Origin of the sequence: Cellvibrio sp. PSBB023 (assembly GCF_002007605.1) — a bacterium.
Taxonomy (GTDB): domain Bacteria; phylum Pseudomonadota; class Gammaproteobacteria; order Pseudomonadales; family Cellvibrionaceae; genus Cellvibrio.
The window spans coordinates 2364530-2422200 of record NZ_CP019799.1; the positions used below are offsets into that span (position 1 = coordinate 2364530).

Here is a 57671-nt window from a genome sequence, read left to right on the forward strand (position 1 = left end):
CTGTTTAACGACCGTAAAGTCATAGCTCAGGCTGAATTGCTCATCGTGTATTTTTATCTCAGATGCACCGCCTTTGTTGGCATCCGTGCGGGTCACCGCCCGCCACAGCATCCCGCTCTGGCCTGCAGGCACCAAAGGTAGATAAAGGTAGGTACGGCTGACGCTGGCATAACCCAATAGCAGGCTAACCAATAACAGGCTCATACCACCCATAAAGACTTTGTTATAAAACTCTTGCATTGTGCCGTGATGACCTCTGACTAAGCATCCAAGCCCGCCAGTGTACCGCTATCAGTCGTTCAAGGTCACAATCATCAGGCTGCCTTCAAATTTTTTCGGTTGTAGTGCCAGCCAAATCAAATGTTCGGTGGGCCATTTTTTGTCGCACTTATCGATGAGATCCAAAAATGGCTGGCGCCCCGGGTCAGCCAGTACGAGTTTTTTCACCCCCGCCGATGCCGCGCGCTTGAGCATGGCAAACCACTCATCGGCCAGCTCATCCCAAAAGCAAATATCGCCCCCGACAATCACATCGTAATTGGCCAGATCTTTCTTTTTCATCTGCTTCATGGAACAGATTAACTTTTCCACTTTGACCGCATTTAAATCGGCTTGGGCATCCAAAAAGGGAAATACATCGGTATCTACATCCATGCCCGTCACCTTGCAGCCTTGGCGTGCAAAGAAAATCGACGTAGGCCCCCAACCGCAACCCACATCCAGCACCCGTGTATTTTTACGTGGGCGATGCTCACTGAAATAATCCATTAGCAGATAACTGGAATCCCAATGGCGATCGCCATGAACACTGGGCGCTACACGTTTTTTGATTTTTTTAAGGGTGGGATTTTTGTCGGTAAACAACCACACACCATAGGCACTCAATGTGTGTTTAACCGGAGGGGCGATAAGTTCAGGCACGATGAATCCTTTATTGGCAATACGCATTGGGCACCCGGCTTCCCCCAACAATCGACAAGCCGGCATTTCATGCACGCAGTCTATGAACTATTTGTTACCGTTTTTTAACAGTATTGCGCACACTACGCCATGACTAATTGCACAAACACTGACGCTGGATAGCAGCAGCACCCAACAATTATCAATACCCAAAGCATTGCGAGTCTCAATCACCACACCAACCATAAGCAAAACTTATCAGCAAGATCACAAAAGCTGATTATGCTTATCCCCAAGAAGCCTCTACCCTAGCCCCCAACCCCTACTGCGTGGGAAGGCCCTTTTCTGGAGAAGCCAATGTCCGTTTTATTTGACCGATTTACCCTCAAAGATATTGAACTGCGCAACCGTATTGCCGTACCCCCTATGTGCCAATACAGCGCGATAGATGGCCTGAGTAATGACTGGCACCTTGCGCATTACACCGGCATGGCGCGCGGTGGTGCCGGGTTAGTGATTGTGGAAGCAACGGGTGTCTCCCCCGAGGGACGCATCAGCCCCGGTTGCCTGGGGCTGTGGAGTGATGATCACATCCCCGGTCTTGCGCAAATCGCCGCCGCCATCAAAAAAGCCGGCGCTGTGCCCGGCATTCAAATTGCCCACGCCGGGCGCAAAGCAAGTGCGAATCGCCCCTGGGAAGGCGACGACCATATTACCGCTGGCGATGCGCGCGGCTGGCAAACCATTTCTCCCTCGGCGATTGCCTTTGGTGGCGACCTTAGCCAAGTGCCACAGGAAATGTCCCTCGCCGATATCCACCGAGTCACCGCCGATTTTGCCGCTGCCGCCCAACGCGCACGCGCTGCCGGTTTTGAGTGGTTGGAATTGCATTTTGCCCACGGTTATCTCGCGCAAAGTTTTTTCTCAACCCACGCTAATCAACGCACAGATCAATACGGTGGAAACCTGGAAAACCGCAGCCGCTTTTTATTGGAAACACTCGCCGCGGTGCGCCATGTGTGGCCAGAAAATTTACCGCTGGCGGCGCGCTTTGGCGTGATTGAATACGATGGTCGCGACGAACAAACCCTCGCGGAATCCATTCAGTTGAGCAAACAATTCCGCACCAATGGCCTCGACTTTTTGAGTGTGAGCATTGGCTTTTCAACACCAACCGCCAATATCCCCTGGGCACCTGCATTTCTTGCCCCGATCGCCGAGCAAGTGCGCAATCAAACCGGCTTACCCGTTGCATCCGCCTGGGGGTTTAGCACACCACAACTGGCCGAACAGGCTATTGCTAATCAGCAATTGGATCTGGTCATGATTGGTCGCCCGCACCTGGCAAATCCGCACTGGCCATATCACGCCGCACGCGAATTAGGCGTAGAAAAATCCGCGTGGATTTTGCCCGCACCCTACGCCCATTGGCTCGAGCGCTACAGAAGCTGATTGCAGTTTTATGACGTTATCTTGCGAGGGGAAAATGTGTATTATGGTGACATCCCCCACGCAAAAGGCCATCCATTGTTTAAACACAATAGCTTTCGCATCAGGCTCGCCTTGTGGTTTGGCGGGCTCTCACTCTTTACCCTGCTCAGCGTTGGTATTTACGCAGGCTGGCTAACAGCGACGCAAATAAAAGTGACCGCCGGCGAGGCCATACACGCCAATGCCATGGCCGCTGCCGAGCTGCTGGGAGCCAACCTGTACGAACGCGAAATGGATATCGCCCTGGTTAGCCAAGCGCCGCATTTTGTGCGCGGCGACTTGAGTGATCCTGATGTTTTAAGCTCACTGGATCGCCGCTTGGATATGCGCAATGAATTTGCCTGGTTAGGTGTGGTCGATGCGGAAGGCACTGTTATTCAAGCGACGAATAATATGCTGGTAGGCCAATCGGTCGCACAGCGCCCCTGGTTTATCGCCGGGTTACAAGGCGTATACAGCGGTGATGTTCACGAAGCACTCTTGCTCGCCAAACTCCTCCCCAATCCACACGCCGATGAACCGCTGCGCTTTATCGATTTCGCCGCACCTATCCACAATCGCGAAGGCAAATTGGTTGGTGTTGTAGCGGCACACGCCCACTGGAATTGGGTCACTGAAACCGTACAGGCCGTTGCCAATCGCCGCGAGCACGCAAGTGATTCAGAAGTTTTGATTGTCAGTAGCACCGGCAACGTGCTCTACCCACAAGCCTTGGCAGGTGTAAGCCGACTGCCCGATAATTTGCCACACAATAAACATTACTCCATCGTCACCTGGGATGACGGGCGCGATTACCTGACCAGCCAAGTCACGGTAGATGCACGTTCAAACAGTAATTTCGGCTGGCGTATTGTGGTGCGGCAACCGCTGGAAAATGCATTGGCTCCCATATACGCCATGTACTCCCGTTTTTTTATTCTGGCATTAATCGCCGTATTATTATTTTCACTGTTGGCTTGGCGTTTAGCACAAACTATTAGTAAACCGATTGAACAACTTGCTGCCGCCGCACGCTGCATAAAACTCAACACCAGCGCACCACGCTACCCTACCGACACCAGCTTGAGCGAAGTCGCGCAGTTAAGTAGCGCCATGCAATCCATGACGGAATCCCTGTTAACCCGCGAACGCGAACTGGAATTGCTCAATCAAACACTGGAACAACAAGTATTGCAGCGCACCGAGGCATTGGCCGCCGCCAATAAACTACTGGAACACCTTGCCACTATCGACCCACTCACCGGCACCAACAACCGTCGTCGCTTTGATGAAAAATTGGAAGACTGCGCACGCATGGGCAAACGCACCGGGCGCGGCTTTTCCATTTTGTTACTGGATGCCGATCACTTCAAAAAAGTAAACGACAATTACGGCCACCCCGTGGGTGATGCCGTGTTACAACAAATCGCCACACTCATCACCAATAACACTCGCGCCACCGACTTTGTCGCGCGCTACGGCGGCGAAGAATTTGTCGTCATACTACCCGACGCCCCCAGCGAAACCGAAGTCCGCACCGTCGCCGAGAAAATTCGTACCGCTATAGAAAGCGCCCCCTTCCCCAGCGTGGGTCACATGACCATGAGCATCGGCAGCAGCACCTGGCACCCCAACGACTCAAGCACCACCCAAGTCATCCAACGCGCCGACGAAGCCCTCTACACCGCCAAAGCCTCTGGCCGCAACCGCGTAGTTGCTTACGGACAGCAGTAATTCATTCCTTGCAGATGAAAATAAAAAGCAAGGAGGATATAGTTCGGAATCAAATTGGCAAACTAATCTTTATCTCTTGCCATGTGAACTGCGCCGCACATTGAAATTAGAACATTTCGCGAGCTGTGTTTAGGTGCTGGCGCGAGGGAAGCTGTAACATATTCAGGCCCCCTTTTGTCAACCCACTTATTCAATTTTGAAGAAGTAAAGCAACAAACCCTATCAATCACAAGTCGTTCAAACATAATATTGTTGACACTTAATCGACATAGGGAAGCACAACAGTGATCTTAACAATGTCAAACTTGGAGAAATACTATGCTTTGGGACTTACTACAGCAATCGCAAATAAAAAGCACTCGTCAATCAGCAGATTCTGCAGATCTTAAAGCAAGCCTCGCACAAGCAAACGTTGAGCAGCTAGAGGCACAAGTTCAAACACTTTCTTTGGCATGCCAAGCAATGTGGGAGCCTATAGGAAAAAACTTACAACAAAGGCTAAAAAGGAAATTTTTTAGCCTGGCAAAGAAGATATGCTAGCCCTACAACACCCAGCGCACGGACTTATCAAGCCCCACAATTGACCATCACACATAAGTATACATTCGCACTGAACGGACCCAAAAAAGCAAATTAAAAGGACCTGAAAAAATGAAAATTCGACAAGCTGAAATTAAGGACACAAAAGAAATTCTTGCTTTAATAAAAGCAAAAGCTGAATTTGATAACCACCTTGATTCATTATTAGCAACAGAAAAAAGTATCACCGAAGCATTCTTTAGTACTTCTCCCAAATCATGGGCAATCGTTGCTGAAATTGATTCACAACTGGTTGGGATAGCGACTTATTATAATATCTACTCTACATTCAAAGCCAAACCAGGAATCTGGCTTGATGATCTTTTTATTTACCCGCAGTATAGAAACATGGGCATTGGGAAAGCCCTTATAAAAAAACTATGCTTCATTGCTCAAGAAAATGGCTGTTGTCGCCTTGATTGGATTGTTGCTTGCGACAATAAAAATGGAACAGAATTTTATGAATATCTAGGAGCAAAGATATTTGAAGAAGTGCGCCACGCAAGGCTAGATGAAATCGCTATAAGTAGATTATTAGATAACAATGTATAACAGCACTATTTTACATATTAATGGTATTTAACTTTATAAAGGTGTATTTCTCGCTCATCTTTACCACAACATAGCAGCGTTCGAGCTTGCAGCTTAATAGGAGTAAAAAATGGAAGACCTATACATTAGATATATTCATTTCTTGGGCATCATATTGCTAAGCGCAACACTGTTTTATGAGTTAATTTCTTTTTCCCGCACCTTAACTAATGCTCAGTTAAAAAAGCTTTTATGGGTTGATGCTTTGCTTGGCATCAGTGCAGTTATTGTTCTGATTTCAGGTGGCTTGCTTTGGGGTAGCTTTGGAAAACCCAGTGAGTTTTACACAAAGAATCCAATTTTTCATATCAAGCTAACAATATTTTTTCTAATTGCGATAATTTCAATTTTTCCCACTTGGTTTTTATTGAAAAACCGAAAATCAACTGAAGCGGTAATAAGCACCCCTAGCTATGTGTTATATATTATTAAGGTTGAAGCGGCATTATTAATCGCAATTCCTCTGCTTGCGGTATTAATGGCACGTGGTATTGGCTTAGCATAATCACCACATACCTCGCATCTAAAAAATCACTGCGCGATACTTATTTTAAGTAACCAGATTGAAAGTTTTTACCCCTATTAACATTATCAGGGAGCCCCATGTTTAAAATATTTTCGATACTCCTAAGTGTGATTAGTGGGTTTTTTATATTTATTTTTATTAACACACCAGAACTGAAGGAGTCCGGCCAGTTAGTTGCATACCGCGGTGGAGGGCAAATTGTCGACTATAAAAAGCTTGGAAAAGATGGCTGTACCGCCAAGGTTATCGTTCAGTCCGAAAATGCTCATATCGAAAATACCATTGAGTCAATCAGGGATGCTAATAGTGCAGGATTCGATGTTATCCACATTAATATTCATCGATCAAAAGACAACAACTTTGTGCTATTCCACGATTGGACATTAGATTGTGCTACAAATGGCAAAGGAGAGGTAGCCGCAAGCGAGGCCAGTCTACTTACCGAACTGGATGCAGGTTACGGTTATACCTTTGATGATGGACAACACTTTCCGTTTAGGAACAAAGGATATCGCATAAGCCATTTAACAACGATTTTAGATCAGTACCCACATAAAGAATTTTGGTTCAACCTCAAGAATAATGATGAGGCATCCTTTGTGGCACTGCATGAGTTGCTAAGGTCTAGATATGGAGATCGGCTATCAGATCTCGTTATCATTTCAAGCGAAAAAGGAGTGAATTGGTTTCAGCGGGAGGCGCCAAAACTAAAAGTGATTAGCATAGAGTCGACCAAAGAATGTGTTAAACAATATATGGTGTACGGATGGAGCGGAATCTTCCCGGAAGCTTGCTCGAATCGCCCCATACTCATTCCACCAGACAAAGCGAAATACCTGTGGGGATACCCGCGAAGATTCGCTGCATTAGCGCAAGAGAATGGAAGTGATATCTACCTTTGGACAGAACACAGATTACTACAAGACCACACATTAGACATTGAAAATGGCATAGGCGTAGTAACAGGCGATGTTCACGGCGTAAAAACTATTTTGCGTTAATAAGGCTTATTAATTTACACATTTTATGTGCAGGACCAGCCCTCATGAAAAGTAGATCATCAAGAATAAACGTCGCTGACTTTTCAACTTAAAAATGCGAATGACCATGGTGATCAAACATTTCATGCTGGATTTTTAGTACAAACGGATCGCGCTCCATATCACCCAGATCAGTGTATTCAATTGTACGATAGCGCTTGGTATCGTTAAGCGAAAAAGGAGCGTTTTCGTTCACATACAACCGGGCCACTTCAGTCGTAGTTTTTTGTTTGCCCAGTATAGTGGTGACGCGTGCAGCGAGCGATATCTGGGGTAACCATAGAACTTCATAGAAAACGCCATTTACCTCGCCAGCATAAAGAACACTTTTCCAGCCGTGAAAATCCGAGGCATATTTTATAGGAGTTAATACACGCAAAATATCCGGGTTAATAGCGAATACTTGCCATTGCTGGTGAATGCCAAGCAAATTGAGATCAATTGGTGAGTATTCGATAACCTGGCGATCCGCATGAAATATTTTGCTATAAAACCATAAATCATTTGTAGTTTTAGTCCAGCGTTCGCCGGTATTGTTGGCGAGATAAAACCATTCAACCGCGCTGGCACTACGTACCAGTCTCGCGCGATTAACAATAGTATCACTAGAGATTGTCGTGACAAATTCTGCAGCTAATGGCGGCAGATTTTTTGTATTCACGTTAAGTGGCAACGGCTCACCCAATTCACCACTCTGGAGCGCGCATCCAGCGCTGAGCAGGCAAGCCAATAATAAAACACAATAAAATTTCATTATTTATTCTGCTGATTCAGACCAAGGGCATCGGTCATGATGTGATAAATAATGTGTTGTTCTTGCACACCGCGAAATAAATGGGCGTTCGGCCCCAATGCATAAATACCAACATCTTCGCCGCCGTGGGTTTCCGATGCGAGAGGTACTGTAGCTTCTTGCATATAGGCAGGGCTAGCAGTATCCACATCGCTTAAGTCAGGGCGTGCGGCTGTGCCCTTATAAGTGGCTGCAATTGCGCTTTCACTTTTCCCATTAAATTCGCGTCGATTTTTTCCCCCAGTAAAACCGGGGCCATTGGCGTAACCGAGAGTCGTATAAGGCAATCCCATAGTGTCCGTTGATAACTCTCCATTTGCTCGCGTTTTACCTAAAATAGGATTGCCGCGCTCAGGGTATCCCGCAATGGTAAAGGTATGGCTGTGATCCGCCGTAACCACAATTAAGGTATCACGCGGGTCTGTCATTGCCGTTGCTGCCTTAACCGCATCCGACAATGCAATTGCATCCGTTAAGGCGCGATAAGCATTGCCTGCGTGGTGCGCGTGATCAATTCGACCACCTTCTACCATTAAATAAAATCCTTTTTTGTGCTGTTGCAACATAGCGATGGCTTTTTGGGTCATTTCAGCCAGCGATGGTTCACCTGCAATGTCCTGTGCGCGATCGGCTTCGTAACGCATGTGTGACGGTTCAAATAATCCCAATAGATATTGGGTCTTTTTCGGGTCTACGTCATCAAATAACTGCTTGTTCCACACGTAAGCCGACTGCGGATATTTAGCCAACCATTCTTGATGTAAATTGCGGCCATCGCGACGCATGCCAGTGCGACCCGTATATTCCGGGTCCGCTTCTGTTTCTGCATAAAATTGTTTGCGCCCACCGCCCATCACTACTTCAATGCCATTGCCGTAGGAAAATTCCAACAATTGCAGTGCAATATCTTTTACCGTCGCGCCCTCGGGCAAATTTGCATCAGCTTCCCATTCGCGGTCAGGCACATGGGCATAATTGGTTGCCGGCGTGGCGTGAGTAACGCGCGCGGTGGTTACAATGCCCGTGGCTAACCCACGTATTTCAGCTTGTTCAAGAATGGTTTTTATACTCGCGGCAGCCACAACATCGGCGTTGCTTTCTGTGCGCGCCAGGGTTTGATTGACAGAGATAGCACCATCATTCGCTTTTATACCTGTAACCAAGGCCGTTGCCGTGGGCGCAGAGTCGGATGTCTGTTGATTCGCACTGGCCGTGACACTCAACGCAAAATAGGGAAATTTTTCAAATGCCAAGCGATTACTTTCACCGTCGCGCTGCTGTAATTGCCCTTCAAGAATTCGCGCCGCAGTTACGGTGGAAATGCCCATGCCATCACCTACAAATAAAATGACATTTTTTGCACGATCACCCACATAAGCATTTTGTTTTGCGACACGCAGTGCTGCCTGCCCCGAGTCATACCAATAAGCAGGGGTATTAAATTCAGCAGCAGCTTTGCTGGTCGCCGCTTGAGCACATAACAACGGCGCATTTACAGCACACATCAAGCTCAGTAGACCACAGGAAAAACGTTTACCACGACTCATGAATAACACCTGGCAGAGGGATAGACTGCGCAATACCGCGCAAATGTGCCCCTGATTCACAACAATCAGGGAGGATTCCGGGGATGCTATTGCGCTATACGAGATGAGTCAATGACGTTTACGGCAATAACAGCTTACAATAGGGGCTCTTATCACCCGAAACCAAGGGAAGATACATAGCCTTATGAATAATTTGCGTCACCTTATCGCCCTCGCCTGTTGTACCGGTTTGCTTTCCTGTGCTCAGGCACCTGCCTCGAAAAATGTGGTCGGTCAATCAGCTACCGCATCGTCGGCTACACCACCGTCTGTGGTAACACAATCATCATCTACGTCCAAACCCATAGAGATTGCGATCAACGAAGCAGATTTTGCAGTTTGTATCGATCGATTTACCCAGCTTGCAAATACACAAGGCATTTCCGCCAAAGTAATAAACAACAGTCTGGCAAAAGCGGCGTTGAATAAACGTGTGCTGGAATTAGATAAGCAACAGCCGGAATTCACCACAACCTTTGCCGATTATTTTAATCGCCGTGTTACCGCGCAACGTGTTGCCCAAGGTCGCAGTTTGTGGATTAAACACCGCGCACTGTTTGATCGCGTTGAACAGCAATACGGTGTACCTGCCCCTTATTTATTGGCCTTTTGGGGACTTGAAACCAACTTCGGAAATTATTTTGGTAACACCAAGGTTATCGATTCACTTGCCACGCTTGCCTGCGATACACGACGCAGCGATTTTTTTACCATCGAACTGATGAATGCATTGCGCATATTGGATGAAGGAGCCATCGCACCTGAACAGATGGTTGGCTCATGGGCCGGCGCTATGGGACACGTGCAATTTATGCCCTCCGCATTTTTAAAACACGCCGTGGATTATGATGGCGACAACAAGCGCGATTTGTGGAAAAGCACACCGGATGCCATGGCATCCGCTGCAAATTTTTTACGCAACCTCGGCTGGAAACCAAACGAGCGCTGGGGACGCGAAGTGAAATTACCAAGATCCTTTCCATTTTTGGAGGCAGGCTTAAAAAATACCAAACCATTAATAGAATGGCGCAAGCTCGGTGTAACGCTAGCTGACAGCTCGCCGCTCCCAGCTGACAATATTCAGGCAGCTTTATTGGTTCCTGCTGGCCACCAAGGCCCAGCCTTTTTGGTGTACGACAATTTTAATGTGATTATGCGCTGGAACCGTTCAGAGTTTTACGCGATTGCAGTAGGTCAATTAGCCGATCAAATTGCCGGTGGCGGAAAATTATTGCAATCTCCACCGGAAAATGCGCCGCGCTTGCATCGCAACCAGGTGATTGCCTTACAAACACAACTCAATGTAAAAGGGTTTGATGCGGGCACACCCGATGGTATTTTCGGCCCCGGCACTCGCCGCGCCCTGAGTGAATTCCAGCAACAACAAGGCATGATTGCCGATGGATTTCCCAGTGCAGAAGTACTTGGCCGGATTGGAATTGCACTTGAATAACACAGTGCAATAGCAAATAAAAAAGCCCGGCTACGTTGCAACAGCCGGGCTTTTTATTTCAATCGCGTTAATTGGTTGTATAGGCAGCCATTTTTACTTTCAAGACAACCGGACGATCGCTAAAGTTTAAACCCCAGTCAGTTTGATCGCCATTCCACACCCGAGACATAATCCATTTACCATCTTGATAGCGCCCCTCTTCAACACGGTCGATCATGTATTTTTTATTGGCGAGCTCTTTGGAAGGCTTAAATTCCACTCGCGCTTTGTGTGCTGTTACCAGATATTCGTTATCACTTAATTGCACGACCAGAGCACCGCCAGCGGCAGGATTATTGCCTTCCGGTGGAGCAATCCAAAACATCGGGCGCCCATAAGTCACTTCTATATCCCACAAACCGGCATCCACCACTTGGGTTAAGGCTGCGGCTTTATCTTTCGCATGCTGTTCTTTTTCGGCAGGCGTAGCCTCAGCATTCCAAATTTTTTGTGTATCACCCGTGGTATCAAGCGGCTCTGCAAAACCCCAACGGTTATTTTCAAATAACAACCTGGCCCAATCGCGCATCATCGGAGAAATAGCGCGGTAGTGCTGTGCAAAATGCTCGATAGTTTCATCGTTATACTCTTTAGCACCCAAGGGATAGTTAGTGTAACCCGTGTCATCCATACCAAAAGGTGAAAAACCAATGCCACCCAAACCTAATGTGGAATAAAAATAGCGAGCATAGGGTTGATCGTTACCAATCTCTGCAACAAACAACGCGTTGTCATCACGCGCATAAAGCTCCAACACTTTGGATACGGTTTTGTGATCGCGGAAATAAATATCCGGGCCAATTAAATCAATGGCAGGCGCTGCCACTTTCCAGATATGCAATACATTATCAGTCGCACCGCCACTGGAATATTGACCGGGCAAACCGGGGTTGAACGGATTGCGCAACGCAACATTGACATACATCGGCAGGTTCTTGATCGCTTTACCTGTTTGAGCGATTTCATTGCAGTATTTAGCAATGTAATAGGCGTGAAAAAACTCATCGGCATCTTTACCAAATACCTGCGCCCAGCTACCACTTTTTAGTTTCAATTGTTGGATTAAGTCTGCCGGTACTTGCGCAGTGAAATATTGTTGTGCCAACGCGGAAAAATCGCGCACAGATTGATAGGTGCCAACTTCGTTCTGCACTTGCACCATAATTACTGTGTGATCTTTATCAGTTTTTTTCAGGTGCTTCATCAATTCTACAAAGGCTTTTTTATCGGCCTCCAAGGTATTCTTACCTAATGGCGACATTGAATTCAGTGTGTCGCCATCCTGTTTTACTACGCGAGGAAAACGCGCGTTATCCAACTTCACCCAGGCTGGCGCGTAGTGCGGTGCATTATTTTTCCAGGTGGCAAACCAAAGCAGCACCACTTTTACATCGCGCTCACGCGCTTGTTTAATTAATACATCCACATAAGAAAAATCAAACTTGCCCTCTGTTGGTTCAATCTGCTCCCACGCTACCGGAATACTTAAGGTATTCGCGTGCATTTTTTCTACCGAAGGCCATACGTCTTTTAATGCATCCGGGTAGTTGCTGGAATTATTGGTTTGCGCACCCAGTATTAAATAGGGAGCACCGTCCACCATCAGCGCATGGCGGCCATGCTTACTTACTAATTCAGGCAATGGCGCAGCAGCACACAGTGGCAGTGCAACGAATAGCAGTAGCGAGGTGGTAATACAACGCCCTAAGCGCAAACAAAATAGAGTAGCGATTGACATAAATCCTCATGCGGGGTTGGTGTTGATTGCAGAATGCGTTTTTAACGCTTATTGAATGAATTAAGACTTGCAGAAAAAACAGGAAAGCAAACCGACAAAAACAAAAAAACCTTGCCCCGGGTGGGGCAAGGTTTTAAAGCGCGCTAATTAAAATCTGGCGCGGATACCAACTGCAAAACGAGCATCTTGCGAGTAAGAGTAAGCAATGTGATCGCCAGCACCATTTTGATCGATGATACCAACGGTTTTCTCTTTCAGCAGATTACTTGCTTCTGCAGTAATAGTGTAATTATCAAGGAAGGTATAGCTAACCGATGCATCCAACTGACCATAGTCATCGTTATATACAGGGATACGAGCCTTACCACCTAATCCATCATTAAAGTCTGGATCAAAACCATTACCCCCCAAGTAATCAAGTATTTACTGCGCCATGAGTAAGCCAAGCGAGCAGAAAAACTGTCTTTCTCATACATCCCAATAATATTGAATGCATTTTTTGACAGCTGATCAATTGGCAATTGGCCATAAGCCGAACGATCAGTATCTACAGGCGCTGCACCTGCTACAGTATCACCACCGACAGGTTGGGTATTCAATGGAATATCCGCCTTACTATCGATGTAGGTGTAGTTAGCTTGTATACCCAAACCATCAAATGGTGCAGGTAACTGGTCAAAGAATTTATTGACGCCGATTTCTAAACCATTGATATCTCCACTACCCACATTGTCCAACCAGGTAGCTTGACCAGTGTAGTTGCCAATTGCGTAGGGTTCCGCTGTTTTCTTAAAGAAGCCTTCGACTTGTTTGTTAAACAGCGCTGCATAAGCCATACCACCGTTCGAATCGAAATACCACTCAACAGACAAGTCGAACTGTGTCGCTTCCATGGGTTTGAGATATGGGTTGGTATCCTGATTCAGGTTAAAGCCTTTGATCACACCGGTTTCATTATCGATATCAGCACTTACCGTTACTTTGGCTTGCATATCGGAGAAAGATGGATTCCAGATAGCTTCCGATGCAGCAAAACGAACAAACACATCTTCACTCGCTTGCAAACGCAAGTTAAAGCTTGGCAATACGTGAGTATTGTCGGTTTTGGCATCTAGCGGCGTTACTGAACGAGGTATAACCTCTACACCATCAACAGTCGCTCGGTTAACGATAAAAGAACCTGAAGCAGTCATATCGGTTTGTACCACACGCACACCGATATTACCGTCGATTGGCATTGCCAGATCATCAAATCCATAATTGGTCATGATGTACATCGCCACGGTTTTTTCGTCTTGATAGTTTCTGTACTCTGGATTATCCAAACGAGTCCAATCAGAATATACGCTGTCTGCACACCACCACGCGCCATCAGTTTCACAATCGGCATTGACCGCGTCGGTTGTTGCTCGGAAATTTCTGGCTGCCTCGGAAGAATACAAATAACCCGTTGCCGGAACAGTAACATCACCGCGCTGGAAATCACCAAACGAATATAAAGTCAGGTAATTTTCTGCTTGCTCTGGTGTCACCTTGGGGATTGAGTTTTTATCAAATCCAAACCAAGTAGCGTAACGGGTATTCCAATCGTAGTCGGTGTTAGTGTTGTCACCCGTTTTCTCTGAATATCTGACACCCGCTTTTACCGATTTAATGACTGCACCATTAAAATCGTATTCTGCATCAAAGCGTGCTGTTTTCGCATCTGCTTCGTTACGCTCAAAGTGAGTCATCGCTTGGCCAAGGTTGTAATTGGCGAAGTTAGACATATACGCTTCATCGATTATGATAGAAGGCTTTTCAGTACCAATCCCTTCCATTCGAGCTTCAGCAGGAATCACTTTCAAGCCCAAGGTATAATCATCAACTCTCGCTTCTGCTTTTATGTACTGTAAATCGGCAGAAAATTTCCAGTAGTCATCAGGTGACCATTTTATACCGGTAGCATAGTCAGTCGTTTTGGAAACATTTTGTGCCCAGCGGGTACTGGTACCAAAATCCAGCCCCCATTGCGCAGGATTAGCAACGGTAACAGTGCCTGATTCCATTGCGCCATTTCCGCTGTAAACCCAATCATTATCCGCGGTAGGTACTAATGCCTGATCGCCATTGCCGCCTTCAAGGAAAAAAGCATTTTCATCATACACGTTGTCATGTTTTGTTTGAAAAGCAGTGAAATAAAGCTCCGTGCTTTCATTAGGCGCCCATTGCAATGCAAGGTAACCACCTTCACGAGTGCTTTCATGGTCGTTGCGACGCCAATCCACACCTTTGGAAACCCAAACATCATCGCCATTAATAGTTCTTGGCATATAAGCTCGGGAATACACTTGGTCTGAGCGCGTAGACAAATCAGAGGTAGAAGCGTTGACGAGGATACCAAATTCACCGGCATCAGTTTCCCAACGATTGCTGTACAAACCGGAATATTCACCGTTTGTTTCTTTAATTTGATCACCATAGTTAGCTTTCGCAGAAACGCTAACTAATTGGCCATCTGAATCAAACGGCATACGGGTGCGCAGGTTTACTGTACCGCCCAAACCACCTTCAATCATATCTGCCGATGGGCTTTTATAAGTATCAACCGCATACATCAATTCAGCAGGTACCGATTCAAAGCTTAAACCACGGCCACTTGCAGCGGAGAATACATCACGCCCATTTAATTCGGCACGAACTTGTGTCAAACCACGAACAGCAACGCCACTACCCTCTGCTGCAGGGTGTTCCGCATCGTTGTTGGTATAACGACCTACAGTTACACCTGGAACACGCTGCAGTGCTTCAGTTACGCTGCGATCCGGTAATTTACCGATATCTTCTGCAACGATTGAGTCTACGACCACATTCGCATTTCTTTTTACATCTTGTGCAGATTGAATACTCGCACGCTGGCCAGTAACAATCACTTCTTCCAATCCGTCGGCGCTATTTTGCGCGTAAGTGTGCGATGCCACGCCCATGGCACCGACAACCAGCGATACGCTGGATGCTAATTTGATATACGTTGGTAATTGTTTTTTTAGGAATTTTTTTCCAAGGTTGTGCTTATTGTTGGATGTCATGATTTTCTCCAGTTAATTTTATAAAACTACCCCTAAAGCTATCTCCCGCTGCTGGATAAGAGATAAATACCCTCTCCCTGTGCCATAAAACTCCCTGAATTCCCGTTGCTCTCTAGCGTCAGGATTTTCCCGTGCTTTGCGTCCTCCAGCGTTAAACCCGCTGCAGGACGCGAAGTTCTGATGTAAATTTTTTGTGCATGCTGTGAGCGAATGCGCGCCTGCGTTAATTCGCCTTTTTGCCATTGCAGATCTACTTCTATACCTCCGCGCGCGCGTAAACCGGTGACGGAGCCCTTGGGCCAACTGGCGGGTAATGCAGGCAATAAATGCAATTCGTCGCCGTGGCTTTGCACTAACATTTCAGCAATGCCGGCGCTCGCACCAAAATTGCCATCAATTTGAAAGGGGGGATGGTTATCCCACAAATTGCTCAGGGTGCTGCGCTGTAATTGCTCACCCAACACTTTGTGTGCACGATTGCCGTCCAATAACCGCGCCCACATATTTACTTTCCAGGCTTGTGACCAACCAGTACCGCCATCGCCACGGGCATTCAAGGTGTTACGTGCGGCGGTGAGTAATTCCGGTGTTTGGTGCGCGCTAATATCGCGTCCCGGGTGCAAAGCAAATAAATGGGAGATATGGCGATGTTCATTTTTAGGATCGTCAATATCTTCTTTCCACTCTTGTAATTGTCCCCAGCTGCCGATGCGAATACCGCGATCAAGCTGTGCTAACTTTTCTTGCAGGGCTTGTGCAAATTTTTTATCGCCTGAGAGCTGTGCGGCTTCGTGAGTATTGCGCAGTAAATCAAACACAATTTGCTGTGACATGGCCGCCGCACGAGTGAAAGGGCCGTGCTCTGGTGAGAAGCTTGGCGATACAATCCATTTGCCATCGCGCGGATCTTTTACCAAAAACGCCAACCAAAATTCACTCGCACTTTTCATTAAGGGATAAGCGCGATTGCGCAAGAAACGCTTATCGCCAGAAAACAAATAATGCTCGTAATAATGCTGTGCGAGCCAAGCCGCTGCTTCGGGCTGCCAAAATGCGGTGGGCCAGTCGATTACACCGGTAAAGCCCCAAATATTGGTATTGAGAAACAGCGTCCATCCTTTATCCGCGCCGGCCACTTTTTTGGCGGCAATCGTGCCCGGTACTACCAGACTGTCAACAAAATCAAAAAAAGGCTCAATCAATTCCGGCAAGTTGGTGGTTTCGGCCAGCCAGTAATTCATTTGCAAATTGATGTTGACGTGATAGTCAGCATTCCATGGCGGCGTAGTGGAGTTATTCCACACGCCCTGCAAATTGGCAGGCAATGAACCGGGACGCGAGGAAGCGATCAGCAGGTAGCGGCCAAACTGAAAGTAGGTTGCCTCTAATGTGCGATCCAATACGGCATCACCTTTTTTGTAACCCGCCAGCAATTGCGATGTGGTTAGCGATTGCGGTTTTTGCCCTATATCCAGCGCGACACGATTGAACAGGGCTTGATAGTCAGCCCGGTGTACTGCCTGTAACTGTGCAAAGGTTTTTTTACTCGCCTTGGTAATATTGTTGTGCAACCGTTTGTGTGGATGCACGCCGCGATATTGTGGATAGGACTGGGCGTAGTCAGTGCCCGCCGCGAGTAAAATCACCACCGAATCAGCGGCAGTGATTTGAATTTTATTCCCCTCGATAACCCTTAATTCACCGCCCTGATTAAGCAATTGAATTTGGGTTTCAAACTGCAAACCATTACTGTGCAACTTGCCGCTGGCGGTAATGCGCCCCTGCTTGATGGCGACATTTAAATCGCGATTGTCAGGCACTTGCAGACTTGCAGTGAACGAAATGCTGGCGGGTTGATCTGCCGAATATTTAACAGCGATTACACCATCGGGATAACTGGCAAGGTACTCACGGCGATACTGCACACCACCCTGTTCATAGCTGACCGTGACTTGGGCATCACCAAGGGATAACTCACGGCGATAGCGGCTGACATCGCTGTCATTTTTGTTTGATTCAATGATCAGGTCGCCGAATGTTTGGTAGTCGCCATAGGCACTGATTTTGTGGCCCAACAATTTGGCAGCCGCTTCCGGGGTAATCGAACCCTCGGTGTTGATGGTGTTTCTAACTGCTGCAATGGCATCGCCTTGGGCTTTTTCCGGCCAGCCAAAATCGTATCCCGCCGCGCCAGGGCCACCGGTCCACAAGGTTTTTTCATTGAATTGGATCAGGTCACGCGCAACTCCACCGGCAATCACTGCGCCCAAGGCACCATTACCAATAGGCAAACCTTCGCGCTCCCAATCTGACGCGGGAGCATCAAACCAGATGGATGCCGACTCTGCCGCCTGCAACGGCAAGGCACCAAACGTCACTAGCAGCACCATAGAGGCACCGACAGCGCGCAGACCAGATTGCACAGCAGCAGAGATTGGAAGAATCATGGAGAAAGTGACAGCCTTTATATGGTAGATATGACTATATGAAACAATGTTAAGGTAATGTTTTTATCGGTGCAAGTTTTATCACCTATAACAAAAATGGCACCATTTTCGTGCTACGAAAGGAAACATTTTGGCGACAAAGCAGTACCAAACCAGTAAGTTTTGCAACGCTATAGCGCCTTGACAGATGGGTAGTTGATGTATGGGTGGAACCCGGAGCAAATCAGGACTCCAGAGTTTGCAGGAACTCGGCATGGGACGGCGCGTAATCACGCCCCTTGCCGACAGCAGCACGCATTTTATCCATGACCGCCTGCATTTTGCCGGGCTCCGGTGATGGCGTAAGCCCTGTTGGATTGACGGCAAAACCGGCAAACATACTGATCCAGCTATGCTCGGTAAAGGACTCAATTTCCAGCAGTTGGATATCGCCAAAAGCCTTGAATGTCGCGATTTTCTCTTCCAATGTCGCCGGAATTTCCATGTCTCGCACATGCTGCCACAGCGGTTCCGTGCGGCCATTCAGCTTGTAGTGCAGGATAATAAAATCGCGGATGCGCTCATACTCCAAGCGATTGAGGCGGTTAGCCTCGGCGACCTGTTTTTCCTGAATTTCGTAGTCCACCAGAAATGCCACAAGCTTGTTAATACCGGTTTGGATAAGCGAAATACTGGTCGATTCCAAAGGTTCCAGGAACCCACTGGACAAACCAATCGCGACACAGTTTTTGTGCCAGAAATCCTGGCGCATACCGGTGGTAAAGCGGATTAAACGCGGTTCTGTCACCCGCTCGCCCCTGAGATTGGCACGCAGCTCTGCACGCGCCTGATCTTCCGTTATAAATTGGCTGGAAAACACATAGCCATTACCCACCCGATGCTGCAACGGAATATGCCACTGCCAGCCCGCCGTGCGCGCCGTTGAACGGGTAAATGGGTCTGGCTCGGCAACCGATTGGGTCTGTACTGCCAGCGCGGAATCACTCAATAACCACTGGCTCCAGTCCTCATACCCCACCCCCAGGGTTTTGCCGATCAGCAGTGCGCTAATCCCCGAGCAGTCCACAAATAAATCCCCGCTGATCTGCTCACCGGATTCCAGATGCAATGAGTGGATAAAGCCGCTATCGGGGTCAAGTTGAACCTGATTGATTTTGCCTTCAATGCGTTTGACCCGACGCGCTTCCGCATAGCCACGCAGGTATTTCGCAAACAATGTGGCATCAAAGTGATAAGCGTAGTTGTACCAGGCCAAGCGGCTGTCCGGGTCAAAACTGGGTTGGGCAAACCTGCCCGCCTTGGCCAATTGTGTGCACAAGCAGAACTCGGCTAATGCAGCGCTGTAGCCCTGCTGTTTTGCCGCCCACCAGGTTTTGTGAAACGGGCGATCCTCTATGGGCACACCATACCCGGCAAAGGGATGAAAAAAGGATTGATTCGGCGCAACCCAGTTTTCAAACTCGATTCCCAGCTTGAAGGTCGCGTTAGTCGCCTTGATAAATTCACTTTCCCTGATGTTTAAATCCTTAATAAATTGGTGGATTCCCGGCACAGTTGCCTCCCCCACCCCCACGGTTCCGATCAATTCCGACTCGACCAGTGTGACCCGAATATTGGTATTTCCCAGCCAATTGGCCAGATAGGCAGCAGTCATCCAACCGGCGGTACCACCACCAGCAATCACAATATGAGAAACAGGCTTGGATGACATAGACACAACTCCCGGCTCATAGTCTGGTCACTATAGCCCTCAATTATTATTGTCATTTAGACCAGATCACTAAGCTTAAGCTGACTTTTTTATTGGCACAATATTTATCATCTGTGCAAAACCCTATTTTTGTAACTGGCACGGCTGTTGCCAATGTTTAGGCTAGAGATCTGGCAATCGTCATGTGCAGGTTTTCTGATGCGCCAAAATGCACCGGAATCCCCACAACTCCCTGAAAAGAGCGGTAGAACAAAATGGCAACAGGCACTATCAACATGCACAACGCCCCCCTTGGTGCACCATCAAGCAGCAAGGGATCGCCCCAATTTGCCCTGTTTTGCGAGGAATACCAGCAGCGGCTCGATGCCCTGACACTGGTAAAGCAACTCATCCAAATGATTAAAGCCGTGCAGCGGCATCGCGGCATGTCTATGGGGGCACTCGGTGGCAATGCATTGTTTCGCGCCGAGCTCACCCAGTTGCAGGCGCAGCTGGAGCGGCGACTGGAATTGGTACAGGCATTTGCCGCCCGCAGCCTGAACCTGCTGAGCCCGCGTGACCGGGAAAACCTGAGCAATGCCTGGCTGACCATCAGCCGCGATTGGCAGCAGGATGCCGTGGTGGATAACTATGAATTGCACTGCCACCTAATCGAACAACTACTGAGCATGGTCGCCGCACTGGGTAAACAGTTGGAGCTGCCGACCTCCCAAGCCCTATCGCCGCACAAGGAGCGCACGGCTGGCGATGCCGCACCAGAAGGCACAGCCTACCCAAACCGTTTCAAGTACCTGGAGGTTCTGCATTTTTCGACCCGCCTGATGCCCTCCGTTGCCGAGCAAATTGGCCGCATTCGCGCCCTGTCGACCTATGCGTCGGCACTGGGTTATTGCGACAAAGATGTCACCAGCAAACTGCGCTACGCCATCCAATGCACCCGCGTGAATAACGAGAAATTGCGCCATCAAACTAAACGTCTGGAAGGCTTGCTGGATAAGGATTTGAGCCTGCTGCCCCAACTGAAAAGCTATGAAATCAAACTCGATTTCCTGCTCACCATGGTGGAGAACGATGTGGTTAATCCCCACCAGATCAATGCCGATAGTCATCGTTTGTTTGTACTGGCCTCGGACATTATTGATATGTATTTGAAAGTAGTGGATGAAGGCGTGCACCTGCTCACCAGCTGGCACGAGCAGGATATTGAACTCTGGCTGGAAACCTGCTGATCGGGGAGGGAAATTGAAATACACAGATTAGGGGAATTTATTCCACAGAAGAATGGCAATAGCAGGGTAGACTGCTTGCCTCTTAAGCCGTAACACCTAGAATGTGGCATCTGGAATCACGGCTAATTGTCGCTAAATTCACCCTGTGAGAAGCTGCTTATGCGTTCCGTTCGGCCCTTGGTGTTACCTGCTGCCTTCCCGCTTTGCGTTGCGCTCTTCAGCACAACCGCTGGCGCCCAAACCACATCCGGGGCAACAACACCGCCCACCATGCCACCTGCAGCCATGAACACCTGCCTGCAAGCTTCAATCCCCAGTGCCGCATCAACCATGACCGTTGCCGAACTTCGTCAAGCATGTCAGTTGTTGTATGAGCAAGAGTTGCAAAGCAAGGCACCGGCCGAACTGAAGGAGGAACAAGTCAGCAAGGCCTCCGCAACTGACAATGGCGAACAATTACTCCAGCGCCGCATGACCCTGGAAGCGCTGAACCGCTCCAACCGTTTTATGTTGACGCCGCACAAGCGCAACTACCTGTTTCCCGCGAGCTATACCCGTTCGCCCAATGTGACCCCCTATCGCGAAAACGACAATGAAGCCCTGAGCGACTTGCGTCGGACCGAAGTGGATTTCCAACTGAGCATTAAAATCCTGCTGCGCGAAGACATCTTTGGTGAAAACGGCCACTTGTATATGGGCTATACCAATCACTCGCTTTGGCAACTGTACAGCGAAGCCGATTCGGCCCCCTTTCGCGAAACCGACCACCAGCCGGAGCTGATCCTCAGCTTTACCAATGACTGGGAAATTTTGGGCTTCCGCAACGTGCTCAATGACATCATCCTCAATCACCAATCCAATGGTCAGGGCGGTCTGCTGTCGCGCAGTTGGAACCGGATCATGCTCAACAGCGTGTTTTCGCGCGGCAATTTTGCCTTTGCGCTCAACCCTTGGTATCGGCTGCCAGAATCTGCGCAGGAATATCCCGGCGACCCGGACGGTGACGACAACCCGGATATCACCGATTACATGGGGAAATTTGAATTTAACGCCGCTTATCAGCATGACGATGACATCTACAGCCTGATGCTGCGCAACAACCTGAGTGCAAACAGCCGCGGCGCCGTTGAGTTGGGTTGGAGCTTTCCCATCAGCAGCAACCTGCGCGGTCAGCTTAAATACTTCAATGGCTACGGCCACAGCCTTATCGATTACAACGTCAACCTGGAAGTATTTGCGCTGGGCATTGTATTTACCGATTTGTTTTAACGCACAGTTCATCAACCTAGAGCCCATAAACTAGAGCCCATAAAAAAGGCGCAGCGATAAATCGCTGCGCCTTTTTACCTTATTGCCAAGCGTGAAGTAAAAACCTAGTAGCTCTCGCCCAGGCGCTCCACCAAACTGCGAATGGACTGCACCGCTTGCGCCGACACATCGATAATGGAAAAACCAATCCAGTGCTTGCCGGATAAATCTGCGGCGCGCGTCCACAAACAATCTACCCCCAACTGAATCACCATCTGGTCATTGACCGGCTCAGGCAAGTGCAGATCCAGGGTGTAGAGACGATCCTCTTCCAGCAGCACATCGCCCATCACCATCAAACCTTGGGCATGGATGTTAACGAGCCGGCCGACGTACAAATCGCGCAGGCTGTCATAGACATCCACATCGCCATTAATGATGTGGCGCTCCAGTTCGCGATCGTGCTCCCGGGTACAGTCGTGGGTCATGATGCAGCCCCCGTTTTGAGGTTATCCGCCCGCTCGTTAAGGGTGTGATAAATATTTTCCAGCGCGCGTTCAAAGAAGGGCTTGGTGCTGCCGGCAATAATTTTGGCGCGACCGGCAATCATATCGCGTGCCAATTGCAAACCCGCCGCCAGCGATACCTTGCGCCCCTGCTGATCCACCAGCATGTAGTGCTGGGTCTTTTTGTTGTACCAAGCCACTTTCAGGCGCTTGCCGCCATCAAACTCAAACCAGGTACCAAATTCCACCATTTTCAGGCTATCGACAATTTTGGCTTCTTCGGTGGATACAGGTTGCTGCTGGGCGCTGCTGTGACCAGCTTTTTCTGCCGCCAACAACTCCAACTTGCTGCGCATAGGCGCCGGTGCCGGTTCCGCCTTGCGGCTGAGCAGTGCCATACGCTGTAGCGATGCTACCGCATCCAGCAATTTGCGGCCCTTGGCCTGTTCGTAGCCAATGGTTTCAAAGCCGCGCTCCAACAGGTTGCGCAGCGGTTCCTGAAGCTCCATTTGCGCCACCTTGTCCTGCTGGGTGGTTTTAGGCTCCAGCGACCACAACAAATCATCAATCGCCTTGAGTGCACGCGCCCAACTTTCGGATTTATCGCCGTAGCGCAACAACACAAACGACAGGTAATCCGACCAAGGCTGTAGCAACAGCAACAGGATCGCCGATGGCATCTCGCGGTTGTCGGTGCGGCTGCGCACCTCGTGATTCACTTGCAGTTTGGCCTCGCGCAGTTTTTCCTCGCCCTGGGCTTTTTCCAGCGCGCGACGCTCCATCAACTCCTGCCGGCGCGCCACGTTATTGGTGTAGGCATTAAACTCGATCAACAGCTCGGCAAAGATACGCACGTCATTTTTAAATTCGTGCAACAGGCGGAATACGGTAGTTTTGATCTTGGTGAAAATATCGTACTGATCACTGCCATCATTACTGACCCAGCGCACACCTGCTTCGGCCAAACTATTGAGCAACACCCGAGCAGGATGCTCCGGCTGCTCAAAAAACCCTTTATCGATAAAGGCGATTTTCAAAAAAGGCGTATGCAAATAACTGAGCAGTGCTTTGACTGAATCGGGCAAATGATCATCAGACAGCATGTACTCAAACAACATACCGACCAGGTCGATGGTCTGCATATCGCTCGCTTCCACCGCGCCATTTACATTCTCGCTGGCAATCTGCTGCATCATCTGGCGACTGACATCTGCCACGGTTTGCACCGGAATCGCCACCGGACCGGAATCGTGATCGGCCAAAGCCTGTTGACTCAGGTGATAGGCTTGCCCTTGCATCTGCTCCAGCACTCCAACCAATTGGTTGCTGTTATAGACCTGCAACTGGGTGGGCGGGGTATTGGGTGTTGCGGCCACCGGTGCATTGGCTGGCGCTGAGTTGGCAGCTGGCGCGCCGCCCTGGGCAATGGTGCCCGTGAAACCACTGGCCTGAATCGCAGGCATTAATTGGGTGACATGGGTTTGCAGCAGCCGAATCGCATTTAACAGGCTGTTTTGGTACTGGATATCATTGGGGTTGAGCGCACCACTGAGCAACTTGTCGCTCGCGCGGCGCTGATGTTGTTGCGCATCAAGCGCCTGCTGCTGTAATTCGGCCTCGGTTTGATGCTGTTCAAAAGGGCCGTCCTGGATAGCCTCTTCGCGCACCGGCTCGGACTTTTCCTGAGCCACCACAAACCGCAGGTTGGGCAGTAAATTCTGGCGGATCAAATAATCGTTCAGCTCATCGTAAAGCTCACCCAGCATGCCAATCACATCCTGATCAAACAGCTTGTAACCGATGATTTTGGTTTTGACATCCACATCCAGATTGGTCAACACCTTGCGCAGCGCTTCGCAGAATTGCACCGGGCTGGCAGGGTTAGTGCGCTCGTCGATCTTTTCGCCATCATTCAGCAGCGCCAAACGCTGTTGTAACGCCCAGAGACTCTCTGCAAAAAAGTTATCGGCGCGATGGGTAATAGAGGTGATTGCAATCGTCTCTTCCAGATCCGAATGCTCAACCAGCGAGAGAATATCGCCGCTGAAGCGTTCCTCACCGGTCAGGGTATTGAGGGATTTGTTCTTGAACTTTACGTAACCATTGGCGAGATGCTGGCAAAACTCCTGCTCTGCCGCCTGCTGCACCGCATTTAACAGGTTCTGGATTTCATAGAGCGCGACTTGATCCTTATTGGATTTGGCCTGCTCGGCAACCTCCAAAATCTGCTTACACCACTCGCGCCAGAAATTGGGAAAAACACGATAAGCAAAGCCGCGCGTTAAATCGCGGCAATGTTTTAAATACTCGATGGTCAGTTGTTCTGACATCGCAACGGTGGAGTATTGCGACGATTTGGGAGCATCGGCGCCGGGCAAACCTGAGTTTTGCATAATGGTTCCGTACTTATCCATGAGATTCATGTTCCTTAGACCCTGTCTCTGAAGACCCAGATCAGGGGCCAGTTCGAACCTAAAGAGCAGACGTTTCTGCCGGTAAAAGGTTATCTTGAACGCCAATATTAACAGCTTGCGCTACTTGTTTCACAGAATAGCGCGGCTTTAAGCCCTCAGCGAGCAAAAAATAATCGATTGTGACAAATGCCCGTCAGGCACCATTACGGCGCATTTCATACCCTGCCAACCGCCGCCACCGCACCAAAAGCGATCACCGCGTTTACCAGCACCATCTCCCGTATCACTACTCAACAAGCGACAACGCGCGCCACGCCAGCCTCTAGCCGCCCATCACCACAATTGGCACTTATATTGCGATACACAGGTTGAAATAACTGACTCGCACTCTGGGCGATCTGGCTATTCACACAATTTGCTAAATAGAGAGCTAGGGTTCCGATCATGCGATCCACGATCACATGATGTCTGGTCCGAGAGCTTTCGACCTCTGCCGCCGGATGCATCTGGCAGGAAAGGGGTTACACGGCGGGACAAAAGCCCGGGAGATGATTGGCCTAATCGCCAGAGTGGTCTCTTAATGCTTGCGCCGATGTATACCCATACCTTTGGAGGTTGTTCATGTTGCGTCATCCCCGTCTGAAAACGCTATTACTCGCCCTTACACTTGGCCTCAGTGCCAACCTTGCCAGTGCCGCTGAACCCTTTAAAGTCTGCTGGTCCATCTACGTTGGCTGGATGCCCTGGGGCTATGGCGCGGAACAAAAAATCGTCGATAAATGGGCGAAGAAATACGGTATTGAAATCGACGTGGTACAAATTAACGATTACGTCGAATCCATCAACCAATACACAGCGGGTCAATTTGATGGTTGCGTGATGACCAATATGGATGCGCTCACAATTCCTGCTGCCGGCGGCGTGGATTCAACCGCGCTGATCGTGGGCGACTTCTCTAATGGTAATGACGGCGTGGTACTCAAAGGCGCCAACAAAACCCTGAAAGATATCAAAGGCCAGCAAGTGAATTTGGTCGAGTTGAGTGTGTCGCACTATTTGCTGGCGCGCGCGCTGGAATCCGTTGGCCTAAAAGAAGCCGATGTGAAAGTGGTTAACACCTCCGACGCCGATATGGTGGCGGTTTACGGCACCAAGGGTGTCACCGCCATCACCACCTGGAACCCGCTGCTGAGCGAAGTGCTCGCACAACCCAACAGCACCAAGGTGTTTGACTCATCGCAAATCCCCGGCGAAATTATGGATTTGATGGTAGTGAATACCGCCACGCTGCAAAAAAATCCCGCCCTGGGTAAAGCGCTCGTCGGCGCCTGGTATGAAATCATGACCACCATGAGCGGTAGCGATAAAGCCGCCACTGACGCCAAAACAGCAATGGCGGTCGCATCAGGTACAGACCTCGCTGGTTACGAAGCCCAACTCGCCAGCACCAAAATGTTTTACACCCCGCAAGCCGCGCTGGCACTCGTCAATAGCGATGCATTGCTCAGCACCATGCAAAAAGTGGCTGAATTTTCCTTCGATCACGGCCTGCTGGGCGATGGCGCTCCCGATGCAGAATTTATTGGCGTCGCTGGCCCTAAAGGTATTTACGGCAACAAGCAAAACGTAAAACTGCGTTTTGATACCACCTACATGCAAATGGCTGCTGATAAAAAACTCTAACCGGGTTTTGCATTGCCTGATCGCGCTACCCAGTACTTCCGGGTAGCGCCGACTCAACCAGACTGAATGGCGCCATCATGAAACGATTAATTAATTTAACGCCCTCAAAACCGCTAAAGCTCTTATTAGGCATCCTGCCTTTTGCACTGATTCTGGTGATTTATTTAGTCGCCTCAGATGCGCGCCTCGCCGAAAATGCTAACGACAAACTCCTGCCCAGTTTTACGCAAATGGGTTCCGCCATCCAGAGCCTCGCCTTTGAACCGAGTAAACGCAGCGGCGAATTTTTATTTTGGCAGGACACCTTAAGCAGCTTGTATCGCTTGGCCTTGGGTATTTTTATTGCCGCCATTCTGGGTTTTACCATCGGCCTATTAACCGGTGCCATTCCCACCATTTATTCGCCCATCGCGCCACTGTTAACAGTTATTTCCCTGGTGCCGCCCATGGCGCTGCTGCCCGTATTATTTATTGTGTTTGGCTTGGGCGAATTATCCAAAGTCGCGCTGATTGTGATCGGTGTTGCGCCCTTTATCGCACGCGACATTCAGCGCTGCACTCAGGAAATTCCACTGGAACAATTGGTCAAAGCACAAACACTGGGTGCATCCACGTGGCAAATTATTGTGAGGGTATTAACGCCGCAACTCATGCCGCGTTTAATTAATGCAGTGCGTTTATCACTCGGTGCAGGCTGGTTATTTTTAATTGCTGCTGAAGCCATAGCCTCCACCGATGGTTTGGGCTATCGCATCTTTTTAGTACGTCGCTACATGTCGATGGATGTGATTTTGCCTTATGTTGCCTGGATCACCCTGCTCGCGTTTTTGGTGGATTGGCTGCTGGCAAAAATCAATCTCTGGTGTTTCCCCTGGCACAATCCAAACAGTAAACATTAAGCCAAGCCGTAAACACTGGGCGAATAGCACTATGACCATTATTCCTTTTGATAAAACTATCATTGAAGAAAAAAGAGCCAAACACATGCCCATGATTCAAGCAAAAAATCTGTGGAAAACCTATGGCGATAATGTGGTATTGGAACGGCTCAACATTAATGTTAACGCCGGCGAATTTATCACCATGGTAGGCACGTCAGGCTGCGGGAAAAGTACTTTTTTAAAAATGCTATTGGGTATGGAAGTACCCAGCTCGGGTGAATTACTGCTCGACGGAAAACCTATTCGCACCGAGCCGGATCAATCGCGCGGTATTGTATTCCAACAATATTCGGTCTTCCCACATTTAAGTGTGCTGGAAAACGTCATCATCGCCCGCGAATTTGAACACTCACCTTTATTGGGAAAATTATTCGGTAAACAAAAACGCAAAGTCGTAGACGAAGCCAAAGCCTTGCTCGAGTCGGTCGGCCTAAGCCATGCCCTGCATCGCTACCCCCATGAGTTATCCGGTGGCATGAAACAGCGGCTGGCCATTGCCCAAGCCTTAATTCGCCAGCCACGTATTTTGTTATTGGATGAACCCTTCGGTGCGCTCGACCCCGGCATTCGCGCGGACATGCATCAACTGATTTTAAAACTCTGGCAAGAACATCAACTCACGGTATTTATGGTGACGCACGATTTAAGCGAAGGATTTTACCTGGGCACACGCCTGTGGGTATTCGACAAATTGCGTCGCGACAATCAAGCGCCCACCGCCTATGGCGCCAACATTACCTACGACTTGCCCATTACCAAACGCAGTGCCGAAATGCCTGCCGAATTAAAAAAAATCACACAAGAAACAAACGAGCGTTAGGGTTTAACCATGAGCAATATCCTCTACACCACCACCCTGCCCGGCAATGGCCATTGGTCACTGGAACTACGTCGCGGCAGTTTGATGAAAATCACTGACCTGACCGGCGGCGCCAATGTGGGCATGCTGTTTTATAACCCTCGTCATTTATTGGAGCGCTATAACGCGCCCGACACACTCAAATGCCAACACACCTTCAAATTACAACGCGGCAATTGTTTGTACTCGGACATGGGTCGAATTTTTGCGTCCATCATCGACGACTATTCTGCCAATGGTGAAGGCAACTGGCACGATACAGTATGCGGCACCAGTACCGCACAAATGGTCGAACAGCAATTTGGCAAACGCGACTATCAGCGCGATCGCAACCAATGGCTGCAAAATGGTTACGACGCTTTTTTAGTAGAGCTGGCCAAATACGGTTTAGGCCGCGCCGATATGGCATCCAATATCAATTGGTTTAGCAAAGTCATCGCTGACGACAAAGGCAACATTCAACTCGACACCCGAAATCAAGCGCAAGGCAATAGCGTCACGCTGCGTTTTGAAATGGATACACTCGTGGTGATGCACGCCTGCCCACACCCCCTGAATAAAAGCAGCAGCTACCCTTTCACCTCAGTACGCATTGAATTGGGTGAAGCAGACCCCGTCAGCGACGATGACTACTGCAAAAATTTCCGCCCGGAAAACCAACGCGGATTCCAAAATAACGCCCTGTATTATTTGGCAGCCAAGCATTAAGAGGCCCAGCATGTCACTCAAACCCAGCAACCTGCATCCGGAAACTGCCATTGCACGTCATCACGTCAGCGCAGGCGATTATTTCTTAGGGGAAATCAAACAAGGCCAAACCTTTCGCATTGTGGATTTGGAAGGCAACCAGGCGGCGGACGTTTTATTTTACAACGCCAAAGACCCGAGCGAACGCTACAGCGCCATGGATACCATTCGCACCCAAGGCAATTTGTATTTAACCGCAGGCACCAAGCTGATCTCCAACGCCAACAATGAATTACTGGAAATTGTGGCCGATACCTGCGGCCGTCACGACACACTGGGCGGCGCCTGTGCAACAGAAAGCAATACCGTGCGCTACAGCCTGGAAAAACGCTGCATGCATGCTTGTCGCGACAGCTGGATGCTCGCCATTGCAGAACACCCGGAATTTGGTATTGGCAAACGCGACATCACCCACAACATCAATTTTTTTATGAATGTGCCTGTCACTGCTGATGGTGGCCTCACCTTTGCCGATGGCATTTCAGCACCGGGGAAATATGTAGAGCTAACCGCGAAAATGGATATTGTGATGTTGATTTCCAATTGCCCGCAATTAAACAATCCTTGCAACGGTTACAACCCGACACCGATTGAAGTGATCGTGTGGAATTAATTTTATTTTAAAAATTTTTGTCATTCCTCGGTGGACGACCACCGTTGTAAAAAACCAGCAGGACGGCCTGCCGGAGCAGAATATGTTCACCAAAGTTCTTATCGCCAACCGCGGCGCCATTGCCACCCGCATTATTCGCACACTCAAACAACTCAATATTATTTCCGTTGCAGTTTACGCCGAATCTGACGCTGACTCACTGCATGTACGCCTTGCGGATGAAGCCTATTGCTTGGGAGAAGGCGCCGCCGCACACACCTATCTGGATCGCCAAAAAATTATTGCCCTTGCCCAACAAACCGGCGCCCAGGCAATTCATCCCGGCTATGGCTTTTTAAGTGAAAACGCCACCTTTGTGGCCGAATGTGAAGCCGCAGGATTAGTGTTTATCGGCCCTACTGCCGAGCAGATGATCACCTTTGGTTTAAAACACAAAGCCCGCGAACTCGCCCAAGCCGCTAATGTACCGCTCTGCCCCGGCACCGATTTGTTAATAAACCTGGACGAAGCCAAACGTGCCGCCGCAACCATTGGCTATCCGGTCATGCTGAAAAGCACAGCTGGCGGTGGTGGCATTGGTATGCAATTGTGTAATAGCGAAGCCGATCTGATCGCTGCTTTTGATTCAGTAAAACGCTTGGGAAAAAATAATTTCGCCGATGACGGTGTATTTTTAGAAAAATTTATTGCCGCTGCCCGCCATATTGAAGTGCAAGTATTTGGCGATGGAAAAGGCACCGCTGTAGCCATTGGCGAGCGCGATTGCTCCAGCCAGCGCCGCAACCAAAAAGTGGTTGAAGAGTGCCCTGCACCCAATTTATCGGATGCACAGCGCCACGCCATGCAACGTACCGCCGAACAGTTACTCGCCTCGGTTAATTATCGCAACGCAGGCACCGTGGAATTTATTTACGACTCATTAGACGATAAATTTTATTTCCTTGAGGTCAATACTCGCCTGCAAGTTGAACACGGTGTGACAGAAGAAGTATACGGCGTAGATTTAGTGGAGTGGATGCTGCGTCAAGCCGCTGGCGAATTAGGCGACCTAAAATCCCTGCGCCAACAATTATCACCTGCAGGCCACGCCATTCAAGTACGCGTATACGCGGAAGACCCTGCACTGAATTTCCAACCCTGTGCGGGACTACTCAGCAAAGTCTCTTTTCCTGAGTCTCAAGCCAATCTGCGAATCGATCACTGGATTGAAAGCGGTATAGAAGTACCCGCCTACTTTGACCCTATGCTCGCCAAAATTATTGTCAAAGGCGATGACCGCAACCATGCGTTGAAAAATTTGACCCATGCGTTGGATAACACCTACCTCTACGGCATAGAAACCAACCTCGGTTATTTGCGTAGCCTGCTAAAAGATGAAACGCTGTTGCAAGGCCGCATGACTACACGCTATTTGAATAATTTTGTGTTTAAACCAGCGCGTATCGATGTCATTCAAGGCGGGACACAAACTACCATTCAAGATTTCCCTGGTCGCGCCGGTTATTGGCACGTAGGCGTTCCCACTTCAGGCCCCTTTGACAGCTACTCCTTTCGTTTAGGCAATCGCCTGTTAAACAATAGCGAAGCTGCCGCCGGATTGGAAATTACCCTGCAAGGCCCCACATTAAAATTTGGTTGCGACACTAAAATTGTATTAACCGGTGCAGACATTGATGCAAAACTCGACGGCAACATCATTCCACTTTATGAAGTGATTGACATAAAAGCCGGGCAACAACTACAGCTTGGACGAATCAGCAACAAGGGTGCCCGCACTTATTTAGCGGTAGCAGGCGGCATTCAGTGCCCGGATTATCTCGGCGCAAAATCCACGTTTACCCTGGGTCAATTTGGTGGCCACAATGGACGCGCACTGCGCGCGGGCGATGTACTATCGCTTGATGAAAAAAATTGTAACGTCGCGCTTACAACGCCAACATTCAATAGCACCTTGAAAGCAGACATTAACAATACTTGGCAATTGCGAGTAATCTACGGCCCCCACGGCGCACCGGATTTTTTCACTGAAAAAGACATCAACACCTTTTTCACCACCGATTGGGAGGTGCACTACAATTCCAGCCGCACCGGCGTGCGCTTAATTGGCCCCAAGCCCGAATGGGCGCGCAGTTCCGGTGGTGAGGCAGGCATGCACCCCTCCAATATTCACGATAACGCCTACGCTTTTGGCACTGTGGATTTCACTGGCGATATGCCCGTTATTCTCGGGCCTGACGGCCCATCGCTCGGCGGTTTTGTTTGCCCTGCCACAGTGATTAGCGCCGATTTATGGAAGCTCGGCCAAGTGCGTGCAGGCGATAAAATTCGTTTTATTTCCGTGACCATCGCCGACGCCGTGGCTATCGAAAAAACACAAAACCAATCCTTGCAAACACTGGAACCACAGTCGTGTAACTGGCGGATGACGATTCCAACCTCACCGATTGTAAAAACGCTGGACGCCGCTGAATTTGGTGAAAACATTGTGTATCGTGCGGCGGGAGATCACTTTTTATTAGTCGAGTACGGTGCACTTGAACTGGATATTAAATTGCGTTTCCGCGCTCACGCGCTAATGCAATGGCTGGAAAAAAATACACTTTGCGGTTTGCGCGAATTAACGCCGGGCATTCGCTCGTTGCAAATTCATTATGACAGTCAACAATTATCGCTCGCGCAATTATTAGCACACCTTGAGGTTGGCGAGCGCGAGCTGATGACGCAACTCGCACAATTAAGTGTGCCTTCGCGCATTGTGCATTTGCCACTGAGCTGGGATGACGACGCCTGTCAGCTCGCGATTCAAAAATATATACAATCAGTGCGCGCCAATGCCCCTTGGTGCCCCAGCAACCTGGAATTTATTCGCCGCATTAATGGGCTGGATTCCATTGCCGATGTAAAGGCTATTTTATTCAGTGCCTCCTATTTAGTTATGGGCTTGGGTGACGTGTATTTGGGCGCGCCAGTTGCCACGCCCGTTGACCCACGCCATCGCTTGGTAACCACAAAATACAACCCGGCGCGCACCTGGACTGCTGAAAACTCCGTGGGTATTGGTGGTTCCTATTTATGTGTCTATGGCATGGAAGGCCCGGGCGGCTATCAGTTTGTGGGTCGCACCCTGCAAATGTGGAATCGCTATCGCCAAACACGGGAATTCAAACAACCCTGGCTACTCAACTTTTTTGATCAAATTCGTTTTTATGAAGTGAGCGCCGAGGAACTACAAACTATTCGCAAAAATTTTCCCCAAGGGCGCTACCCGATTACCATTGAAGAAAGCCATTTCAGCCTGAGCGAATACCAACAGTTTATTGAGCAGAATGAGCAATCGATCAATCAATTTACTCAACAGCGGGAACAAGCCTTTGATGAAGAACTTGCACGCTGGCATGCCAATGGCCAATTCAATTACGAGCAAGCAGAGATAACAGAAGACAATAGTGAAACGGAGCTACCCGATGATGCCATTCGCGTCGATAGCTCGGTGTCAGGCAGTGTATGGCAGACACAAGTTACTGTTGGACAAGAGGTAAAGGCGGGTGATGTGCTATTGATATTGGAATCCATGAAAATGGAAATCAACATCACCGCCAGTAGCGACGGTAAAGTCACACACCTGTTAAAAGCCGATGGCGCGCGCGTGCAAGCTGGGCAAACATTGGTAGTCTTGGCACCGTCCCTTTAACAGGAAAGACTGAACGGGATTTAATCCCCCCTCTTTTCCAAGGGCAATAAAAAAACGCCTCCCTTTCACAAAGGAGGCGTTTTATTTTATGTGCGATAAGAGTAGTGCTTAACTTAAACTACGTTGATCGCGCAAACTGCTTATCACCGACTCCAAGGCACGATCAAATAACATACCATCATCCAAAATGGTTAATCGTTTGGTTTGCAATGCAATTGCCAAACTTTCGCGGCTTTCTTCTGCCACTTTCATTCCTGAGCGGTTAACAAAAATATATTTACCCACGGAACGAATAATCGCTGCCAGACGGCAGCGGTATTTTTCGCCCGCCTCACCTTGCATTTCAAACCAGGTGCCTTGGGTAATATTGTTCACCAGCGCTAAATGCTGTGCATCTGCCGCTATAGTGTGTGTAACCGGCTCTGCCACAATGCCTTGCGCAATATCAGCAACAGTATCTTGCGGCAGCACAGTTGCATCAACCGCCGGCACAGCTTCATTAGCAGAGGCTGCTGGCTCAGTTGAATCCGCAACAGGCGATTGATTGTCTGCAATATCATTTACCACAGAGGTAGGTACTTGAGTGGCAACAGCTACAACAGATGGTTTCATCTGCGCATCAGCCATTGCCGCTTTCATACTGGCAGCTTTAGCCGCTATTTGTTGCGCCCTGATTGCACTGTCGCTGCCTGTATTGTTATTGACTGCGCTTTTATTTTCTTCACCTTTATTCCCTGCATCGTCATTTCCCGAGCTTGGTTGAGCAGCTCCCGCAGCAACAGACTTCGCATCACCACGCAACCGCTCCAAATGAACGGTTTCCAATTGTTTAAACAGATTGCCGGTTTCAAATGGGCTAAATGAAATGCTCTCCAATCCAGTACGCAATTTTTGCAGTAATTCCGGCACCAGCTTCAGTAACTTTTGGCGATTGTCCTTATCCATGGGCGCGACAACACTCCACACCAATTGCTGCGCGGTCAGCGAGCAACTGCGCCATTCATCGCTATCGACACCTTGCTTCAAGGAGGTGATGAACATGACGTTCGCCCAGGCCTCACGCAACAATTTGGTAACGGCCAAGGGCAAATCACGGCCGACAGTAATACGGTTCAACTCAGCATCCACCTGCGCACGAGCACGTTCGGATTTTGCTTTACCGTCTTCCGCATCAATCGTGCGTTGCTCAAGGATAGAAGCGCGACGCTTTTCTTTATCCAGATAAGAACGGAAGTCCAGCAGTAACCGATCAAACAAACTGATATCAGTATCAAATTCAGAGAGAATGGTTTGCACCACTTCTTCCATTTTGGCGAAGAGCGTATCTTTACGCTGATTCTCATCCGTAGGTTCTTGCCACCCCAAGCACGCCATCGCCATTTCGTTCAGCAAACGACGGGCAGGATGGCCACCTTTACTGAAAAAGGTTTTATCGGCAATCGCCACTTTAACCATCGGAATTTGCAAACGGCCAATCAAGACTTTCATTGGCGCCGCCAAGTTGCGGTCATCCAAAATAAATTCAAACATCATGCTCACCAGGTTGATGACATCATCATCAACCTGATTAATCGCCGCCGCCGTTTGTGTTTCATTGCGCAGCAACTCGGTCAGGAATCCGCGCAAGTTGGCTGGCTGGGTACTATTGGCAGCAGCGGTATTCTGTTGCTGCGCCAGCGAGAGAATTTTGATCAGGTCTTTGCTATTGATCTCCTCCCCCGGCATTGATTGGCTGGACGAAGAACGTTGGGAGCCCAACAGATTGCGCAACTGGTGCAATACCTGATTGGTTTGCTCATCATAACTTTGCAGGCCACCGGCCATATTGCCTTGCAACTCAGCCGTTAAGCCTTGGCCAAAATGATCCGCACTATTAGTAGCAGTTGAAGGGGAAATAATGGGGCGCTTTGCCTGACGTAATTCCGATTTCAGCGAAGGCAAAATATTGGCATCAATCAGCGTTTGATTAAGTGCCTCAAACAACTTGCCCAACTTGCTCATCATGATGTTGTCAAAAATCTTGAACATCACCAACTTGGCTTTCAAGTCGATACTGAGTGTAGCCGTTGCATCGGTAAAGGCATTGCAAATTACATCGACACCCAAGGGGTTATTTTTTTGGTACACCTTGGTGGGCACCAAATGATCAATACGCAAGGTCAGATGCTGGATCAGTTCGGCAAATTGCTCATTGGCTTTGCTAACCATACTTTCAACCGCAACCATCTCCTCCAGCTCGTCATTTTTGACGATGGTGAGTTCATCCAGGGAGACTGTCTTTTCCGTCAGGCGTTTTTCATCCTTATAAGCCGTAGGGTCCAGCAGGCGGGCAAAACCTATATCGATGGTGCGAAAGAAGGCGTTTTCGATAGCGCGGCGACGGATGCGAACCTCGCGCATGGAGTCGAAGAAAATGTTTTGATCCTGATTATTGTTGGCCTTGTCCGCCAACTCAAACATAGCGTCATCGATTCGATCAAACAGCTCGCGCAAATAGGTCTGCAACTGCTGGCGAGCCTTATCGCGCAGCGCGTGAATCGGCGCAGGCAGACGTGCCAATACAACAGCCTGATTTGCCCCCGATGACCGATCAGGGTTCAGCTGCACAACCTTGTTGGAATCGGATTTTGTTTGTTCGTTCATGGTGAATTACCATTGGAGAAAACCTGCGTAAGTGAAGTATAACGAAGGGAAAGACACATCAAGCAGGCAAATGGTAAGATCGAGAGACATATCACAAATAGCTATAACCATACCTTTGGCTTAGCCCTTTTAAAGTTCCTTTTGGAATTAGAGGATGCAATAAACGCCAAATAGTCTATTTGACACCCCTTTTTTGTTCAATTTTTCGACACCCAATATGATCACGACTCACAAGATAAATCCGGAAATACTTGCCGCAGACATCGTCCAATCAGTCGCCCTCGCCCTCGCCGAGGACATAGGCAGCGGAGACATTACCGCCCAGCTGATCCCCGAAAACCAGCAGGCATCCGCCCGCATTATTACCCGGGAAGACTGTATTTTTTGTGGCAAAACCTGGGTAGACGAAGTATTCCGGCAAATAGATCCCGAGGTTGTTATTGACTGGCAGGTGAGCGATGGGCAGGCCGTGGTCGCCAATAGCACACTATTTACGGTAAAAGGCAAGGCACGCAGCCTGCTAACCGGCGAGCGAGCGGCCCTGAATTTTGTACAAACCCTATCCGGCACCGCCACCATCAGCCATCACTACGCCCAACAAGTTGCACACACCCAGGTTAAATTGCTGGATACCCGCAAAACCATCCCAGGCTTGCGCACTGCCCAAAAGTACGCCGTTACCTGCGGCGGCTGCCACAACCATCGCATCGGCCTGTACGACGCCTTCCTGATCAAAGAAAACCACATAGCCGCCTGCGGTGGCATCTCCAACGCCATCGCCAGCGCCCACAACATCGCTCCCGGCAAACCCGTAGAGGTAGAAGTAGAAACCTTTGATGAATTGGATCAAGCCTTAACTGCCGGTGCAGATATCATCATGCTGGACAACTTCAGCATTGAAGACATGAAAAAAGCCGTTGCGATTAATGGAGGAAGAGCCAAGCTGGAAGCGTCGGGAAACATCAATGAACAAACATTGGTACCCACCGCAGAAACCGGTGTGGATTTTATTTCTATTGGGGGGCTGACAAAACATTGTAGGGCGGTGGATTTGTCGATGAGGGTTTTGTGATGGAGCGACTAGATATCTATGGAGTATTTTGACGCAACTTCAAGAAAGCCAACTCTTCATGGTAAAAATTTGAGCCAGTGTTGCTTGCTCTCAGTACATATTCTATTCATATGAACTCGCGGAGAGGCATAACACCATGCGGATAAAAAAGTCACGCTAGGCTTTGACAAAAGACACTGAAGACACTACAAAACCAGGCAGAATAAGAGACAAAAAATAAGCTTTCGCAAATTAGATGCGAAAGCTTATCAGATAACACCAAGAGATTAACCGCTAATTAAAAACGACATATAGGTGGCAGCTGTGCATTTGTCCAGCTAGCTTGAGTATCAACAGCACATGTTATATCTAAACCAAGCTCAGTACCGTTTGCATCGCGTTTAGCTTCAAATGTCCAAGTGACCTTTTCACCATTTATACCGCCAGAAATATTTGCAAGCGTCACATTCACAGTAGCTTCTGTATCTGAAACTCTTACATAAGTAGCTGAATCAAGAGAGTTTTTGTCATCTATTGAAGCAATCAAATTAGTAACCAACGAGGCTGCTGCTTGCGGCATCGTGCCATCGGCCACATAGGCTTCGTACAAGTCGACCTTAACCGCTGACATAGTCACAACCATTTCGGCCAGCTTGCCTCTGGTTGAGTAGTTCTGATACGCGGGCAATGCTACCGCAGCCAAAATACCAATAATCGCCACGACTATCATCAATTCAATCAGGGTAAAACCTTTTTGTGCTGATTTTTTCATTTTAAAACTCCAGTTGGTTAATGAACTAAAAACACATGTATGTTTTAGCAAGGTCAATGCCAATATGTGAAGACTCAATTACTATCATACAGCCAACTTAAAAACGTGATTAGAATCACACAAAATATAAAGCACAAATCACTATTTAATACAAAACCTCAGGCAATAAAGGTAACTAGATGACACTTTTTGTCACCATCTAAATTGCTCCCTTCCTTTTATCAGCCAACAACTTAGGCCAGTAGGTTGTTGACTGATAAAAGTAAGGTAGTATTGACATAAATAATGATTTAATCCTAACAACCTCAACTTACCGGCATAACTCATGAACAGTCCAACCCCGGTGTCATTAAGCGGACTAGCCCGCAGACTAGTCGCAGACAAAATATTAGAGGCAGAGCTGGCTGCTAAAGCTCTTGCCCAAGCAAAAAAAGACAAAATCCCATTTGCCCAGCATCTGGTTAATCACTCTATAATTGATGCGCGCACTTTGGCATTAGTGGCATCTGAAGAGTTTGGCTCACCCGTATTTGATTTAAATGCGCTCAATAAAGATGGAATCCCTCAAAAACTGGTTGACGACAAACTGATTAGGAAACATCACACCCTACCTATCGCAAGACGCGGCAATCGCTTATTTCTTGCTGTTACCGACCCAACCGATCTGCATGCCCTAGATGAAATCAAGTTCAACACAGGGATTAATACAGAAGCCGTCTTAGTTGAAGCGGACAAGTTGCAAATCGCTATTGATAAATACTTAAATTCGCAAGAAGAGTCTCTGGGCGATGCATTAGGCGGCCTTGATGACGACATTGATGATTTGGATGTGCAGTCAGTTAGCGACGCAGTAACCAATGAAGATGCAAGCACAGAGGCTGACGAGGCACCAATCGTAAAGTACATCAATAAAGTGCTATTGGATGCAATTAAAGGTGGGGCGTCGGATATCCACTTTGAACCCTACGAAAAAAGCTATCGCATACGCTTCCGTACCGACGGCGTTCTGAATGAAGTGTCCCGTCCGCCGGTAAACCTTGCATTTCGTATGGCGGCGCGCTTAAAAGTCATGTCGCAAATGGATATTTCCGAGCGCCGTTTGCCGCAGGATGGACGTATCAAGCTCAAGGTATCCAAAACGCGCGCTATCGACTTCCGGGTAAATACCCTGCCTACGCTTTTTGGTGAAAAGATCGTTCTGCGTATTCTTGACCCTAGTTCTGCCAAACTAGGGATCGATGCACTGGGTTATGAGGATGACCAGAAGAAACTCTACATGGACGCCCTCGCACAATCGCAAGGGATGATTCTGGTAACCGGCCCAACAGGTAGCGGTAAAACAGTCTCGCTCTATACCGGCCTGAATATCCTGAATACATCAGAAGTGAATATCTCTACAGCGGAAGACCCTGTTGAAATTAACCTGGAAGGAATTAATCAGGTACAAATGAACACCCGCGTCGGGTTAACCTTTGCAGAAGCACTGCGCTCTTTCCTGCGTCAAGACCCGGATATCATTATGGTGGGTGAGATTCGTGACTTGGAAACAGCGGAAATTGCCATTAAAGCAGCTCAAACTGGCCACTTGGTTCTTTCCACACTTCACACCAACTCTGCACCAGAAACACTTACCCGCCTATTAAACATGGGCGTTCCTGCGTTTAACGTAGCAACCAGCGTAAGCTTGATTATTGCCCAACGGCTTGCACGACGCTTGTGCAGTGCTTGCAAAAAACCAGCAACGGATATCCCGGCAGATATACTCACTCAAGAAGGGTTTGACGAAATCGGAATCCCTCGCACAGAGTTCCAGTTATTCCACCCGGGTGGTTGTGAAAAATGTAACGGGGGTTATAAAGGACGCGTAGGTGTATATGAAGTGGTTCGCATCACACCATTAATTGCCAACCTTATAATGGAAGGCGGCAACTCGTTACAGATTGCTCGCGCCGCGAAAGAAGCGGGCTTTAATAATTTACGGGTATCTGCATTGCGTAAAGTAGCAATGGGATTAACCAGCCTCGAAGAAGCCAACCGAGTAACCAAGGATTAATCCATGGCACTAACAACTACTACAAAAACGGCTAGCTCGGTAAGTAAAGCCAAAGCTGCCACAAAGACCAAGCAAATTCCGACAACCAACACCTATATTTACAAAGGTTTGGATAAAAAGGGCAATAAGATCCAAGGGGAAATTAACGGCGGTAGCCCAACGATAGTTAGAACTATCCTTGCAAAGCAAGGTATTACAGCCAAGTCCGTCTCCAAAAAAGCCAAACCACTTTTTGGGTCTAGTGGCAAATCAATTAAACCTGCCGATATCGCCGTTTTCTCTCGTCAAATGGCAACGATGATGAAAGCTGGCGTACCACTTGTTCAGGCATTTGACATAGTGGCTGATGGGCTGGAAAACCCGAACTTAAAAAAACTGGTCCTACAAATTAGAGACAGTGTCGCGGCAGGGGGAGGATTCGCTAACTCGTTAAGAGAGCACCCCAAATATTTTGATGACTTATTCTGCAACCTTGTCGACGCCGGTGAGCAATCAGGCGCACTGGAAACAATGCTTGACCGAATTGCAACCTACAAAGAAAAAACTGAAGCACTAAAAGCGAAAATCAAAAAGGCATTGACTTATCCAATCGCGGTAGTATTAGTTGCAATTGTTGTAACAGGCATACTCTTGGTCAAAGTTGTTCCTCAATTTGCCGAAACATTTCGTGACTTCGGCGCTGAACTACCCGCTTTCACTTTATTTGTATTATACCTTTCAGACTTGGCGCAAACTTATTGGTTTATCATTTTGCTTGGAATGGGAGTCGCAGCATTTATGTTTAAACTTGCTACTCAAAAGTCACAAGCCTTTGCTTATTTAGTAGACAAATATATTCTCAAATTTCCAATCGTTGGAAAAATTCTATACCTTTCTGTAATGGCGAGATTCGCCAGAACACTTGCCACTACATTTGCTGCAGGCGTACCTCTCATTGATGCATTGACATCCGTATCTGGTGCAGCAGGCAACAGGATATATGCAGAAGCAATCATTAAGGTCAGAGAGGATGTGTCTACAGGTATCCAGCTAAATACTTCGTTAAAAGCTAGGTCAATGTTTCCAACACTTCTTATTCAAATGGCAGCAATTGGAGAGGAGTCCGGTGCACTTGATGCCATGCTCGACAAGGTTGCGCTATATTATGAGGAGGCTGTAGACAATATGGTTGACAGTCTAACATCTTTGCTGGAGCCGTTAATTATGTCAGTGCTCGGGATTCTCGTAGGCGGATTAATGATAGCAATGTATCTTCCCATCTTTCAAATTGGCTCGGTTGTATAAACGTGAATTTTCTCTCAGCTCTGCAAGCCTACCCCCTTTTAGGGATGGCTTGCGCATTAGTCCTCGGTTTATTAGTTGGCAGCTTTCTTAATGTGGTGATCTACCGCTTACCCAAAATGATGGAACGCGACTGGCAGCACCAATGCAGAGAGTTTTTGGCCAACGATAGCAATATTGCAGCCCTCCCCGAACCCAGCGAAAAGCAGGAATCCTTTAATTTAATGGTGCCTGCTTCGCGCTGCCCAAGCTGCGGGCATAAAATTCGCGCATGGGAAAATATTCCTGTTATCAGTTATGCATTTTTGGGTGGAAAATGCTCTAGCTGTAAAACTACCATATCTATTCGCTACCCAATTATTGAACTGGCTACCGGTATCTTATCGGTTGTGGCTATCGCTTACGTTGGTGTTAGCTGGAATGGATTAGCAGCACTACTGCTCACCTGGTCATTAATTGCATTGACTATGATCGATCTGGACACCTACTTGCTGCCAGATGATATAACGCTGCCGCTATTGTGGCTGGGGCTGATCATCAATAGCTTCGGAATGTTCACAGACTTGCCCAGCGCCCTGTGGGGTGCCATAGCGGGATATATGTCGCTGTGGATGGTTTACCAGCTCTTTAAGTTGGTCACAGGCAAAGAAGGCATGGGCTTTGGAGATTTCAAATTGTTAGCCGCACTGGGGGCATGGATGGGCTGGCAAATGCTACCGCAAATTATTTTATTGTCGTCGCTGGTTGGTGCAGTGATTGGGATTACCATGATAGTTGTTCGTGGGCGCGATAAAAATATCCCCATCCCTTTTGGCCCCTACCTCGCAATTGCAGGCTGGATTGCATTTATTTGGGGCGATACAATCAACCAAACCTATTTAAAATTATTTGTTGTCTATTAAGGTCAAAGAGAAAGCAAGTTATCGACCTGGACCAATACACCACTCAGGAGTTGTATCGAGATGATTATTGGTCTTACCGGCGGTATTGGTAGCGGAAAGTCGCAAGCGAGCAAGCGCTTTGCTTTGCATGGCATAACCCTTGTCAATGCAGATGTAGTTGCGCGTGAAGTCGTAATGCCCGGTTGCCCAGCACTACAAGCAATTGCGCAGCACTTTGGTCCGGAGATTCTCGCCGCGGATGGCACCTTGAACCGACGCAAATTGCGCGAGATTATTTTCCAATCCCCGGCAGAAAAACAATGGCTTGAGGCATTGCTTCACCCACTAATTAATGCAGAAATTCGCCGCCAGCTCAGCACCTCCACTAGCGCCTATAGCATCCTTGAGTCACCACTCTTGCTCGAAACCAAGCAATACGAATTAGTTGACCGCATATTGGTTGTGGATGTGCGTGAGATGACGCAAATAGATCGTGCCAGTCAGCGCGACAACAGCGATGAGCAACAGATTAAAGCGATAATGCAAACACAATTGAGTCGCCAGGAACGTTGCGCACGCGCCCATGATATTATTCAAAATCACGGCAGTATTGATGAATTAAACCAACAGGTGGACAAGCTTCATCAACTCTACCTGGAGCTGACACACGCGGAAACCACTTCACCCAAGTAATCTTATTTATGTCAATTACAGATCCAATCACAGACTTAACCAGCTTAAAACTTGCCTGCCCAACCTGTAAAAAAACCGTACTGTGGAATGATGATTTTCCCCATCGCCCATTTTGTAGTGATCGTTGTCGGTTAATTGATTTGGGAGAATGGGCAAGCGAAAGCCATCGCATTGCAGGGGATAATCTGGATATCAACTCAGAGGATGATTAAGGGCGCTCTAAGTGCCCCCTGTCTTAGATCACCACCAGGCACTGATACTGGCGATGCCTTGGGCACCGTTCGCTCGAGCAAGATTCAGATCTTCCTCTCCCACACCACCCAGTGCGTACACCGGCACATTTGCTAACTCAACCAATTCTGAAAATGCAGCCCAACCCAGCGGAAGTAGATCAGGGTGGGATTGCGTGTAGTTAACAGGTGACAGGAGCAAATAATCCGCACCTATTGCTTGTGCGTGCTCAATTTCTTGCGCATTGTGGCAAGAAACACCCAGCAGGATATTATGGGCAACCGGGCGTTCAATTAGCTCAGCGGCTTCATGGCGATTCAGATGCAACCCCGCATTTATCTGAGGCAACAGCATTTGAATTTGATTGAAGGTAGCTACCGAGGTATTTAGTTGCAACTGTACCTTATATAGCGAGGTTAAATCTGCAACAACATTTAACAGCTCGTAATGGTGTACCGGAGAAAGATTGGGAATTCGCAACTGTAAAATACCAACACCAGCCGCCAGGACATCCGTGACACGCGCAATAAAGTCAGGTTCATTTGTTAATGCACCCGTAATTGCATAGGTGGATGGCAAATTAATAGCAGAAATAATGGGGCGATTGGCGGCAGGGAATTCAAACCCTTTAAGTTGTTCAACATCAACCCATTGAATTGGCTGACCTTCATTACCACAGGCTTCGCCAGAAAAGCGGGTAATACGATGCACATCCAGAAGCACAGACTTGTCAGTATAATGATGACGAATTTGTATTAATGGCTCGCTGGCAAGCACATTAATATTCAATTCTTCGCGCAACTCACGCGCCAAGGCCTGCTGAATCGTTTCGCCAGCATCGACCTTACCGCCCGGAAACTCCCAGAGCCCACCTTGATGCGCTGAGTCCGGGCGCTTGGCAATCAGAATGTTACCATCGGGCCGGTAAATCACACCGACGGCAACATGCACTAACTTATTCACAAGAAACCGCAGTGATCAGGAGCGATAGTCCGCATTGATGCGCACATACTCATAGGACAAATCGGTTGTCCATACTGTTTCTGCTACATCACCACGGCCAAGATTAATATTAATTGCAATTTCTGCTTGCTTCATGACCGCCTGTCCCTGCTCTTCGGTATAGCTTTTAGCGCGGCCGCCATGCTCAACAATTAATGTCTCATTCAAATGAACACGCACTTTGGTCGCATCCAAGTCGGCTACACCCGCATAACCAATGGCCGCCACAATACGCCCCCAATTGGGATCAGACGCAAACAATGCGGTTTTTATCAAGGGCGAGTGGGCAACCGCGTAGGCAACATCCAGGCATTCATCGCGTGTTGCGCCGCCACTTACGGCAACGGTCACAAACTTGGTAGCACCTTCACCATCGCTCACAATACTTTTGGCGAGATGAATGTGGGCAGCCAAAATTATTTCACGCAACTTTTCGTAAAGCTCACCCTTCGCCTCTGTCACTTCCGGCAAATCAATCTGGCCTGTTGCGATTAAAATGCACGAGTCGTTGGTCGATGTGTCACCATCAATGGTGATGCGATTAAATGATTTATCCGCAGCTTCACGCGCAAGCGCTTGCAGCAATGGTTGTGCAATTTTTGCGTCAGTTGCGATATAACCCAACATGGTCGCCATATTGGGCTTAATCATTCCCGCGCCTTTGGAGATACCATTAACGGTAATCGTTTTACCTTGGTATTCGAACTGTTGGCTGAAACCTTTGGGGCGAGTATCTGTGGTCATAATGCCAGCACCGGCATCATCCCACCCATCAATATTGACCTTTGCCAGAGCCTCTGGAATGACTGCGGTAATTTTTTGCACCGGTAAAGGCTCACCAATCACGCCCGTCGAAAAAGGCAATACCTGCTCAGGTGTAACACCGGTTAATTCAGCAATCGCCGCACAGGTTGCTTTTGCATCCAACAAACCCTGCTCGCCAGTACACGCATTAGCATTGCCTGAATTGATCAGCAAATAACGAATCGGGGCTTTGCTGAGGTGATCTTTACACAGGGTCACTGGTGCAGCACAAAATGCATTTTTAGTAAAAACACCCGCAACACTGCTGCCTTCCGCCAATTCAAATAAGACGACATCGCGACGTCCGACTTTTTTAATGCCGGCATTTACAGCAGTTAATTTAACACCCTGAACAGGGTGCATGTGCGGAAAAGGATAATCACCAACAGCCATAATTTATTTACTCAATAAAAAACTTTTTCATACCGCCAGCCGCATTAGCCAGCAAAATTTATTCAAGCGCGCCGTGACAGCTTTTAAACTTTTTACCAGATCCACATGGGCATGGATCATTACGACCCACTTTACGCCCTTCGCGTACCACTGTGGATGGCGTTCGTGGTGCCGACGCGACTGGCTCAGGCTCAGCTTCACCCAAGGCAGAAAGTTCATCATGACGCAATTGCATTTTTTGTCGGGCCAACTCTTCGCGACGCTGGTTTTCCATCTCTTCCATTTGTTCGCGTGAAATAGGCTCAACACGCGCCATTAAATGAATAGTTTCGCGCTTTACGGTCATCAGCAAACTTTGGAACAATTCAAACGCTTCACGCTTGTATTCCTGCTTGGGGTTACGCTGTGCATAAGAGCGTAAATTAATACCTTGGCGCAAATGATCCATGGTTGCCAAGTGATCCTTCCAAGCATTGTCTAACACCTGCAGCATCACTTGTTTTTCAATTTCCAGCATGATGTCGCCAACACGCTCGCACTTGGTGTCGTAAGCACCTTGGATCTCTGCCAAAATTTTCTTACGCAAAGTTTCTTCGTGTAGGCGCGTATCTTCTTCAAGCCATTTGGCAATAGTGAGACGCAAACCAAAATCCGTTTCAATTTGTTTTTCCAAGCCAGCCACATCCCACTGATCTTCAATTGATTGCGGTGGAATAAAGCCGTTAATCAAATCCTCAACAACTTCTTCGCGGATAGCGGTAATAGTCTCGCGGATAGAATCTGCATCCAACAATTCATTGCGTTGGTGATAAATAATCTGCCGTTGATCATTGGCAACATCGTCAAACTCAAGCAATTGTTTACGAATGTCGAAGTTACGCCCTTCCACTTTACGCTGTGCTTTTTCAATTGCGTTGTTAACCATGCGATGCTCAATAGCCTCGCCTTTTTCCATTCCCAGAGCCTGCATAAAATTGCGGACGCGCTCAGAGGCAAAAATACGCATCAGGTTATCTTCAAGCGACAAATAAAAACGTGTTAAGCCCGGATCACCCTGACGACCTGCACGACCACGCAGCTGATTATCAATACGACGGGATTCGTGGCGTTCAGTACCAATAATGTGCAAACCACCTGCTGCTAACACAGTCTCATGGCGCTGTTTCCAATCGGCTTTAATTGCCTCAATTTGTTCTGGCGTAGGATTTTCTACCTTGGCTACATCGGATTCCCAACGACCACCCAATACAATATCCGTACCACGCCCCGCCATGTTGGTGGCAATAGTGACTGCTCCCGGGCGCCCCGCTTGCGCAATAATTTCTGCTTCCTGCGCATGGAACTTGGCATTGAGCACTTGATGCTTAATGCCCGCTTTAGTTAAGCGGCGCGACATTTCTTCCGAGGTTTCAATCGATGCAGTCCCCACGAGAATCGGGGCATTTTTAGATTGGAATGCTTTGATGTCTTCAACAATTGCCAGATACTTTTCTTCCAGCGATAAAAACACCTTATCGTTCATGTCCAGACGTTGTACAACACGGTTGGTTGGAATAACCACCACATCCAAACCATAAATTTCGCGGAATTCATAGGCTTCGGTATCTGCTGTACCGGTCATACCGGACAGGGTTGGGTACAAACGGAAATAGTTTTGAAAGGTGGTAGACGCGAGAGTCTGGCTTTCACTTTGAATCGCAACGCCTTCTTTAGCTTCAATCGCTTGATGCAAACCTTCTGACAAACGACGACCGGGCATAGTACGGCCAGTGTGTTCATCGATTAATACAACCTGTCCTTCCTGAACAATATATTCCACATCCAAATGGAACAACGCATGAGCACGCAATGCAGAGTTAACGTGATGCAATAATGCCAGATTATTCGCGGCATAAAGGTTTTGATCTGGCTGTAACAAACCAGCTTGAATTAACAAATCCTCTACACGCTGATGGCCATCTTCTGTCAATTCAACCTGACGTGATTTTTCATCGACGGTAAAGTCACCTGGCTCAGAGATAACACGACGATCACCATCTTCTCCATTATCAATTTGGCGTTTTAACTTCAGCACCAATTGATTCATGCGCTTGTATAGCTCGGAACTGTTTTCTGCCGCACCGGAAATAATCAGTGGCGTACGCGCTTCATCGATAAGGATAGAGTCCACTTCATCGATTACTGCAAAATTTAAGGGGCGCTGAACCTTATCGCGCTTACTAAGCGCCATATTATCGCGCAGATAATCAAAACCATATTCATTGTTGGTGCCATAAGTAACATCGGCAGCATAGGCAGCACGCTTAACGGAAGCGGGCTGCATAGATTGGATAACACCAACAGTCATGCCTAAAAATTCATACAACGGCATCATCCAGTTTGCGTCGCGGCTTGCCAGATAATCATTCACCGTCACGATGTGAACGCCTTTACCCGCTAATGCATGCAAGTAACTTGGCAAGGTTGATACCAGTGTTTTACCTTCACCAGTACGCATCTCGGCAATACGCCCTTCATGCAGACTCATACCACCAATCATTTGCACATCAAAATGGCGCATGCCCAGCACGCGTTTACTGGCCTCACGCACAGTGGCAAATGCCTCAGGCAATAGCTGATCCAATGTCTCGCCTTTGTTGTAACGCTCGCGAAACTCAAGGGTCTTTGCTTTTAATTGCTCATCACTGAGCGCCTGTATTTCTGGCTCAAGGGCACTGATACGCGCCACTGTTTTATTCATGCGCTTTAATTCGCGCTCATTCTTTGAACCAAAAACTGCCTTTATTAACTTACCGATCATGATGAATACCGTAATAAAACAAAAAACTGAATAAAATCTGCGCAGCATAACAGCGCTAAAAATAGCGTTGGGCAACCCCAAAAAATGCTGGCAAGTAAATAGGAAGGCGTCGACTAAAGCAAGAGCGAAATCAGCTGTCGACGAGGCAGGAATAACTAACGAGTAGTGCGGCGGATATAAGATGCGGGATCAACAACACGTCCATTTTTGTAGACTTCAAAATGTACATGGGGAGCCGTGGATCGACCGGTAGAACCAGACAAGGCAATTACCTGCCCTTTCTTAACTACATCACCGGCTTTAACTAAATTTGATTTGTTGTGCGCATAGCGAGTAACTAATCCGTCGCCATGCTTAACCTCAACCATATTGCCATATTCAGGATGGCGACCAGCCCAATTAACAATACCAGCCGCAACACTACTGACTTTGCTTCCCGTTGGTGCTGCAAAGTCTAATCCGGAATGGAATTCAGTTTTGCCGGTAAAAGGATCTTTACGATATCCAAAGCGGGAGGTCATCCAGGCATTAGCGACTGGAGCACCCGACAACAGTGTTTCTTCTTGCAAGCTACGGTTCGCCAGCAGGGATTCAATGGTATTGAGTTGCTGTTCACGGCTATCTACCTGACCCGATAGTTGGTCTATAGCGGCAAAGAAGTCGGGGGTTTGATAGACATGAGGCGCCTTTGATGGGCCACCTAAGGGGGGAACCTGACTAAAATCAAACTCCCCTTGCTCAAGATTGGCGGCTGATGTGAGCTTTTCACCCAAGGCATCCAAACGCATCAAACGCGCTTGCAGCTCTGCCATTTTGCTGGTTAGTGCCGCGATTTGCGCCTCTGAGGCGGCTCGTTCCTGCTCAATTTCGGTTTCATGGGCAGATAAAATATCCATCCATGCTTTCGAGTCTGTCGTAAAAAAACCATCCTTATCGCCTGACACCAGCCAACTGTAGCCCCAAGCGCCCACAAAAGTGGGGATCCCCAACAAACACACAGACAAGAACGCGCGAGTCCACCCACCCAGGGTGAAACTGCGAGCTTGCGCATGGTTTTTGTTGACGATAATAATCTTCATTTATAAATCATTTTTATTAATAAAAAGGCTGTCATCTACTGATGCCGTTGGTATGACTTACGTTCTATTTGATTAACCAGGACGGCAACTATACCCAGTCACCTAAAGCGTCCTACACAAAGCCACTTTGTTTTTAGCACAATAAAAATTGCTTTAAAAACAAAGGATTGCACTTAATTCACTGGGGAGATTATACGGTGCGGAGAGTCCCTGCAAAGCACGTAAAACAACGTGCCCAAGAAATATCGCACAGATGGGAAGGATTTAACAAGTATAAAATTAGGCTATGTTCACAATTTGAACATAGCACTACCTAGAATCAGGCTACAGCAATTGGCGCTATATAGGTAATAGGCAACGCCTGATTTTCATCAAAGGTTACAATCTCCCATGCATCAGGTTGCTCCAACAGCAAGCGTAACGCACGGTTATTGAGTGAATGGCCTGACTTGTGCGCCTTATATTCACAGATCAAACTGTTACCCAGCATATAAAGATCGCCAATGGCATCAAGCACTTTGTGTTTTACAAACTCATCTTCGAAGCGCAACCCTTCTTCATTAAGAATGCGGTATTGATCGACCACAATCGCGTTGTCCATACTGCCGCCACGGGCCAAGCCTTTGGAACGCAAGTATTCGATTTCATGCATAAAACCAAAGGTACGCGCCCGACTGATGTCTTTAACAAAGCTGGAACTGGAGAAATCCAGCTCCGTTTGCGGGCGACGATCTTTAAAGACCGGATGATCAAACTCAATGGAAAAAGAGACCTTAAAGCCATCAAAGGGCGCGAAGGTGGCAAACTTGTCACCATCCCTCAATGTCACTTCTTTTTTAATCCGTACGAATTTTTTCGGGGCATTCTGTTCCTGGACGCCGGCAGATTGAATCAGGAACACAAAGGGACCGGCGCTGCCATCCATGATCGGAATTTCTGGCCCCGTTAATTCGACGATTGCATTATCAATCCCCATACCCGCCATTGCTGACATCAAGTGCTCTACTGTTGAGACCCTGACGTCATCTTTGATCAGGCAGGTAGAAAGCGTTGTCTCGCCCACATTTTTAGCGGTCGCCTTAATCTCGACGGGTGGATTGAGATCCACGCGGCGAAATACGATACCGCTATCAACAGGTGCTGGCAGCAGCGTCAGGTGGATTTTGTCACCTGTATGCAAGCCTACACCGGTGGTACGTATTGAGTTTTTAAGCGTTCGCTGTTTGATCATCGGTCATGCCTCTGCCAGGTCAGTTTCCAATTTGCGTAGGGATGGCGCTAACAAACCGCGCTCCCTTATTTACGCTATATGCTACCAACCCAGGGGTATATCAACCAGTTAAAGCTGACAATCCCCCCTATAGCAAAAGCATTAGTCCGCCTGACGACGCAAGAACGCTGGAATATCCAGATATTCCAATTCCTTATCGCCCAGTGGTGCTGCCAGAGCTGCCGCATTGGATGAATGGGCATTAGCTCGCAGGTGGGTAGGACGATCCAAGGCCGCATAATCAGCAGGTGGCGCCGCACGACGGGTGTTGTCGATCACCTTGGTCGGCGCTGGCTTGGTTTCTTTTACTTGTGCGGAAACAACAACACCCAAACCTGTTGCAACAACAGTAACACGCAGCTCGTTAGTGAGCTCAGGATCAATTACTGTACCCACAACAACTGTCGCATCACCTGATGCAAATTCTTCGATTATGCTGCCAACTTCGGAGTATTCACCCAAAGAAAGGTCGATACCGGCAGTGATGTTAACCAAAATACCGCGCGCACCTTGCAGGTTTACATCTTCCAACAAGGGGCTGCGAATCGCCGCTTCAGCCGCTTCACGCGCACGATTTTCACCGGTAGCACGACCTGTACCCATCATCGCCATGCCCATTTCGGACATCACAGTACGCACGTCTGCAAAGTCGACGTTGATCATACCGGGACGAATAATCAGGTCAGCAATACCCTGAACTGCACCGAGCAATACGTTATTGGCGGCCTTGAAAGCGTCAAGCAGGCTGGTTGATTTGCCCAATACTGACAGCAGCTTCTCATTGGGAATGGTAATTAATGAGTCAACGCGCTCGCTCAACTCTTTAATACCGGCATCGGCAATCACCATGCGCTTGCGACCTTCAAAAGGGAAAGGCTTGGTCACAACAGCAACCGTCAAAATTCCCAAATCGCGTGCAACTTCGGCAACAACAGGAGCAGCGCCTGTACCGGTACCACCGCCCATACCAGCAGCAATGAATACCATATCCGCGCCGCGCAATACTTCGGCGATGCGCTCGCGATCTTCCATTGCCGCTTGACGACCGATTTCCGGATTAGCACCAGCCCCCAGACCTTTGGTCATGGAATTGCCGAGTTGCAGTACCGTGCGCGCATCTATGTCTTTCAATGCTTGCGAATCGGTATTGGCGCAAATAAATTCAACGCCTTCGATTTTACTGGCAATCATGTGTTTGACGGCGTTACCGCCACCGCCACCGACACCGATGACTTTGATTACCGCGTTTTGATGCAGGTTATCTACTAATTCAAACATGGCCACACCCCTTTGTTTCCCTTGACTCAATCTGTGAAAAATAATTTGGTTTATGCACAACTCATTAAAAATTGCTTTGGAAAATTTTCTTGATCTTACTGAGCAGCGAACCTTGCGACTCTTTGGCAGCAGGCGATGAGCGCCCCAGGTTATGCTGCTGCTTCATGGCGTAAATCAACAAACCTACGCCGGTGGAATAAATTGGATTGTTGACTATGTCGGATAATCCACGAATGTTCTGCGGTGCACCTAAACGCACAGGCATGTGGAAAATCTCTTCCGCCAATTCAATAACACCTTCCATTTTTGATGTGCCTCCGGTCAACACTATGCCGGCCGCTAACAAATCCTCATAACCACTGCGGCGCAGTTCAGCTTGCACCAACGTAAATAGCTCGTCGTAACGCGGTTCAACCACTTCAGCCAAGGCTTGACGCGATAAGTCGCGCGGTTGGCGATCACCCACGCTGGGCACTTTGATGGTTTCATCCGGGCTGGTTAATTTTGCCAGCGCACAGGCGTACTTGATTTTGATTTCTTCCGCATTGGGCGTTGGTGTACGCAATGCCATGGCGATGTCGTTGGTTACCTGATCACCCGCAATTGGGATAACACCCGTATGGCGAATAGCACCTTCTTTGAAGATGGCGATATCCGTCGTACCACCGCCGATATCGACAACGCACACACCGAGTTCTTTTTCATCCTCAGTCAACACGGAGTAGCTGGACGCCAGCTGCTCCAAAATAATGTCTTCTACTTCCAGACCACAGCGGCGAATACATTTTTCAATATTTTGCGCGGCATTCACGGCACAAGTCACCAAATGCACCTTGGCTTCCAAACGCACACCAGACATACCCAGCGGTTCTTTCACCCCGTCTTGATCATCAATCAGAAACTCTTGCGGCAAAATGTGCAGGATTTTTTGATCCGCCGGAATCGCCACTGCTTGTGCCGCATCAATCACGCGCTCCAAGTCCTGGGAAAACACTTCGCGATCACGAATCGCCACAATACCGTGCGAGTTCAAGCTGCGAATATGGCTACCTGCGATGCCAGCATAGACCGAATGGATCTGACAACCGGCCATGAGTTCTGCTTCTTCGATAGCGCGCTGAATGGATAGCACGGTCGACTCAATATTTACCACCACCCCTTTTTTCAAACCATTGGAACGATGGGAACCTATACCAACAATTTCCAACTGACCCTCAGGGGTAATAGCACCAACGATAGCTACAACCTTGGACGTGCCGATGTCCAGGCCTACAATCATTTTGTTGTCGCTAACGTGTGCCATTCAGTAAACCTCGTTTGCCAGTTAGTAAGCCAATTTCAATACAACTGGCGATATTCATCATCAATTAATCTGTGGTAAAACCTTTGTTGCCGGAACAGCAACGCCAACCTGAGGCTGACTTTTTATATATTTTTTTGCCATCTCGGAATCAGCAACCCAACGCACTGCAACACCGTTGCTATAGCGCAGATCAATCGCTTTTACATCTGCCCATACACTATTAAGTTTTGTGTCGTATACAGTAACAAATCTACGTATTTTTTCCATCACTTGATCGCGTCCAAGTGCGATTTCTACGTGATTTTTTATCGTTAATCGCCAAGATTTTTTGTTATCGCACTTTAATGCCAATACTTCCAAGCCACGCGAGCGCAAAATTTGGGATAAATCCTGATATTGCTGCAAAATTTCAATCGCATCAGCCTCGTTTCCTTGTAGCCAAGGCAAGCCGGAAAGCTTGGTTGCATCCTCGACGCGAACAATTTCACCACGCTGATTCAAGAAACCATCGCCCCATCGGGCAATAGGTTTTTGCTCGGTAATTTTTACCACTAATGTGTCTGGCCAACGTCGGTTAAGTGTGACTTTTTCCACCCAGGGATCTGTCAACAACGCCCCCTTGAGACGCATCAGGTTTAACTGCAAAAAATCGCCATCAATTTCGTCGCCAATGAGCTCGGTTGCACGCGTTTTGCTGATTAGATTGAACTCGCCCTCAACCACCACACTTTTAATTGGCCGCTCAAAGACTTTAGCCAATGGCTCGCTAATCCAATAAAGCCCGAAGGCTAATGCCAAGACAAAAACGACAGTGGCAAACTTGCGATTCAGCCACGTAAAATTCCATTGCCAATTGCGTTTTTGCGCTACCGGGCGACGGGATTTACTCGCGCCTTGTGGCGATGCCTTCGTATAACCTTGCTCACGCGGCGCAACACGCTTGGGCCTGCGGGCAAAATCACTCTGCGCTGTACCTGAATCCGCCGAATCCAAAAGCACATCGCGTATTATTCGGGCAGCGGGCGTCGATGTTCCAACAACCTCCACCGCTTCACTTCGCTCAACCGCTGGGCGACGGGAACGCGCTGGAGGAGCATCGCCCTCCAATTGACCGCTACCAAACCGCGGCTCAATACGTTCACCAACCCCCTTAAAATCGCGCATGGTTTTATGCTTTGTCTTTCACGCTTGCGCGCAAAATTGTCAGTACCAATTCAGTAAACGACAAACCAATCGCCTTAGCAGCCATGGGAACCAGGCTATGACTGGTCATGCCGGGCGCCGTGTTCACTTCCAACAAGTAAAAGTTTTGTTGTTGATCGGCCATTACATCCACTCGTCCCCACCCACGACACCCTACGGTTCTGAACGCATTCAATGCCAGGTTTTTTAATTCCTGTTCTTTTTCTGCTGACAAACCACAAGGGCAAAGATAGCGAGTGTCTTCGGCGATGTACTTGGCATTGAAGTCGTAGAAACTATGGTCTGTTTCTAATTTGATGGGAGGCAAGGCTTCACCATCAAGAATCGCTACGGTGTACTCACTGCCCACAATCAAACGCTCCACCAACACACTGCCCTGATATTGCGCCGCTTTATTGAAAGCGGCTTCCAAATCGGCAGCAGTATTCACACGCGACATACCAATGCTGGAACCTTCATTTGCCGGTTTCACCATCACATCGCCACCCAAATGGGCAAGTACCTGCGCAAAGTTTGAATTGCCGTTCAGCACTGCAAATTCCGGTGTTGGTAAACCTTGTTTGCCGTTTATATCAACACCACGCCACAATTGTTTGGTGCGCAACTTATCCATTGCCAAGGCTGATGACTGCACATCACTACCGGTATAGGGAATATTTAAAAATTCCAGCAAGGCTTGAATGCGACCATCTTCCCCACCTGGGCCATGCAGTATTAAAAATGCGCGATCGATTTTTGCGGCTTGAATGTCGGCAATAATATTGTGACCCACATCGATTGTCACATGCTCAATGCCCGCCTCAACCAAAGCAGCAATCACGGCGGCACCACTTTGCAATGAAATTTCACGCTCAGCGGAAAGGCCACCAAATAACACGCCTACGCGACCAATTTGTTTTTTTAGCGCCTCATCGACAGGCAACTTGACTGCTTGCATGACTCAATAACCTCTAACGCAATTGTCGTTTTGCTAATTCAGGAGAAAGTACACCCACATTACCAGCGCCCTGGGTGATCACTATGTCGCCAGCACGAACTATGTCTTTTACGATTGCAGGAACACCGTCAACGGTTTCAACAAAAATCGGCTCAACCACTCCGCGTGCACGCACACTGCGACACAAGTGACGACTGTCGGCACCGGGGATTGCATCCTCACCGGCACTGTAGACTTCCAACATAATTAATGCGTCCACCGTGGATAGTACCTCTACGAAATCTTCATAAAGATCCCGGGTCCGTGTGTAGCGATGCGGCTGATAAATCATGACCAAGCGGCGATCGGGCCAACCGTCGCGCACCGCTTTAATAACTGCAGCCACTTCACGTGGGTGATGACCGTAATCATCAACCAACATTGCATCGCCTTCGCCCACCGGAAAATTGCCATAAACTTGAAAGCGTCGACCAACGCCCTGGAAGTTTTCCAAACCAAATTGAATAGCCTCATCGCTAATGCCTTCATCGGTAGCGACAGCAATTACTGCAGTTGCATTCAAGACATTGTGGATACCAGGAATATTGATGCGAATATGCAATGCTTTTTCATGACCGGGACGAATAACATCAAACTCGGAATGCATTTTGTCCTGGCGGATATTAATCGCACGGAAATCGCAACGTTCATCAAAACCATAGGTAAGAATCGGGCGCGCCACTTCCGGAATAATCTCGCGCACAACCGGATCATCACCGCACAGCACCGCAAGTCCATAAAAAGGCAAGTTGTGCAAAAACTCGATGAAGGTTTTTTTCAATTTGGAAAAGTCACCGCCATAGGTTTCCATATGATCGGCATCGATATTGGTAACAATCGCCACCATCGGCTGCAGGTGTAAAAATGATGCGTCGCTCTCGTCCGCTTCGGCGACCAAATAACGGCTGGCGCCCAGTTGTGCATTGGTGCCGGTGCTATTCACCAAACCACCAATAATAAATGTAGGGTCCAGTTTTGCTGCTGCCAAGACTGATGCCAATAAACTGGTGGTCGTGGTTTTTCCGTGTGTACCGGCAACCGCAATACCGTGACGATAACGCATCAACTCCGCAAGCATCTCGGCGCGGCGCACAATGGGAATACGCAATTCACGGGCACCCTGAATTTCCGGGTTTTGTGCATTCACTGCACTGGAGTTCACAACAACATCTGCGCCTTGAACATTTTCAGCCGCATGGCCAATATAAATAGTGGCACCTTTGGTTTTTAAGCGATCAGTAACACTGGATGCTTTAATATCCGAACCGGAAATTTCATAACCCTGGTTAAGTAATACTTCGGCGATGCCACTCATACCTGCACCGCCAATGCCAATAAAATGGATGCGACGAATTCGGCGCATTTCTGGCACACAATATTGACCTATGGACTTCTGCGCAGAATTATCCACGGGCGACCTCCTCACAAATATCAGCTACATCGCGTGCAGAGTCAGGCTTGGCTAGCTGCTGCGCTTTTTCCGCCATCGACCTTAAATGATCGCGGTCAGCTAATTCGGTTAACAGTAATGCAGCCAGTTTTGCTGCGGTTAAATCTTTTTGTACCAGCGCAATACCAGCACCGGCATCAGTTAAATTTTTTGCATTAAAGGTTTGATGATCATCGATGGCGGATGGCAATGGAATTAAAATGGCAGCAACACCGGCCATCATCAGTTCCGAAACCGTCAAGGCACCCGCGCGACAAATCACCACATCAGCCCAGGCATAGGCCGCCGCCATATCGTCAATAAAGGCATCGACCTTGGCGTTAACCTGATGCTGCATATACAACGCGAGTGTCGCTTCTGCATGATTTTTACCGGTTTGATGCCAAATCTGCGGGCGCACATTAACGGGTACATGCGACATGGCTTCAGGCACCAGTTCATTAATCGCCTTCGCACCTAAGCTACCGCCTAACACTAAAAGACGCAGCGGTGCTTGCTGATCTGCACGCGCTTGATAACGCGGGGTAGCAGCACCCAATTGTTGAATTTTTTGGCGAACCGGATTGCCAACCACTTTCACCTCTTGTTCGCTGCGACCAATAAACGCATGGGGAAATGCCGCTACGACACGATTTGCTTTTTTTGCCAAGAGGCGGTTCGTGGTGCCCGCCACCGCATTTTGTTCATGAATGACCAAGGGCGTGCGTGCCAGTACTGCTGCCAAGCCACCAGGGCCGGAGGCAAAACCACCAAAACCGATAACAACATCCGGTTTAATGCGGCGAATAATTCGCAGCGATTGCAAGAGTGCATAGACAATTAAAAAGGGAGCCTTGAGCAAACCCGATACACCGCGACCACGAACACCTTCAACACTAATAAAATGCAGTGGGATATTGGCC

At 48.3% G+C, this 57671-nt stretch carries 45 protein-coding genes, 1 pseudogene and 1 riboswitch (2 of these 47 running past the window's edge); of the genes and pseudogenes, 21 read left to right on the forward strand and 25 right to left on the reverse strand.

Annotation, left to right across the window (positions count from 1 at the left end):
- Both B0D95_RS10400 and B0D95_RS10405 read right to left on the reverse strand, forming a co-directional pair.
- Positions 1 to 240, reverse strand: the 5' portion of a protein-coding gene (locus tag B0D95_RS10400; protein ID WP_078043843.1) for an AraC family transcriptional regulator. Its footprint begins 915 nt before the window's first position; only the first 240 of its 1155 coding nucleotides appear in the window; it begins with the start codon at positions 238 to 240; its stop codon lies beyond the left edge, outside the window.
- A 51-nt stretch (positions 241 to 291) separates the two neighbouring features.
- Positions 292 to 921, reverse strand: a complete 630-nt coding sequence (locus tag B0D95_RS10405; RefSeq protein ID WP_210403610.1) for a methyltransferase — start codon at positions 919 to 921, stop codon at positions 292 to 294.
- Between the two features lie 336 nt (positions 922 to 1257).
- On the opposite strand from B0D95_RS10405, the gene B0D95_RS10410 reads away from it, so the two are divergent.
- From B0D95_RS10410 to B0D95_RS10435, 6 genes are all read left to right on the forward strand, one after another.
- A complete protein-coding gene (locus B0D95_RS10410) occupies positions 1258 to 2352 on the forward strand; it encodes an NADH:flavin oxidoreductase/NADH oxidase (protein WP_078043845.1) in 1095 nt (364 codons plus the stop codon).
- 36 nt (positions 2353 to 2388) lie between these two features.
- Entirely contained in the window at positions 2389 to 4104 is a 1716-nt protein-coding gene (locus B0D95_RS10415; protein ID WP_210403611.1) for a sensor domain-containing diguanylate cyclase, read from the forward strand.
- A 318-nt stretch (positions 4105 to 4422) separates the two neighbouring features.
- On the forward strand, positions 4423 to 4644 hold the full coding sequence (locus B0D95_RS10420) for a hypothetical protein (protein WP_078043846.1): 222 nt from the start codon (positions 4423 to 4425) through the stop codon (positions 4642 to 4644).
- Between the two features lie 111 nt (positions 4645 to 4755).
- Positions 4756 to 5235 carry a GNAT family N-acetyltransferase gene (locus B0D95_RS10425; RefSeq protein WP_078043847.1) on the forward strand — a complete coding sequence of 160 codons (480 nt, stop codon included), beginning with the start codon at positions 4756 to 4758 and terminating at the stop codon, positions 5233 to 5235.
- A 109-nt stretch (positions 5236 to 5344) separates the two neighbouring features.
- On the forward strand, positions 5345 to 5779 hold the full coding sequence (locus B0D95_RS10430) for a DUF2214 family protein (RefSeq protein WP_078043848.1): 435 nt from the start codon (positions 5345 to 5347) through the stop codon (positions 5777 to 5779).
- A 98-nt stretch (positions 5780 to 5877) separates the two neighbouring features.
- Positions 5878 to 6801 carry a glycerophosphodiester phosphodiesterase family protein gene (locus B0D95_RS10435; protein ID WP_078043849.1) on the forward strand — a complete coding sequence of 308 codons (924 nt, stop codon included), beginning with the start codon at positions 5878 to 5880 and terminating at the stop codon, positions 6799 to 6801.
- Positions 6802 to 6889: 88 nt separating this feature from the next.
- Here B0D95_RS10435 and B0D95_RS10440 read toward each other — a convergent pair whose 3' ends face one another.
- Both B0D95_RS10440 and B0D95_RS10445 read right to left on the reverse strand, forming a co-directional pair.
- Complete coding sequence (locus B0D95_RS10440) at positions 6890 to 7570, reverse strand: hypothetical protein (protein ID WP_149867897.1); 681 nt, start codon at positions 7568 to 7570, stop codon at positions 6890 to 6892.
- 23 nt (positions 7571 to 7593) lie between these two features.
- Complete coding sequence (locus B0D95_RS10445; protein WP_210403612.1) at positions 7594 to 9180, reverse strand: alkaline phosphatase; 1587 nt, start codon at positions 9178 to 9180, stop codon at positions 7594 to 7596.
- A 184-nt stretch (positions 9181 to 9364) separates the two neighbouring features.
- Between B0D95_RS10445 and B0D95_RS10450 the strand changes: the two genes are divergently transcribed.
- A complete protein-coding gene (locus B0D95_RS10450) occupies positions 9365 to 10672 on the forward strand; it encodes a lytic murein transglycosylase (RefSeq protein WP_078043851.1) in 1308 nt (435 codons plus the stop codon).
- A gap of 67 nt (positions 10673 to 10739) precedes the next feature.
- On the opposite strand, the gene B0D95_RS10455 is transcribed toward B0D95_RS10450, so the two are convergent.
- The 5 genes from B0D95_RS10455 to B0D95_RS10470 all read right to left on the reverse strand — a co-directional run bounded on the left by B0D95_RS10455 (position 10740) and on the right by B0D95_RS10470 (position 19675).
- The gene (locus B0D95_RS10455) at positions 10740 to 12449 is read right to left on the reverse strand and encodes a DUF5597 domain-containing protein (RefSeq protein WP_078043852.1); all 1710 of its coding nucleotides are present in this window, start codon (positions 12447 to 12449) and stop codon (positions 10740 to 10742) included.
- A 147-nt stretch (positions 12450 to 12596) separates the two neighbouring features.
- Positions 12597 to 12860 carry a TonB-dependent receptor gene (locus B0D95_RS20995; protein ID WP_256386821.1) on the reverse strand — a complete coding sequence of 88 codons (264 nt, stop codon included), beginning with the start codon at positions 12858 to 12860 and terminating at the stop codon, positions 12597 to 12599.
- Positions 12818 to 15517 carry a TonB-dependent receptor gene (locus tag B0D95_RS10460; RefSeq protein WP_256386822.1) on the reverse strand — a complete coding sequence of 900 codons (2700 nt, stop codon included), beginning with the start codon at positions 15515 to 15517 and terminating at the stop codon, positions 12818 to 12820. Before B0D95_RS10460 ends, B0D95_RS20995 begins: the two co-directional genes overlap by 43 nt.
- A 38-nt stretch (positions 15518 to 15555) precedes the next feature.
- Entirely contained in the window at positions 15556 to 17964 is a 2409-nt protein-coding gene (locus B0D95_RS10465; protein ID WP_246841570.1) for a glycoside hydrolase N-terminal domain-containing protein, read from the reverse strand.
- A gap of 223 nt (positions 17965 to 18187) precedes the next feature.
- On the reverse strand, positions 18188 to 19675 hold the full coding sequence (locus B0D95_RS10470; protein WP_168172434.1) for a tryptophan halogenase family protein: 1488 nt from the start codon (positions 19673 to 19675) through the stop codon (positions 18188 to 18190).
- 275 nt (positions 19676 to 19950) lie between these two features.
- Between B0D95_RS10470 and B0D95_RS10475 the strand changes: the two genes are divergently transcribed.
- Together B0D95_RS10475 and B0D95_RS10480 are read left to right on the forward strand one after the other, a co-directional pair.
- Positions 19951 to 20904: a hypothetical protein gene (locus B0D95_RS10475; protein ID WP_246841571.1), complete on the forward strand. Its 954-nt coding sequence runs from the start codon at positions 19951 to 19953 to the stop codon at positions 20902 to 20904.
- Positions 20905 to 21063: 159 nt separating this feature from the next.
- The gene (locus tag B0D95_RS10480; RefSeq protein ID WP_078043855.1) at positions 21064 to 22173 is read left to right on the forward strand and encodes a phospholipase A; all 1110 of its coding nucleotides are present in this window, start codon (positions 21064 to 21066) and stop codon (positions 22171 to 22173) included.
- Between the two features lie 104 nt (positions 22174 to 22277).
- Here the strand turns inward: B0D95_RS10480 and B0D95_RS10485 are convergent, their stop codons facing one another.
- Positions 22278 to 22640, reverse strand: coding sequence for a PilZ domain-containing protein (locus B0D95_RS10485; protein ID WP_078043856.1), 363 nt, complete (start codon positions 22638 to 22640; stop codon positions 22278 to 22280).
- On the reverse strand, positions 22637 to 25072 hold the full coding sequence (locus tag B0D95_RS10490) for a DUF1631 family protein (protein ID WP_078043857.1): 2436 nt from the start codon (positions 25070 to 25072) through the stop codon (positions 22637 to 22639). Before B0D95_RS10490 ends, B0D95_RS10485 begins: the two co-directional genes overlap by 4 nt.
- A 419-nt stretch (positions 25073 to 25491) precedes the next feature.
- A riboswitch (guanidine-I (ykkC/yxkD leader) is annotated at positions 25492 to 25622 on the forward strand.
- 71 nt (positions 25623 to 25693) lie between these two features.
- Between B0D95_RS10490 and B0D95_RS10495 the strand changes: the two genes are divergently transcribed.
- The 6 genes from B0D95_RS10495 to uca all read left to right on the forward strand — a co-directional run bounded on the left by B0D95_RS10495 (position 25694) and on the right by uca (position 33606).
- The gene (locus B0D95_RS10495) at positions 25694 to 26755 is read left to right on the forward strand and encodes a putative urea ABC transporter substrate-binding protein (RefSeq protein WP_078043858.1); all 1062 of its coding nucleotides are present in this window, start codon (positions 25694 to 25696) and stop codon (positions 26753 to 26755) included.
- A gap of 77 nt (positions 26756 to 26832) precedes the next feature.
- Positions 26833 to 27654, forward strand: a complete 822-nt coding sequence (locus tag B0D95_RS10500; RefSeq protein WP_078043859.1) for an ABC transporter permease — start codon at positions 26833 to 26835, stop codon at positions 27652 to 27654.
- Positions 27655 to 27739: 85 nt separating this feature from the next.
- Positions 27740 to 28516, forward strand: coding sequence for an ABC transporter ATP-binding protein (locus tag B0D95_RS10505; protein ID WP_078045709.1), 777 nt, complete (start codon positions 27740 to 27742; stop codon positions 28514 to 28516).
- Positions 28517 to 28525: 9 nt separating this feature from the next.
- Positions 28526 to 29263, forward strand: a complete 738-nt coding sequence (locus tag B0D95_RS10510) for an urea amidolyase associated protein UAAP1 (protein ID WP_078043860.1) — start codon at positions 28526 to 28528, stop codon at positions 29261 to 29263.
- Positions 29264 to 29273: 10 nt separating this feature from the next.
- Positions 29274 to 29915, forward strand: coding sequence for an urea amidolyase associated protein UAAP2 (locus B0D95_RS10515; RefSeq protein WP_078043861.1), 642 nt, complete (start codon positions 29274 to 29276; stop codon positions 29913 to 29915).
- A gap of 82 nt (positions 29916 to 29997) precedes the next feature.
- Positions 29998 to 33606 (forward strand): urea carboxylase, encoded by a 3609-nt coding sequence (uca, locus tag B0D95_RS10520; RefSeq protein WP_078043862.1) that lies wholly within the window; start codon positions 29998 to 30000, stop codon positions 33604 to 33606.
- Positions 33607 to 33714: 108 nt separating this feature from the next.
- On the opposite strand, the gene B0D95_RS10525 is transcribed toward uca, so the two are convergent.
- Positions 33715 to 36249, reverse strand: a complete 2535-nt coding sequence (locus B0D95_RS10525) for a DUF1631 domain-containing protein (RefSeq protein ID WP_078043863.1) — start codon at positions 36247 to 36249, stop codon at positions 33715 to 33717.
- A gap of 217 nt (positions 36250 to 36466) precedes the next feature.
- On the opposite strand from B0D95_RS10525, the gene nadC reads away from it, so the two are divergent.
- A complete protein-coding gene (nadC, locus tag B0D95_RS10530) occupies positions 36467 to 37321 on the forward strand; it encodes a carboxylating nicotinate-nucleotide diphosphorylase (RefSeq protein WP_078043864.1) in 855 nt (284 codons plus the stop codon).
- A 277-nt stretch (positions 37322 to 37598) separates the two neighbouring features.
- Here nadC and B0D95_RS10535 read toward each other — a convergent pair whose 3' ends face one another.
- Positions 37599 to 37943: a pilin gene (locus B0D95_RS10535; RefSeq protein WP_371453658.1), complete on the reverse strand. Its 345-nt coding sequence runs from the start codon at positions 37941 to 37943 to the stop codon at positions 37599 to 37601.
- A 20-nt stretch (positions 37944 to 37963) separates the two neighbouring features.
- A pseudogene (locus tag B0D95_RS21120) lies at positions 37964 to 38072 on the reverse strand (prepilin-type N-terminal cleavage/methylation domain-containing protein); the annotation flags it as partial.
- Between the two features lie 325 nt (positions 38073 to 38397).
- Between B0D95_RS21120 and pilB the strand changes: the two are divergent.
- The 5 genes from pilB to yacG are packed head-to-tail and all read left to right on the forward strand — an operon-like array spanning position 38398 to position 43192.
- On the forward strand, positions 38398 to 40125 hold the full coding sequence (gene pilB, locus B0D95_RS10540; RefSeq protein WP_078043866.1) for a type IV-A pilus assembly ATPase PilB: 1728 nt from the start codon (positions 38398 to 38400) through the stop codon (positions 40123 to 40125).
- 3 nt (positions 40126 to 40128) lie between these two features.
- Positions 40129 to 41409: a type II secretion system F family protein gene (locus B0D95_RS10545; protein ID WP_078043867.1), complete on the forward strand. Its 1281-nt coding sequence runs from the start codon at positions 40129 to 40131 to the stop codon at positions 41407 to 41409.
- Positions 41410 to 41453: 44 nt separating this feature from the next.
- Positions 41454 to 42308, forward strand: a complete 855-nt coding sequence (locus tag B0D95_RS10550; RefSeq protein WP_078045710.1) for an A24 family peptidase — start codon at positions 41454 to 41456, stop codon at positions 42306 to 42308.
- Between the two features lie 60 nt (positions 42309 to 42368).
- Positions 42369 to 42980, forward strand: coding sequence for a dephospho-CoA kinase (coaE, locus tag B0D95_RS10555; RefSeq protein WP_078043868.1), 612 nt, complete (start codon positions 42369 to 42371; stop codon positions 42978 to 42980).
- A gap of 8 nt (positions 42981 to 42988) precedes the next feature.
- Complete coding sequence (yacG, locus tag B0D95_RS10560) at positions 42989 to 43192, forward strand: DNA gyrase inhibitor YacG (protein ID WP_078043869.1); 204 nt, start codon at positions 42989 to 42991, stop codon at positions 43190 to 43192.
- 28 nt (positions 43193 to 43220) lie between these two features.
- Here yacG and B0D95_RS10565 read toward each other — a convergent pair whose 3' ends face one another.
- The 11 genes from B0D95_RS10565 to murG all read right to left on the reverse strand — a co-directional run.
- A complete protein-coding gene (locus B0D95_RS10565) occupies positions 43221 to 44174 on the reverse strand; it encodes a Nudix family hydrolase (RefSeq protein ID WP_210403613.1) in 954 nt (317 codons plus the stop codon).
- Positions 44175 to 44189: 15 nt separating this feature from the next.
- Positions 44190 to 45410 carry a bifunctional glutamate N-acetyltransferase/amino-acid acetyltransferase ArgJ gene (gene argJ, locus B0D95_RS10570; protein WP_078043871.1) on the reverse strand — a complete coding sequence of 407 codons (1221 nt, stop codon included), beginning with the start codon at positions 45408 to 45410 and terminating at the stop codon, positions 44190 to 44192.
- 58 nt (positions 45411 to 45468) lie between these two features.
- Positions 45469 to 48210 carry a preprotein translocase subunit SecA gene (secA, locus tag B0D95_RS10575; RefSeq protein WP_078043872.1) on the reverse strand — a complete coding sequence of 914 codons (2742 nt, stop codon included), beginning with the start codon at positions 48208 to 48210 and terminating at the stop codon, positions 45469 to 45471.
- A 155-nt stretch (positions 48211 to 48365) separates the two neighbouring features.
- A complete protein-coding gene (locus B0D95_RS10580; RefSeq protein ID WP_078043873.1) occupies positions 48366 to 49289 on the reverse strand; it encodes a peptidoglycan DD-metalloendopeptidase family protein in 924 nt (307 codons plus the stop codon).
- A gap of 319 nt (positions 49290 to 49608) precedes the next feature.
- The gene (gene lpxC, locus B0D95_RS10585; RefSeq protein ID WP_078043874.1) at positions 49609 to 50520 is read right to left on the reverse strand and encodes a UDP-3-O-acyl-N-acetylglucosamine deacetylase; all 912 of its coding nucleotides are present in this window, start codon (positions 50518 to 50520) and stop codon (positions 49609 to 49611) included.
- 141 nt (positions 50521 to 50661) lie between these two features.
- Positions 50662 to 51837: a cell division protein FtsZ gene (gene ftsZ, locus B0D95_RS10590; protein WP_078043875.1), complete on the reverse strand. Its 1176-nt coding sequence runs from the start codon at positions 51835 to 51837 to the stop codon at positions 50662 to 50664.
- 64 nt (positions 51838 to 51901) lie between these two features.
- On the reverse strand, positions 51902 to 53140 hold the full coding sequence (gene ftsA, locus B0D95_RS10595) for a cell division protein FtsA (protein WP_078043876.1): 1239 nt from the start codon (positions 53138 to 53140) through the stop codon (positions 51902 to 51904).
- 60 nt (positions 53141 to 53200) lie between these two features.
- Complete coding sequence (locus tag B0D95_RS10600) at positions 53201 to 54304, reverse strand: cell division protein FtsQ/DivIB (protein WP_078043877.1); 1104 nt, start codon at positions 54302 to 54304, stop codon at positions 53201 to 53203.
- A gap of 4 nt (positions 54305 to 54308) precedes the next feature.
- A complete protein-coding gene (locus B0D95_RS10605) occupies positions 54309 to 55280 on the reverse strand; it encodes a D-alanine--D-alanine ligase (protein WP_078043878.1) in 972 nt (323 codons plus the stop codon).
- Between the two features lie 13 nt (positions 55281 to 55293).
- Positions 55294 to 56682: a UDP-N-acetylmuramate--L-alanine ligase gene (murC, locus tag B0D95_RS10610; protein ID WP_078045711.1), complete on the reverse strand. Its 1389-nt coding sequence runs from the start codon at positions 56680 to 56682 to the stop codon at positions 55294 to 55296.
- Between the two features lie 40 nt (positions 56683 to 56722).
- A protein-coding gene (gene murG, locus B0D95_RS10615; RefSeq protein ID WP_078043879.1) for an undecaprenyldiphospho-muramoylpentapeptide beta-N-acetylglucosaminyltransferase crosses the window boundary here: on the reverse strand, positions 56723 to 57671 show its 3' portion. The gene runs 155 nt beyond the window's last position; 949 of the gene's 1104 nt are visible here — the last part of the coding sequence; the start codon falls outside the window, past its right edge — the gene reads right to left on this strand; its stop codon occupies positions 56723 to 56725.

Bases quoted from the DNA above. Each gene is read 5' to 3' on its own strand.
- B0D95_RS10410 (WP_078043845.1), top strand. From the start codon at position 1,258: ATGTCCGTTTTATTTGACCGATTTACCCTCAAAGATATTGAACTGCGC.
- B0D95_RS10420 (WP_078043846.1), top strand. From the start codon at position 4,423: ATGCTTTGGGACTTACTACAGCAATCGCAAATAAAAAGCACTCGTCAA.
- B0D95_RS10425 (WP_078043847.1), top strand. From the start codon at position 4,756: ATGAAAATTCGACAAGCTGAAATTAAGGACACAAAAGAAATTCTTGCT.
- B0D95_RS10430 (WP_078043848.1), top strand. From the start codon at position 5,345: ATGGAAGACCTATACATTAGATATATTCATTTCTTGGGCATCATATTG.
- B0D95_RS10435 (WP_078043849.1), top strand. From the start codon at position 5,878: ATGTTTAAAATATTTTCGATACTCCTAAGTGTGATTAGTGGGTTTTTT.
- B0D95_RS10445 (WP_210403612.1), bottom strand. From the start codon at position 9,180: ATGAGTCGTGGTAAACGTTTTTCCTGTGGTCTACTGAGCTTGATGTGT.
- B0D95_RS10450 (WP_078043851.1), top strand. From the start codon at position 9,365: ATGAATAATTTGCGTCACCTTATCGCCCTCGCCTGTTGTACCGGTTTG.
- B0D95_RS10455 (WP_078043852.1), bottom strand. From the start codon at position 12,449: ATGTCAATCGCTACTCTATTTTGTTTGCGCTTAGGGCGTTGTATTACC.
- B0D95_RS10460 (WP_256386822.1), bottom strand. From the start codon at position 15,517: ATGACATCCAACAATAAGCACAACCTTGGAAAAAAATTCCTAAAAAAA.
- B0D95_RS10465 (WP_246841570.1), bottom strand. From the start codon at position 17,964: ATGATTCTTCCAATCTCTGCTGCTGTGCAATCTGGTCTGCGCGCTGTC.
- B0D95_RS10470 (WP_168172434.1), bottom strand. From the start codon at position 19,675: ATGTCATCCAAGCCTGTTTCTCATATTGTGATTGCTGGTGGTGGTACC.
- B0D95_RS10475 (WP_246841571.1), top strand. From the start codon at position 19,951: ATGCACAACGCCCCCCTTGGTGCACCATCAAGCAGCAAGGGATCGCCC.
- B0D95_RS10480 (WP_078043855.1), top strand. From the start codon at position 21,064: ATGCGTTCCGTTCGGCCCTTGGTGTTACCTGCTGCCTTCCCGCTTTGC.
- B0D95_RS10485 (WP_078043856.1), bottom strand. From the start codon at position 22,640: ATGACCCACGACTGTACCCGGGAGCACGATCGCGAACTGGAGCGCCAC.
- B0D95_RS10490 (WP_078043857.1), bottom strand. From the start codon at position 25,072: ATGGATAAGTACGGAACCATTATGCAAAACTCAGGTTTGCCCGGCGCC.
- B0D95_RS10495 (WP_078043858.1), top strand. From the start codon at position 25,694: ATGTTGCGTCATCCCCGTCTGAAAACGCTATTACTCGCCCTTACACTT.
- B0D95_RS10500 (WP_078043859.1), top strand. From the start codon at position 26,833: ATGAAACGATTAATTAATTTAACGCCCTCAAAACCGCTAAAGCTCTTA.
- B0D95_RS10505 (WP_078045709.1), top strand. From the start codon at position 27,740: ATGCCCATGATTCAAGCAAAAAATCTGTGGAAAACCTATGGCGATAAT.
- B0D95_RS10510 (WP_078043860.1), top strand. From the start codon at position 28,526: ATGAGCAATATCCTCTACACCACCACCCTGCCCGGCAATGGCCATTGG.
- B0D95_RS10515 (WP_078043861.1), top strand. From the start codon at position 29,274: ATGTCACTCAAACCCAGCAACCTGCATCCGGAAACTGCCATTGCACGT.
- uca (WP_078043862.1), top strand. From the start codon at position 29,998: ATGTTCACCAAAGTTCTTATCGCCAACCGCGGCGCCATTGCCACCCGC.
- B0D95_RS10525 (WP_078043863.1), bottom strand. From the start codon at position 36,249: ATGAACGAACAAACAAAATCCGATTCCAACAAGGTTGTGCAGCTGAAC.
- nadC (WP_078043864.1), top strand. From the start codon at position 36,467: ATGATCACGACTCACAAGATAAATCCGGAAATACTTGCCGCAGACATC.
- B0D95_RS10535 (WP_371453658.1), bottom strand. From the start codon at position 37,943: ATGGTTGTGACTATGTCAGCGGTTAAGGTCGACTTGTACGAAGCCTAT.
- pilB (WP_078043866.1), top strand. From the start codon at position 38,398: ATGAACAGTCCAACCCCGGTGTCATTAAGCGGACTAGCCCGCAGACTA.
- B0D95_RS10545 (WP_078043867.1), top strand. From the start codon at position 40,129: ATGGCACTAACAACTACTACAAAAACGGCTAGCTCGGTAAGTAAAGCC.
- B0D95_RS10550 (WP_078045710.1), top strand. From the start codon at position 41,454: ATGGCTTGCGCATTAGTCCTCGGTTTATTAGTTGGCAGCTTTCTTAAT.
- coaE (WP_078043868.1), top strand. From the start codon at position 42,369: ATGATTATTGGTCTTACCGGCGGTATTGGTAGCGGAAAGTCGCAAGCG.
- yacG (WP_078043869.1), top strand. From the start codon at position 42,989: ATGTCAATTACAGATCCAATCACAGACTTAACCAGCTTAAAACTTGCC.
- argJ (WP_078043871.1), bottom strand. From the start codon at position 45,410: ATGGCTGTTGGTGATTATCCTTTTCCGCACATGCACCCTGTTCAGGGT.
- secA (WP_078043872.1), bottom strand. From the start codon at position 48,210: ATGATCGGTAAGTTAATAAAGGCAGTTTTTGGTTCAAAGAATGAGCGC.
- B0D95_RS10580 (WP_078043873.1), bottom strand. From the start codon at position 49,289: ATGAAGATTATTATCGTCAACAAAAACCATGCGCAAGCTCGCAGTTTC.
- lpxC (WP_078043874.1), bottom strand. From the start codon at position 50,520: ATGATCAAACAGCGAACGCTTAAAAACTCAATACGTACCACCGGTGTA.
- ftsZ (WP_078043875.1), bottom strand. From the start codon at position 51,837: ATGTTTGAATTAGTAGATAACCTGCATCAAAACGCGGTAATCAAAGTC.
- ftsA (WP_078043876.1), bottom strand. From the start codon at position 53,140: ATGGCACACGTTAGCGACAACAAAATGATTGTAGGCCTGGACATCGGC.
- B0D95_RS10600 (WP_078043877.1), bottom strand. From the start codon at position 54,304: ATGCGCGATTTTAAGGGGGTTGGTGAACGTATTGAGCCGCGGTTTGGT.
- B0D95_RS10605 (WP_078043878.1), bottom strand. From the start codon at position 55,280: ATGCAAGCAGTCAAGTTGCCTGTCGATGAGGCGCTAAAAAAACAAATT.
- murC (WP_078045711.1), bottom strand. From the start codon at position 56,682: ATGCGCCGAATTCGTCGCATCCATTTTATTGGCATTGGCGGTGCAGGT.